Origin of the sequence: Ideonella sp. A 288 (genome assembly GCF_002198735.1) — a bacterium.
Lineage (GTDB): Bacteria > Pseudomonadota > Gammaproteobacteria > Burkholderiales > Burkholderiaceae_C > Pseudaquabacterium.
The window spans coordinates 1-55559 of record NZ_MWLO01000143.1 but is presented as its reverse complement, the minus strand read 5'-3'; the positions used below and the strand labels follow the sequence as shown (position 1 = coordinate 55559).

The window sequence follows — 55559 nt, the reverse complement described above, 5'->3', positions numbered from 1 at the left end:
AGGCTGATCTGGTGTTCGAGGAAACCTGGCACGCCGAGTCCGAGGGCGGCCGCACTGGCACCTTGACGATGGACGCCATTGGCCAGCCCGTGAAGATGAGCGCGGAATTCGAACTCGTGCCCGCGGGCAAGGGCTGCATCTACCGCATCACGCACACCTGCAAGTGCAGCGTGCCGCTGCTCGGCGGCGCGGTCGCCAAGTTCGCGCAGGGCCAGGTGGAGGCGGGCTGCGTGGAGGAGTTCGCGTACCTTGTGGACTACGTCAGGAAGAACAAGTGATCGGCCTGCATCGCAACACCAAGTTTCACCCCGTCAGAACGCCGCCTTGAACTGCACACCCCAGGTGCGCGGCTCGTTGAGGAAGCCGGTCAGGTTGACGAAGTCGATGCCGCCGACGATGCGGATCTGGTTGGTGATGTTGCGCCCGAAGGCCGCCAGGTCGTACCTGCCATTGTTCCAGGTGTAGCCCACGCGCACTCCACCTTCGGTGAGCGACTTGCCGGTGAACTCGGTCGCCTCGTAGAGGAAGAAATTGACCTTGCTGCGGTACACCCAATCGGTGAAGGCATAGACCTCTCCATTGGCCATCGGCTGCGAGTATTTCAACGTGAAGTTCACCGTGCTCTTGGGCGCCTGCGGCAGCGGGTTGCCATTGATCTTGGCTGTGGACGACGTGGGCTGAGGATCGAGCACCTGGCAGTTGGGGCGCGTGATGTACTGGCCATTGCCGCACACCGACACCACCAGGTTCGGGTCCTTGATCTGGGTGTCGTTGTAGCCCAGCCCCAACGTGGCCAACAGGTTGCTGGTGACAAAGGCCTGGAGGTCCATCTCGAAGCCTTGGCCGGTGGCCTTCTTCGCGGCCAACAACACATTGGAGTTCCCGGACGCGCCCCCCACGGCCGTGAGTTGCAAGTCCTTCACCGTGTACCTGAAGACGCCGAAGTTCAGCCGCGCGCGGCGGTCGAACAGATCGGCCTTGATGCCTGCTTCGATGGAGGTGTTGTTCTCCGGGCCGGCAACCGATTGGTCGTTGAAGGCGCTGGCGCCCTGCACGCTCGAACCGCGGAATCCCGTGGCGGCGCGCGCGTAGAGGTTGGTGTTGCGGTCCAGCGCGTAGGTGCCGCTGAGGTCCCAGCTCAGCTTCTTGTCCGAGGTCTTGGCGCTCAAGGGTCCCTGGGCGCCAAGTCCCTTCAGATCACACTTGGCGGACAGCACGCAGGGCACGAAGGCCGAGCTGTTGTAGTCCTCGACGTTGAAGCTCTTCTTGTCCCAGGTGTAGCGCAAGCCACCGCGCAGTTTGAGCTGCGGGCTGACGGCGTAGTTGAGCGCACCGAAGAGCGCGTAGGCGTCGTTCTTCTGGTGGGTGCGCTCGTAGCCGACCTGCTTGTTGCCGGCGGTGGAGTCGTAGTCGAAGCTCTCGACCTTGTAGTCCTCCTTGAACAGGAAGACGCCGGTCTGCCAACTCAGCGGACCATTGCTGTTCGACTCCAGACGCAGCTCCTGTGTCCATTGGCTGTGCTTGGGGATGCCATCGGCGGTCTCGGAGAAGAACGGCGTGGAACCGGCACCGCCGCCAAACACATAAGGTGGTGAGGCGCCGTCGACGTCACCACGGCTGAACGAGGTGACCGATTCATAGCCGGTGATGGCGTGCAGAGACACGTCGCCCAGGTTCCAACGCAGGCGCAGGCTGGCGCCCTGGTTCTTCAGGCGCGATTCATTGAGGCCGTCGAACGACACCTTGGTGATGTCGAAGCCCGGCACCAGATCGTTGGTGCCGGGCTGGATGATGTTGGCGCGAAACTCGCGCGCCGTGCCGGAGAAGTCGCGTGCGTGCACGTTGGCCAGTGCACTGAACTGCTTGCTGGGTTCGTACAGCCATTGCAGGCGCACAGCACTGTCGCGCATGCCTTCCATGTCCTTGGTCGGGCCGGCGGCGAAGGTGTTGTGGATCCAGTCGCTGCGGGTCTGGTTCAGCACCGAGAGGCGCAGCGCCGATTCGGGCGACACCACCAGGTTCTTGGCCCCCTCGAGGTTGACGGCGTTGTGGGTGCCATACGACAGGCTGACGTAGTCCTCGCCCTTTGTCAGCGTCGGCTTGACCGAATCGAACTTCACCACCCCGGCCGGCGTGTTGCGTCCGAACAGCGTGCCCTGCGGCCCGCGCAGCACCTCGATGCGGTCGAGGTCGAAGGCCGGGAAGCCCTTGAGGATGGGGTTCTCCATCACGATGTCGTCATAAACGAGCGAGACCGGCTGCGAGGCGTTCAGGCGGAAGTCGGTGTTGCCGTAGCCGCGCAGATAGAAGCGCGGGAAGGTGCGGCCGAACGAGGACTCGATGTTGAGGCTGGGCACTCGGCCGGCCAACATGCGGATGTCCTGCCCGCCGGTGTTCAGGGCGTCCAGCAACTCCGTGCCCAAGGTGCTGATGGAACTGGGGACGTTTTGCAGGTTCTCGACGCGCCGCTCGGCGGTGACCGTGATGGTCTGCAGCTTGCCTGCCTCGGCTGCGTCGGCAGAAGCTTGCGCCCAGGCCCCGGCATGAAGCACGGCGAACGCGGCCGCAGTGGAAATCCGGTTGAGTCGAAAGGCATGGATCACGGGGCACTCCGGTGGGTCGAAACGGATGCGGGCGCGCAGGCGCGGCCCAACTTTGCAGTGATGGTGCGTGACACGAATACATATCGCAAATATGAAAAGCACCGACAAGATTAATGTTTAAGATATGTCTGCCAGTCTCAACACCCTCATGAGCATCGACATCCGCCTTCTGCGCTATTTCTCGGTGGTGGCCGAGGAGTTGAGCATTTCACGTGCCGCCGTGCGCCTGCACATGAGCCAGCCCCCGCTGAGCCAGCAGATTCAGCAACTCGAGGATCGCCTGGGTGTGGTGCTGCTGCTGCGCAAGAAGCGCGGCATCGAGCTCACCGCAGCCGGCGCCGCGATGGCCGCAGAAGCCAAGCTGGTGATCGCCCGCCTCGAACAAGCCGTGGATGCGGTGAAGCAGATCGGCCGCGGCGAGCTGGGCCACATCCGCATCGGCGTGATCAGTTCGGCGATGTGGGGCGAGTTCCCCAACCTGCTGCGGCGCTTTCACACCAGCCACCCCGGCGTGAACTGGTCGGTGAAAGAGCAGATGCCCAGCGTGCAGGTGCAGTCGCTGCTGGAGCGGCGCATCGACATCGGCTTCTTCCGCTCTGTGGCGCAGGCGCCCGAGGGCTGCCGCAGCGTGCGCGTGGCCCCCGAGGAGTTCGGCGCAGTGGTGCATGCTCGCCATTTGCTGGCCCGGCGGATGTCCATTCCGCTGTCATCCCTCGCCGACGCGGACTTCGTCATGCTGGACACCCCTGCAGCGGCCGACACCCTGTATCTGGCGCAGTGCTGCGTCGATGCGGGGTTCACGCCGCGCGTGATCCGCACCGCGATCGAGCCACAGACCCTGGTGGCCTTGGTCAGCGCAGGCATGGGGGTGACGCTGCTGCCGTGGTCGATGTCGCGCATCGGGTGGCCGGACGTCAAGTTCCTGCGCATCCGCCCGCCGACACCCACCGCCGACCTGTATGCCGTCTATCGCGAGGAGGAGTTGTCGCCCGTGGTGCAGCAGATGGTGTCCATGATCACGGCGCGCTGACGACTCATATCCAAAACATCAAGAAGATTGGCCTGAAAGATATTGGATTCCAGGGTTTCCTGAAGTCAGGATGCTGCCGATTCCTGCCTTTGCCCGTCACACCACGAAAGCGCCATGCGCCACTTCAAGCTACTCGCCGCCTGCATCGGCGTCGCCTCCCTGAGTGCAGTGTCAGCTGCGGTGCTGGCCCAACAGGTGGTGTCGTTCCAGGTCGCCGGTCAGAAAGTCGTCGGCACCTTGGAGTTGCCAGCGAACGTCAGCACGGCACCCGTGGTGCTGATGCTGCATGGCTTCACCGGCAGCCGCAATGAACTGGCCACGCCAGCGGTGAAGGAAGGCATCTTTGCGCACGCCGCCAAGGCCTTTGCAGCGCAGGGCCTGGCAAGTTTGCGCATCGATTTCCGGGGCAGCGGCGAGAGCGAAGGCCAGTTCGAAGACACGACGCTCACCGGGCAGGCCGCCGACGCGCTTGCCGCCATTGATTTCCTGAAGACACTGAAGTCGGTCGACGTGTCGCGGCTGTCGGTTGTCGGCTGGAGCCAGGGTGGGGCGGTGGCCACGATGGTGGCGGCGCGCAGCGCCACACTCGTCCGGTCGGTGGCTCTGTGGGCGCCCGCCTCGGTGCCCGCCGCCACCTACCCAGCCTTTCTGGGCGTCGAGTACGTGAAAAGCGGGCTGGCCAGCGGCGGCAAAGCCGTCAGCACCAAGTTGCCCTGGGGCGCCGAGGTGTCGTTGAAGACCGCATTCTTCGAGGACCTGTACAAGGTCTCTCCCGTGGCCGAGCTGGCGCGCTACAGCGGCCCCGTCTTCGTCGCCGTCGGCACCAACGATCCGGTGGTCACGCCGCAGCCGGCCATGGGTCAAGTGCTGCTGAGCTATCACCCCGGACCGGGCGAACTGTGGGTGCGTCCGATGGACCACAGCTTCAACGCGTTCGTGAACGCCACGACCCTGGACGAGATGGTGGACGCCACGTCGGCCTTCATCCGCAGGCACAGCCAGTAGCCGGCACGTGCCGCAGAAACCGGGCTTCAAGCGGCCCGCGTGGCCAGTTCCTCGTTGTTGAACTGCAGCGCCTTGACCTCGAGGTATTCCTCCAGCCCATAGCGCCCGCGCTCGCGCCCGATGCCGGATTGCTTGAAGCCACCGGCCGGTGCATTCATGTTGAAGCCGCCGCCGTTGATGTCCACCTTGCCGCAGCGCAGGCGGCGGCCAATCGCCACCGCATGGGCCAGGTCCGCCGACCACACCGCGCCGTTGAGGCCGTAGATGGTGCCATTGGCGATCTCCACCGCGTGGTTCTCGTCGCGGCTGGGAATCACAGCCAACACCGGGCCAAAGACCTCCTGCTGGGCCAGCGTCGACTGAGGGTCGACGTTGCCGAAGATCGTGGGTGAGACGAAGTAGCCCTGTGGCAGATCCTTCGGCTGTTCGGCGCCGCCACACACCAGCTGCGAATCACCGGTCAGGGCTTCGCGGATGAATTTGCGCACGCGATCGCGGTGCCCTGCAAAGGCCATCGGGCCCATCGTGGTGGCCTTGTCCATCGGATCGCCCAGCTTGAACCTGGCGGCTTCATCTGCCGCGATGTCCAAGGCCTTGCCATGCAGTTCCTGCGGCACGATCAAGCGCGACAGCGCGATGCAGGTCTGCCCGCCGTTGATGAAGGCACCCTGCACCGCCCCGCGCACCGCCTGCTCCAGCGGCGCGTCGGCCAACAGCACGCTGGCGGATTTTCCGCCCAGCTCCAGCGCCAGCTTCTTCACCGTGGGTGCAGCGTTGGCCATGATGCGGCGGCCGGTGACGGTGGAGCCGGTGTAGGACACCATGTCCACGTCCGGGTGACGCACCAGCGCCTCGCCCACCTCGATGCCGGTGCCGTTGACCAGGTTGAACACGCCCGCCGGGAAGCCGATCTCGGCCATGGCGTCGGCCAGCAGATAGCTCGTCAACGGAGCGATCTCACTGGGCTTGGCCACCACCGTGCAGCCCGCGGCCATGGCGGGCGCCACCTTGCCGAACAGCAGCAGCAGCGGGTAGTTCCAGGCCGTGATCGCGGCCACCACGCCCACCGGTTCGCGCACCACGCGCGAGTTGCCGATGCGCTCCACCTCTTCCGGCCCGGCCACCATCTCGGCGTACGAGCCCATCACCATCACGGGCAACTGAGCCTGCGCCAGCAGCGAGAAGCTGATCGGGCTGCCCATCTCGGCCGACTCCAGCGCGCCGATGGTGTCGATGCGGGCCTTCAAGGCGCCCGCCAGCTTGCCCAGCCACTGCGCGCGCTGCAGCCTCGGCATCGAGGCCCAGGCCGGCCAGGCGGCACGTGCAGCGGCCACGGCGGCGTCCACATCGGTGGCGTCGCCCAATGCGGCCCAGCCGAGCGGGGCTTCGGTGTAGGGGTTGATGATCGCGTGGCGCGAGGCGTTGGCGCTGGCCACCCACTGGCCGTTGATGAACTGGTGCGGGCGCTGCAGCAGCTGGGAAGGAAAGGTGCTCATGGTGATCTCGAGGTTGACGGTGTTGCTCAGTTCGCGGCAGCCAGCGCCGTCATGACAAGGCGGCCAGCGCCCAGTGGGCCACCCGCTCGCCGATCATGATGGAGGGGGCATTGGTGTTGGACGAAGGCATGGTCGGCATCACCGACGCATCGGCGACCCGCAGGCCCTGCAGGCCGTGCACGCGCAACTGCGCGTCGACCACGCTGCTGGCGGCGTCCAGCCCCATGCGGCAGGTGCCCACGGGGTGGTAGACGGTGAGGCCCGTGCCATGGGCATAGGCCAGCAACTCGTCATCGCTGCGCAGGTCCACGCCGGGAAAGGTCTCTTGGATGATGAAGGGTTTGAGCGCCGGCTGCTCTGCCAGCTTGCGCGCCGCCCGCAGGCCGGCCACGGCGATCGCCTGGTCGTAGGGGGCGCTCAGGAAGTTCGTCAGGATGTCGGGCTGTCGCCACGGGTCCAGGCTGGTGGCATGGCTGCGGCCCACCGAGCGCGCGTAGATTGGCCAGTTCAGCAGCGAGATGCCGCTGTAGGTGGGGATGGGGTAGTTGCTCTGGCCACGCTGCGAGAAGTCGTTGGCGATGGCGTTGAGCTGCAGCTTCAAGTCCGCCCGCGGGCTGTCGGGAAATGCGCGCATTGCCACCTGCGCATTCATCGTGGCGGTGGCCAGCCAACCCTTGCCGGTGGCAAAGTACTGTGCGCCGGCGCGCAGCTTGGCCGACAGCTTGTGAATGATGTCGTTGATGGTCAGCGCATTGCGCACCTTGTACGAGACGCAGGTGCGCATGTGGTCGAGCATGTGCTCACCGACCGCCGGCAACTCGTGGCGCAAGGCCACGCCCAAGGCCTGGCACACCGCCGCCTGGCCGATGCCCGAACGCTCCAGCAAGGCAGGGCTGTGGTAGGCCCCGGCGCACAGGATCACCTCGCAGCGCGCCCGTGCCGTCTTCACCGACTGGGGCGCAAAGTGCGCGGCCTTGGAGCCGAGTGTCGGGTCCGACCGCTGGTACTCGACGCCCACCACCCGCGTGCCTTCGAGCACCAGCTTGGTGGCGGCGCCACCGGTGACGATCGTCAGGTTGGCGCGGCTCGCGGCGGGCTTGAGGTAGGCGTCGTAGGTGCTGCAGCGCTTGCCCTGGAAGGTGTTGGACTGCAGGTAGGTCCAGCCTTCGATGCTGCCGTTGTTGTAGTCCTCGGCCTGGCGGTGGCCGGCCTGCTCACAGGCTTGCAGGAAGGCATCGCCCAGCGCGTTCTTCTCCGACCAGCTGATGCGCACCGGCCCGCTCTTGCCGCGGCTTTCGCCGCCTTCGTCGAAGCGTTCGAGCCGCTTGAAGAAGGGCAGCACGTCATCCCAGCCCCAGCCGGCGAGGCCCAAGTCGCGCCAGTGGTCGTATTCGCCGCGGCTGCCGCGCATCCAGATCATGCCGTTCATGGCGCTGCAGCCGCCCAGGCCATAGCCGCGCGGCGAATAGACCTTGTAGCCGCCGAGCGACGTCTCCGGCCCGCTGGTGTAGGGGTAGACCCAGCGGTCGTTGTAGACCAGGTTGGCCACACCCAGCGGCATGCGGTGGTTCCGCGTGTTGGTGACGCCCCCAGGCTCCAGCAGCAACACGCTGTGTTGTCCGCTCTCGCTCAGGCGCGCCGCGGCGGCGGCACCGGCGGAGCCGGCGCCGATCACGATGAAGTCGAAGCTGTCCATCGACGGCCGCGCCTCAAGCCAGGCGCACGCGGTAGGTGGCCAGGCGCTCTTCGTCGAGCACCACGCCCAGCCCCGGCGCATCGCCCAGAACGAGCTTGCCGTCCTCGAAGGCGTGGGTGATGAAGTCGTCGCGCGGTGGGTTGTACTCGATGCCGTATTCCAGCGAGCCATCGGCGGTGTTGGCGGAAGCCAGCAGGTGGCCGCTGGCCAGCAGGCCGGGCGTGCCGCTGAAGATGTGCGGGCAGAAGCGTGCGCCCGATGCCACGATACACCGCGCCAATGGCACTCCGCCGCTGAAGCCGCCCCATTTGCACATGTCGGGCTGCAGCACCGCGAACACGCCGGTGGCGATGTGCTGCTCGAAGGCCTCGCGGCTGAGCATGTTCTCGCCGCCGGCCAGCTTCACCGGCGAGCGTTGGGCCAGGTCCTGCCAAACGGCCGTGGGCGCGTCCACCGGAATGGCCTCTTCGATCCAGGACATGTTCAGCCCGGCAAAACGCTGGCTCATGTCGGCCGCGCGGTCCTGCGGCCAGCTCGAATTGGCATCGGCCATCAGCTCGCAATCGTCGCCGATCTGCTTGCGTGCATTGACGTAGGCGGTCAGGTGCTTGTCCACGTCGTCCCACACGCGCAGCTTGAAGGCCTTGAAGCCGCGCTGCAGGCCCTGCTCGATCAAGGCCTCGCCACCGCCGGCGCGGCCCAGGCTGGCGTAGCAGCTCACCTTGTCGCTGCGCCCGCCGAGCAGTTGCCAAAGCGGCTGATTCAAGCGCTTGCCAACCAGGTCCCACAAGGCGATGTCCACGCCGGCGATGGCGGCCGAGATCGGCCCGTTCTCGCCGCTTTGCAGCGCGAGGATGTGCGACGCCCGGTGCATCGCGTCCCAGGCCTGGCCGGGCCCTGCAAAGCTGCGCGATTGGAGGAATGGCGCCAGGGTCTTGCTGACGATGGTGGCGCGGTGCGCCGCGCCGTAGCGCGGGAAGTTGCACCACACCTCGCCCCAGCCGGTTTCGCCCGACTTCTCGGTGACCTTGACGAACAGCGCGATCGCGCTGTCGACCACGCCCATGGGCGTGACCACGGGTTCGGCGATCGGGATGCGCAGCACCCAGGGGTCGACCGAGGCGATGTTCAGTTCGGAGGCGAGGTCGAAGAATTCAGCCATGGGGGCTCCAGGTTCACGGGGCACAGCGGCCGGAGATCAGTTGAGGTCGAGCTTCAGGCCCTTGGCGGTCTCGCTCATCCATGCGGCATCGAGGTCAATCTGCCTTCTGAAATCCTCGGGCTTCTTGCTGGCCTGGATCAGCATGCCAAAGGGCGTCAGCCGCTCGACCACCGACGGGGCGGTGGCCGCCGCGGCCAGCTCGCGGTGCAGCCGCTGCACGATGGGCGCCGGGGTGCCCGCCAGCACCGCGAATCCACCCCACAGGCGCAACGGCGACACGTTCACGCCGGCCTCGACGATGGTCGGCACCTCGGGAAACTCCTTCAGCCGGGTGGCATCCACCGCTGCCAGCACCTTCACCTGTCCCTTGGGCGCAAACTGAGCGGCAAAGATCGCCGGCGCAATGGCGAAGTCAACCTCGCCGCCGATCACCGCCTTGACCATGTCGGGGCCGCCCTTGTAGGCGACGTTCAGACCCGTGAAGCCTGCGACCTTCTCGATCTCGGCCACCTTCAGGTGCTCGATGCTGCCGGGGCCGGGCGTGGCATAGGTGAGCTTGCCCGGATTGGCGCGGCCGAAGGCGACCAGATCCTTCAGCGCCTTGTGCGGCGAGGCGGGGCCCACCATCAGCACCATTGGCGTCTCGCCCGACACGGTGAGCGGGATCAGCTGGCGGTTGAGGTCGAAGCGCTTCTGCACCACCTGCACCGCCACCATGCCGGAATTCAGGTGCATCAGCGTGTGGCCGTCGGCCGGCGCCTGCAGCAGCGCCTGCAGGCCGATCTGGTACAGGCCGCTCGGCTTGTTCTCGATCACCACCGAGTGCTTGAGCGATTTCTCGAGTTCGATGGCCATCGCGCGCACGCCCACGTCGGCGGCGCCGCCCGCTGGCAGCGGGATGATGATCTTGATCGGGCCACGCGGAAAGTCGGCTTGAGCCCTCGCTGTCGGCAAGACGCATCCAGCGGCCAGCGCGGCGCAGGTTTGGATGGCGTAACGGCGTGTGGGCTGGAAGGTGGTTGGCATGGCGCTAACGCTTATGGGAATAGGTATAGACATCAATCGCGCAGCCGATGCACCCGCGCCTCGATCATGTTCGAGATGCTGCCCGGGGCCTGCGCGCCCGGCGTGATGACCACGCGGTCGATCGCGCCGTCGTACCGGAAGGTGCCGTGCTCCGCGTAGCGCGGCGAAATGCGCTGGCGCCGATCGAGCCCAACGTCGACGCCCTCGACGTGCACGCCCATCACCGTGGGTGACATCACCGTCATCGGCACCACTTCGACGCCGTTGACGAGCAGCCTCCCTTCCCCCTTGCGCTGGCCGAGTGCGTGGTAGTCCAGCAGCACCTCCTGCGAGCCGGGCCGCAGCGGCACCGCCGGCAGCTCGGTGGGCGACATCCAGCGGTGGTAGATGAAGTGCAAGGCATCGTCCATCACGTACAGCACCAGGCCGACAAACACTTCGCCGATGGCGAAGATCACGCCCTGCTGGCCCGGCTGCCAATCGAAGTGGCTGCGGATCGTGAAGTCGCGATCGGCCAGCAGCGGGCCCACCACGGTGCGCGCCACTGTCGGCGTGCCCGCAAAGAAGGTGCGCGGTGTGTTCACCGTCTCGGCCAGGAAGGGCGGGATGGTGACGGCACGCTCCAGCGCCCGGTTGTCCAGCGGATAGACGTCGTTGGCCCAGGCCTCGTCGTCGAAGCGCTGGGCCATCGCGGCCACGCGCTCGGGCTGCTGCGCGGCCAGGTCGGTGGTCTCGCACGGGTCGGCCTGCAGGTCGAACAGCATCCAGTTGTCCAGCGTCTCGATCTTGCCGCCGCGCGGCTGCAGCGAGGCGATCTTCCAGCGGCCGTTGATGAGGGCGCGGTTGGCCTCCAGTTCGTAGTGCTGCTGCGTGCGCTGCGATCGTGCGGCCGCGTCGGTCAGCATCGATGCAAAGCTCACGCCATCGGGCTTGCGCGCGTCGAAGCCGTTCACCGCGTCGGGGTGGGCGATGTCCAGCAGGTCCAGCAGCGTGGGCGTGACGTCGGTGACGTGGATCCACTCGCGGCGGATCGCGCCGCCATCGGCAATGCGTTGCGGCCAGTGCAGCACGAAGGGCACACGGATGCCGCCATTCAGCGGCGTGCGCTTGAAGTAGCGGAACGGTGCGTTCGACACCTGCGCCCACCCCGTGGGGTAAGCGGCCATGGTTTCGTCGTTGCCCAGCTTGCCTTCGCGCGCCAGTTGCAGCGCGCGCGCGTTGTCCACCGGCGTGCCTTCGCGCTGGTCGACGTAGTTGGGCGTGCCGTCCAGCCCGCCCACGGCGCTGGCGCCGTTATCGGAGCTGATCACCAGGATGGTGTTGTCCAACTGCCCCGATTGGCGCAGGAACTCGACGACGCGGCCGACGTTCTGGTCGATGTTGTCGACCAGGCCGGCGTACAGCTCCATGTAGCGTGCGAACAGCTCCTGCTTCTCGGCCGAGAGCTGGTCCCAGGACGCCACGCCCGGCGGCAGTGGTGCCAGACGGTGGCGATCATCGATCAGGCCCAGCTCGCGCTGGCGATCGAAGCGGGCCTGGCGAAACGCGTTCCAGCCTGAGTTGTAACGGTCGCGGTACTTGGCACTGTCGGCCGGCTTGCACTGGATCGGCATGTGCGGCGCATTGAAGGCCATGTACATGAAGAACGGATGCGTTGGTTCGCTGGCGTGGTGCTCCTTCATCCAGCGGATGGCACGGCTGGTCCAGTCGTCGGTGGCAAAGTGGTCGGCCGGGTAGGCGTCGATCTCGACCGGGTTGTTGCCCTCGTAAAGCCGCTCAGGATGGAAGTAACTTGTCTCGGCGTCGAGAAAGCCGTAGAACTTCTGGAAGCCGCGTTGCAGCGGCCACGAGCTGCGATCTCCAGCCTCGTGCACCTGGTGGCCCCAGGTGTTGTGCCACTTGCCCACCATCATGGTGCTGTAGCCCTGGTCACCGAGGATCTCGGCCAGCGTGGGCGCGTCGCGCGCGATTTCGCTCTTGTAGCCGGGGTAGCCGGGGTTGGCATGGGCGATCCAGCCGCATCCGACCGAGTGCGGGTTCTTGCCGGTGAGCAGCGCGGCGCGTGCCGGCGAGCACATGGGCACCGTCGTGTAGTTCATGAAGCGCAGGCCGGCGGCGGCCAGCGCGTCGATGTGCGGCGTGGCGATCTCGCTGCCGTAGCAGCCCAGGTCGGAGAAGCCCAGGTCGTCGAGGTAGATCACCACCACATTAGGCTTGCCATGCACACGCTCGGCGGCCGATGGCGGCCACCAGGGCGTGGAATCCTTGATCAGGCGTTCGATGTGGCCCTGGAAGGCCTCGTGCGGATTGCCGTTGCGCGAGTGGGTCATGGCTTCGCACTCACTGTTGCGTCATGCCCAGGCGCTTGACGACCAACTTGTCGACTTCCAGCTCGCGCACGATCTGTGCCGCGAAGGCGGCGGGCGGTGCGAAGTCGATCACTGAGCCCTGCTTGGCCACCATGTCTTTCACCGGCGCCGAGGCCAGCACGCCCGGCAGCACCTCGTTCAGTCGCGCGATCACCGCATCGGGGGTGCCGGCCGGCACCGCGAAGCCGCCCCAGGGCTCGAAGACAAAGCCCGGCACGCCGGCCTCCGACATCGTCGGCACGTTGGGCCATTGCGGCAGGCGGTTGCGGCTGGTCACGGCCAGGGCGCGCAGCTTGCCTGCCTGCACCAGCGGAACCGAAGCGGCCAGCAAGCCGACCTGGAAGTCCACCTGGCCGCCGACGATGGCGTTGGCCGAGTCGGCTGCCCCCTTGAACGGCACGTGCACACACTTGAAGTTGCCGAGCTTCTCCTCGATGTACTCCACGGCCAGGTGCGCGGGCGAGCCCGGGCCGCCAGAGCCGAACGTGAGCTTGCCCTGGTGGGCCTGCACCTCGGCCACCAGGTCCTGCATGGTCTTGAACCTGGACTCGGCGTTGACCACGGCCATGAACGGCGAGTACGACAGCTTGGCCACGGGACGCAGTTCCTTCAGCAGGTCCAGGCGCGGGTTCATGGCCTGCACGGTCACCAGGCCCGAATGGATGTAGGCGATGGTGTAGCCGTCGGGCGCCGCTTGCGCTGCGGCCTTGGTGCCGATCAACCCGCTGGCGCCGGCCTTGTTGTCGATGAGGACCGTCACCTTCAGCGCGGCAGCCAACTGTTCGCCCACCACCCGCGCGAACGCGTCCACGCCACCGCCAGCCGGTGACGGCACCACGATGCGGATCGTGGTGGTGGGCCAACTGGCTTGCGCGAACGCCGTTGGCGCCCACACGGGTGCGGCCAACAGGCCACCGATGAGGTGGCGGCGCGAAATGCAGGGGTTCATGCGGTGTGTCCTTGGGCTGAGATCGGTAAGACAATGAAATCTCGGAGCGTGGAGAGTAGGCAATGGGCAGGCCCGGTTCTGTCAAATCACGGACAAACCCCATGGGGACTTCCGCCAAGGCAACGGCGCGCGAGTTGCTGGGCCGTGCGCTGGGCTTTCGCGACTGCCGCCCCGAAACGCTTGACGCGCTGATCGCCGCCGGCCACTCGCGGGCGCTGGGCAAGAACGAGTTGTTCCTGACCCGAGGCGATCCGTTCGACATGCTGTGCCTGGTGGTCGAAGGATCGCTGGAGGTGAGCCTGCTGCGCCACGATGGCCGCCGCCACCTGATCAGCTACCTGCAGCCGGGCGATCTGGTCGGCCTGATGTGCCTGATCGATGGCCAAGGCCACGTGAACGACCTGCGCGCGCGCCACTCCACCACGGTCTTGCTGGTGCCCGGCGACGACATCCGGCGCCAGCGCCTGCTCGATCCCATGCTGGGCCCGGCTTTCGAGCGGCAACTGGTGTTTCGCAGCCGCCTGCTTTATGAGCGCCTGTCGGCCGACCCCTCGATGCCACTGGACGCCCGCCTGGCCCGCCTGCTGCACCTGCTGATCGGCCTGTACGGCCGGCCGAGCGAGGGCGGCACTGTGCTGCTGGACATGAAGGTGTCTCAGTCCGACCTGGCCGACTGGCTGGGCGCGAGCCGGCAGCGAATCAACTTCGTGATCCAGCAACTGGAGCGCGACGGGCTGATCAGCTTGCGCTACTCGGCGATCACCATCGTCGACCCCGCCGGTCTGGCCAACAAGGCCAAAGGCTGACCGGCCCTGATGTCGGCCCGATGGCGTGTCCCGAAGGGGTCAGCCCGAAACTGTCAACGGATTGACAGAGCCTGACGCTCGCGCCCGCTAGGCTGCCGGATCCTCAGCGCTTGGGTGCCGTCCGTGTTGGCAGGGCGCGGGGGATTTGGTCCGCAGAAAGCCACGTCATGCCATCAGTCCCCAACGCCGGATTCGCCGGCCGCATCGGCCGCACCCTGGCCGAGTCGATGCCACACTGGCCCACACCCACGTGCGCGCCGGCCTTCAGTCCCAACATCGTCGTCATCCTGCTGGACGACCTGGGCTTCTCGGACTTCGGCTGCTACGGCGGCGAGATCGACACGCCGCACATCGACCGCCTGGCCTCGAATGGCCTGCGCTTCACCGGCTACACCACGGTGCCGATGTGCACGCCGGCCCGCGCCGCGCTGCTGACAGGCAAGAACCCGCACAGCGTGGGCTGCGGATGGCTCACGCACAACGACCCCGGCTATCCCGGCTACCGCGGCGAGATGAGCAAGGACGCGCCCACCATGGCCGAGCTGCTGCGCGCCCAGGGTTGGTCCACCCTGGCCGTTGGCAAGTGGCACAACACCTACGACCGCAACCTGCACGCGGGCGGTGACACCAGCTCCTGGCCGCTGCAGCGAGGCTTCGAGCGCTTCTACGGCTTCATGGGTGCCGAAACCAACTACCACCAGCCCGACCGCATGATGGAGGGCAATCAGATCGCGCAGATCGATCGTTATCCAGAAGGCTATTTCGCGCCCGACGACTACACCGGCCGCGCCATCGGCTGGCTGGCCGAGCACCGCGCCAGCGCGCCGGCCAAACCCTTCTTTCTGTACATGGCCTTCCAGACCCCGCACACGCCGTTGCAGGCCAAGCCGGCCGACCTGGCCAAGTACCGCGGCCGCTTCGACGCCGGTTGGGACGCGCTGCGCGCAGACCGCTTCGAACGACAGCGCGCCATGGCGCTGATCGAAGCCAATGCGCAGCTGCCGCCACGCAACCCCGGCGTGCCCGCGTGGGCCGATCTGCCCGCCGACCAACGCGCCTTGTTTGCCCGCTACATGGAATGCTATGCCGGCCTGGTCGACAACGCCGACCAGAACATCGGCCGACTGCTGACCTTCCTGCAACAAAGCGGCCAGCTCGACAACACGCTGATCCTGATCACCTCGGACAACGGCGCCAACTCGATCGGCGGGCCCACCGGCGTGATGAACCTGCACGACCGGCGCCAGGGCTTTGCCGAAGACCCAGCCGCCGTGAAACGACTGCTGGCCGAAGACCGCGTGGGCGGCGACGACACCTACGCTGCCTACCCCAGCGGCTGGACCCAGGTGTCCAACACGCCTTATCGCTACTACAAGCGCACACCCATGGCCGGTGGCATCCGCGTGCCCTTCGTGGCTCACTGGCCGCGCGGCATCGCAAGCCGCGGCACCACGCGGCCGCAGTGGATCCATGTGACCGACGTGCTGCCCACCGTGCTGGCGCTGACCGGGGGCCACTATCCAACCACCTTCAACGGTTTGCGCACCCGCCAGATGGATGGCAGGAGCTTTGTGGAGATGCTGGGCGACAGCGCCGCGCCGCAGCAGCGCGATCGCCAGTACTACGAGCTGCAAGGCAACCGCGGCTACATCAGCGGCGGATGGAAGATCGTCTCGCTGCAGCCGCCCGCACCCACGATGGACCTGGACAACTGGATGCTGTTCGACCTGGCCAACGACCCGACCGAGATCCACGATCTGGCCGCGACCCAGCCCGAGGTGCTGAAGCGCCTGGTCGCCGAGTTCGAGGCCGAGGCCACGGCCAACTACGTCTACCCGATCGACAACCGGGACGACCGCCGCGCGATCACCTTGCCGCCGCACGAGCTGGCCGATGCATCCACGGCGCGGGAGTTCTTCCGCGACGGGCACGCGATCCCCACCGTCGTGGTCTCGCCGCTGATTGCCGATCGCAGCTTCCTGCTCAGCGCACGCTTCGATTGGCAGGAAGGACAGGAGGGCGTGATCCTTGCGATGGGCGACCGCTTTGCGGGCATGACCGCCTTCGTGATGGATGGCGCGCTGCACTTCGTCTTCCAGCTCTGGAATCGGCCGATCGAGCTGGCACCGATCCCGCTGTGCGTGGGCGCGCAGCAGTTCACGCTCGACTACCGCGCGCTCGGCGACCGCCGGGGGCAAGGCCGCTTCACGCTCAACGGCCAGGTGGTTCAGTCTGAAGCCGATCTCTCGCCCACCCTCGTGCGCCTGCCCTCCGGGGGCTTGAGCGTGGGCATCAGCCGCCGCCAGGCGGTGAGCGAGCGCTACGCGGACCGCGGCACGTTCCGCTATGCCGGTGCGATCGAGAGCGTGCGCATCGAACCGGGGCCGCAGGCACCCGGTACGCCGATGCAGATCGATGAGGCGGCTGTGCAGGCCGCGATGCGTGCGGCCTACGTGGGCCCGGTGTCGAAGCTCGCATGAGGACACCGCCGCGATGGCGGCGTCACTGCTTTAACACCGCTGCGCCGGCTGCGCGCCAGGCTGCACCTGCATGATCCTGTCGGTCAAGGTCGGCGAAAGCCGGCGCAGCCAGTGCAGCAGCTTGGTCTTGCCGATCAGCATCTCGAAGTGCTCAGCTTGAAAGTCATCCCAGAATTCATCCGCCAACTGAGCTGCCAACCCGATGCCGGTGGCGCCCCCGGTGATCGGTGCAGCGTGTCGGGTGCTTCTCAAGCCGGGTCCTGGCGGATGAAGTCCGCCGCCCGCTCGCCGATGACGATGGCGATCGCATTGGTGTTGGTCGATGCGATGGTGGGCATCACCGACGCGTCGGCCACCCGCAGACCGCGGATGCCATGCACGCGCAGCTGCGGGTCGACCACCGACTGCGCCGCATCGGTGCCGATGCGGCAGGTGCCCACCGGGTGATAGGCGGTGGCGCCCGTGGCGCGCAGGTAGGCCGCCAATGCCTCGTCGCTGGCGGCCTTCGGGCCGGGGCGCACCTCTTCGTCGATCAGGCGCGCCATCGGTCCGGCGCCAGCCACGCGACGGGACATCTTCAATGCCAGCAGGCATGCCTCCAGATCGTCGGGGTGCGTGAAGTGGTTGGAGACCATCACCGGGTCGGCCGCGGCGTTGGCATTGACGATGTGGGTGCGGCCGCGAGAGCGGGGACGGATCTGGAACGACGCGATGGTCACGCCGTCGAAATCGTCCAGCGTGATCTTGCCGGCGCCGCGATTGCCCGGTGTGCTGACCTGCTGGATCTGGATCTTCAGCTCGGCGTCCTGGCCCTCGGGCCGGCTGGGCGCGAAGGCCTGCGCCGTGATGGTCACACTGGACATCGGGCCGTCGCGCTTGAGCAGCCAGCGCAGGCCCAGTTTGGCCTGGCCGATCGGGCTGGAAAGATCGCGGTTCCAGCTCACCCCCGGCTTGACCCGGAATTGCATCGGGCTGTAGACATGCTCGCTCAGGTTCTCGCCCACCATCGGCAGCTCGTGCAGCAGTGGAACGCCGGCGGTGGCCAGCACCGCGCGGCGGCCGATGCCCGAGAGCTCCAGCAACTGCGGTGAGTTGAAAGCGCCGCCGCACAGGATGACTTCGCGCTTGGCGCGGAAGTCGACTTCACGCCCGTCGACATGCGCCCGCACACCGACAGCGCGGTGGTTCTCGATCAGCACACGCCCCACGAGTGCGCCCGTCTTGATCGTCAGGTTGTGGCGCCCGCGGGCCGGATCGAGGTAGGCCATGCGCGTGTTGCAGCGGATGCCATTGCGGGTGTTGAACTGCAGGTAGCTGCCACCGAGGCCGCGCACGTTGTAGTCCTTCACGCGGGGCGCCACGCCCGCGGCCTGCACCGAGTCGAGGAAAGCGTCGGGCAGCTCATCCACGGGCTTGAACTCGGTCACGGTGACCGGCCCTCCCTTGCCGCGGTGCGCGGCATCGCCGGCCGCGTAGTCTTCGATGCGCTTGAACCAGGGCAACAGGTCAGCGTGGGCCCACCCGGGGCAGCCATCCTGGGCCCACAGGTCGTATTCGCGCGGCGTGCCATGCACCCAGATCATGCCGTTGACGGTGGAAGATCCGCCCACCACCCAGCCGCGCGGCCAGTAGATGCGGCGGTCGTTCATCTGTGGGTCGGGCTGGGTGAAGAAGCTGCGCGTCACCTTGCCCTGCTGCAGCACCTGGATCACACCGGCCGGAATGCGCGTCCACAGGTTGGTGTCGGGCGGGCCGGCTTCGAGCAGCAGCACGGTGTGCTGCCCGCTTTCGGTGAGGCGCGCGGCCAGGGCTGCTCCGGCCGAGCCGGCGCCGACGACGATGTGGTCGAAGGTGTCGGTCATGCTCAGCCCGCCATGTCCTGAGCCAGCATGGCCTGAAGGGCCAAGGCCTCCTGGCCCATGCGGTCGAACTGGCGGTCGGGCATTTCCTCCTGCTCGAAGCCAGGCTTGGTCTGCTGCGGCACGGGCTCGACCATCAACTCGACGAACACCGGGCCGTCCATGGCCAGCAGTTTCGGGAAGCGCTCGGCCCACACCGCGCCATCGGCGATGCGCTCGGCATGCACATAGCCCGCATCACGGGCCACCTTGGCAAACTGGAAATCGGTGGTCACGATCTTCAGGTTGCCCAGGCCGGTGAACTGGGTGCCGTTGGCCACCACCATATGCAGCAGGTTCCGGGGCGCCACCGCCGCCACGGTGGCCAGGCCGCCCAGTTCCATCAGCAGGCTGGAGTCGCCGTCCATCACCACCACCCTGCGTTGCGGCTGCGCAAGGGCCAGGCCCAGGCCCAGTCCGGCGGCACCGCCCATCAAGGGCACGGAGCTGATGCGACCGGTGGTGGCCACTTCGCCCGCTGGCCCGGAGCTGGCCAGCTTCTGCTTCACCTTGGCCACCGCCAGCCCCAGCACCAGCCCGGCCTTGCCGCCCAGCAAGGGCACGCTGCGGGCCTTGCCATCGGCCCCCTCGATGCGGTCGAAGATGAACATCGACAACATCGTCGACACCAGGATCGCGTCGCCGCGCGACTTCGCCACCACCCCGCAGGCCTGCACGATGTTCATCATGGTCGTCTCCCTTGTTGTCATTGCCAGGCCATCGGCGCGCCGACCAGCAGCACCACGGCAGTCCGCCGCACCTCGGCCTGTTCGAAGGCCAGGTCCATCCGGGGCAGATCGACTTCCCGGTCCAGGCAGTGGAAGGGCACGGCGATCGCTTTGAGCAAGGGCTCCATGATGCTCACCATGGTTCGCCGCGATTGCGTCGCCGGCTGGCCCAGGTTGGCGAACTCGCGGCCGAACTGGCCGACCATGAAGACCATCGGGATGTGCGCGTCCAGGCACACCGCGCGCAGCGTGTTCAGGCAGTTGTACAGGCCCTGGTTCTGCATCATCAGGATCGGCCGTTTGCCGCCGATGGTCAGGCCCGCGGCCACGGTGACGGTCTGGTTCTCGTTGGCACAGTTGATCAGGCGGATGCCTTCGACACCGTCCTGCAGGCGCTGATGCAGCGACAACTGCACCCAGTCGGGCACGGTGACCACATGGTCGACACGGTTGCGTCGCAGGGCGGCAATGCCGGCTGAAGCGGAAATGGAATGCGCGCTGAGGTCCATGGCAGGGGGTGTCTCCGGTGCGCCAACGCGTGCCACGGCCCCGGGGAGTCCCGGGCGACAAACGCCGGCACGGGCCTCAAAATGGCCCGAAGCGCGAAGCCTAGAAGATGCCCCCCACCGGTTCTGTCAAAACTCCGACAAAGCACGGCAGCGAGTCCCGCCGGGCCGTCGCCCGCACCCTGCTGGGACAGGCTCTGGGTTTTCGCGACTGCCGCGCGGACACGCTGGAAGCGCTGATCGATGCCGGACGCTGGCGCACGCTGAGCAAGGGCGAGGTCTTGGCGCAGCGCGGCTCGCCCTTCGACATGCTGTGCCTGATCGTCGAGGGCTCGATCGAAGCCTCGCTGCTGCGGCACGACGGGCACCGGCACCTGGTGAGTTTTCTGCAGCCCGGCGACGTGGCAGGCATGATCAGCATGCTGGACGGCATGGGCCATGTGAACGATCTGTGCGCGCGATCGAAAGGCACCACCGTGCTGCTCATCCCGGGCGAGACCATCCGATCGCTGCGGGAGCTGGACCCGGCGCTGACCCGCGCCTTCGAGCGGCAGCTGGCGTTTCGCAGCCGCATGCTCTACGAACGGCTGGCCTCTGACCCGTCGATGCAGCTGGAGTTGCGGCTGGCCCGCCTGCTGCAGACCTTGAGCGTGATCTACGGGCTCAAGCGCCCCGAAGGCGTGCTGCTCCAGATGAAGATCGCACAGAGCGACCTGGGCGACTGGCTGGGCGTGAGCCGCCAGCGCGCCAACTTCGCGGTGCAGCAGTTGCGCAAGGATGGACTGATCGAACTGCGCTACTCCACCATCACCATCACCGACCCTGGCAAGCTCGCCGAGCGTGCCAGGTTGTGATCGTCCGACCGATCAGAAGGCGTGGACGATGCCTGCCGACCAGCCAGAGACGGACGCCGCTGCCGGGTCGCGCGACAAGGCAGCGATGTTGGTGGCTTCGAGCTTGTAGCCGTCGCTGAACCGGTTGCTGAACATCGCGGCATTGAGGGCGGTGCGCTTCGACAGGAAATACTCGACCGACAGCACCAGCGTCTTCTTGTGCCCGTCGCGGCCGGCCAGGCCATTCAAGCTGGTGCCCTTGTCGTCGATGTAGTTGCCCTTGAACTGAAACTGGCTGTAGCCAGTCCATGCCAGTCCGAGATCGAGGATGTCGTTCTTCTGGGTCAGCCGGCCAGCGGTGGTCGAGTCGAGCTTGCTCTTGTAGTACGCCACGTAGGGGCGGAAATCGCCGAGCTTGACGTTGCCGCCGATGCTCACCAGGTCGTGCTTGGGCATGAATCCAGTAGTGGCCACGAGGGCCGGTGCATTGAAGCTGACGACACTCGCGCCGATGCTGTACGTGGCAGTGGTCTGCGACACCTCGGCCGAATGGCTGCGGCCCAGGCTGCTGCTTCCGGCGACCTCGCCGAAGCCGTAGCTGACGGCGAAGTCGATCACGCCGGGCCTGCCGAAGCGGTACTTGATCGAGTTGTCGACCCGGGTGTCGTTGCCCGCGTAGCGGTTCACGCCGAACAGGGCCAACGGGGTGCTGTGCAGGCTGGTACCCCCCACGTTGTAGACGTCGAACGTGCGGATCGCGCGGTCGGTGGCGGCATGGAATTGCCGGCCCAGCGTGATGGTGCCGGCGCTGCCCATGTCCAGCCCCAGCCAGCTCTGGCGGTTGAAGAACTTGTTGCCACCCGCGCCGTTGCCGCCCGGGTTGCCGGTGTCCATGTTCAGACTGCTTTCGAGCCGGAAGATGGCTTTCATGCCGCCGCCCAGGTCTTCGGAGCCACCGAAGCGGACGTAGGACGCCACCAGCAGGTTGGGCGAGACTTCCTTCACCGTGCTCGAGCCGGTCTGGTGGTTCTTGTAGGTCAGGCCGACCCCGACGTTGCCTTCGATCTGCACGGTCGAGGTCTGCGCCCAGGCTGCGGTGGTCAGGGCGAGCGATGAAATCAGCAAGGGGGTGCGAATCGGGGCCACGGTGGTCTCCTGGGTTGCATGGGTGCACGGCGGCCGATGCGATGCCCGGCCATCTCGATGCGATCGGATGCTAAGAGCGGAGAATCCGCAAATCTGTCTGGCGCTGGACAGTTTGAAGTCAGGGAGGCAGCAAGGCCGCTCCGTCTCTCTATTGCGGCCAGGTGACGCATGAGTCGCACGTCGGCAGCAACCCGATGAGCGTGACGTCCAAACTCTGACCGGTGTGCCGGCTGGCTCGGGCCGAATGAACGGGGCGGGCGCCGGAGTTCGACGAACCAGGCTGCCCGTCAGCCATTTGCCGGCGCCCGGCCGGAGGGGTGGGGCCATCGGTCGCGAGTGCCTGCTTGGGGGCCGCGCTCCGGCAGCGCGTTCAGATCGCGGCCGCCTGAGAAGCGGCAGCACCTTCAGCGCCCGCCGGCCGCTGCATCAGGCGGCTGCGCCCCCATCAATGCGAAGCGCCTGTCGCCGTTTTCTACAATGTCTCCGTTTTCTCTATTTTCCGCACTTGCCCAGGGTCACCGCATGCGCACCCATGACAACACTGCAGTACTCCTGCGCCGGATCGCGCAGCTCGAAGCTGCCCTGGGACGGCTCAGCGAGGACCTGGGCAGCCTTCGATCGGCGGTCGCCCACCAAGGACTGTCGCCCACGAAGGCCCGTGGCGTTCGGTCGTCTGCGGCGCCTGCCAAGTTGCCCAGCGCGAACGCATCGCAGGCCCTTGCCTCGGGGGGTCTGGCGGGGGCCACCGCGCGGGGTGAAGCGGCCCGGGTGAAATGGATCAAGGACGGCCTCGTCGTACCCGGGCAACAACTCGCCCAGGCCTGGGGGCTCACACGCCAAGCGCTGGCACCGGCAGCCGACCGGGGCGAGGTTTTCGCGGTGAAGATCGGCAATCGGCTGTACTACCCGCGCGCATTCCTGGGGCTCGATCGCGCGGCCGTGGCCGCGGTGTGCCGTGCTCTCGGCGACCTCGGTGCCAGCGAGAAGCTGATGTTCTGGCTGCGCGAGCACGGGGCCTTGGGCGGAAAGACCGTCACCTCAGCCTTGGATGCCGGCGTTGCGATGGCCAAGGTGGAGCGGTTGGCAGCGGCCTGGGCGCGCGAGCGAGGAGCCGCGCGTGTTGCTGCGGCTGCCTGAAGCCGGAACGTTCGAGACCCTGCTTCGGCCTGTCCGGATCGAAGGTGGGTCGCTGGTGCGCCTGAGCCGGTATCCGGCCACGGAGCACTTCTGGTCTTCAGGGATCCGCCGATTCGACGACCCCGATCCCGGTCGCGTCGGCGAATTCGGGACCTGCTACACCGCCGGCTCGATCGAGATCGCCTTTGCGGAGAGCGTGATCCACGAGTCGGGCCGGTTCGTCGATGGCGCCCACGAGGTGCCCGCTGCCGAGCTCACCGGGCGGTCGGTGGTGCGCTTTGCGTGCGATCGGCGCAAGACACTGGTTCTGGCCGACCTGACGGGGGCGGCGCTGAAGGCCCTGGGCCTGAACAACGACATCAGTGCGTCGGCCGACTACGCGGTGAGCCAGGCGTGGGCGCAAGCCATTCACGATGCCGACCCCCAATGGCAGGGCATCCGCCATGTGTCACGCCAGATGAACAAGGGCTTCGCCTGCGCGATCTTTGAGCGGAGCGGGCTGCGGAGGCTTCGGGTCGAGAAGCTCGAACGAGGGCAGGTGGGCGCGCCTTGTGACCAGTTCAACGTCACCGCTGTTTGAGCCCGCGTCAGGCGGATGGCGATCTTCGGCGGACGTTGCGAAACCTGTGTCGCGGTGGGGTGCTATGCACGCTTCCCGGGCTTTCGCGGCACGGTGTCTTTCCCGTCGCGCAGTTGATCGAGATAGTCGGCCCACGTTTGCAGCATCTCGCGCCGCTGGTCGACGAACTCCGTCCTGTTGTAGGCCCGGCCCAGGCTGTCGCGCACGGTGTGCGCCAACTGAGCCTCGATCACATCCGGGCTGTAGCCCAGCCGCTCGTGCAGCATCGTGCGCGCCGTCGCGCGGAAGCCGTGGCCGGTGACCTCGTCGGCCGAGAAGCCCATCGCACGCAGCGCCGCGTTGACCGTGTTCTCGCTCATCGCGCGGTCGTGGTGGCGCTCGCCGCGGAAGACCAGCTTGCCCTGGCCGGTGAGGGCCTGCAGCTCGCGGAACACGGCAATGGCCTGTCGCGGCAGCGGCACCAGGTGCGGCGTGCCACTCATCTTCTGCCGCAGCTCGCGCTTCATGCGGGCGGCGGGGGCACCGACCACAGCGCCCCGTCGAGGTCGATCTCCGGCCACTCGGCGTAGCGCAGCTCGCCGGGGCGCAGCAGCAGCATCGGCGCCAGCTTCAGCGCCGCCCGGACCACCGGCGTGGCCGCGTAGTCGTACATCGCCCGCAGCAGCTCGTCCAGGCGCTTGGGCTCGACGATGGCCGGAAGGTGCTTCGGCGTGGGCTGCCGCAGGGCGTCCTTGAGTTCGCGGGCCGGGTTGAACTTGGCGTGGCCCGTGGCCACGGCGTAGCCGAAAACCTGGCCGGAGTCCTGCAGCGCTCGGTGGGCCGTCTCGATGACGCCGCGCGACTCGACGCGCCGCATCACCTCCAGCAGTTGGGGGCCGGTGATGTCGGCGCACGGGACCCGGCCGATGTACGGGAAGACATCCGTTTCCAGCCGCGCAATGACCTTGTCGCCGTAGCTTTTGGACCAGCCGTCGCGCCGCACGGCGAACCACTCGCGGGCCACCGCTTCAAACGTGCCGACTGCGGGAAGGCCCTGCGCCTGGCGCTCCTCGGCCACGCGCTCCACCGCCCACATCTCGCGCTCGGCCTTGCGCTGCTGGTTGGGGCAAAGCCTTCGGCCAGCAGTTGTCGGGCCGCCTCGGCCTTGCGGCGCGCCAGGGCGAGCGAGGTGTCCGGGAAGGTGCCCAGCGTGAGCGTGTTGCGCTTGCCCTGGAATCGGTAGTCCAGGCGTCAGCTGTGCATCCCGCTCTTGGCGAACAGGTGCAAAACCAGGCCGTCGCCGTCGCCGTCGACCAGCCGCTTGCGCGGGTCGTCCTGCTTCACCGCCCGGATGGTGGCCTCGGAGGAGATCAGATTGCGTGGCATGGAGTAAAACGGCGTTCTCGGGCCGCCTACGACACCGTTACACCTGTCTTTACTCCATCACGCCGGAACCGGACGAGATTCCACGAGACCGTCGTGGACATGAAAAAGCCCCAAGTGCTTGATTCTTGGGGCTTTTTGGATGTTCCGGGACCTGCTGGGAAGTCCTGAAACGAAGGTCTTGGTGGCCTGGGGCGGAATCGAACCACCGACACGCGGATTTTCAATCCGCTGCTCTACCAACTGAGCTACCAGGCCGTGTAGAGCCGGCGATTATAGACAGCTTTTCAGAGCGGCCCGCCGCGCTTGTTGCGGCTGAGGTCGACGCCCAGCTGCTTGAGCTTGCGGTACAGGTGCGTGCGCTCCAGGCCGGTCTTCTCGGCCACGCGGGTCATCGAGCCGTTTTCCTTGGCCAGGTGGAACTCGAAGTAGCTCTTCTCGAAGGCGTCGCGGGCCTCGCGCAGCGGGCGGTCGAGGTCGAAGGTCTGCTGCGACAGCGGGCCCTGCGGCACCGCGGGCATCGGCGGGCTGGCCTGGCCGGTGGTCACCAGGCCGTCGAGCGAGCCGTTGCCGCCGACCAGTTCGCCGCGGTAGCCCGCGGGCAGCGGGGCGCCGACGCTGGTGCGCGGCACCGGCTTCACCAGCGCCTGCTCCACGGCGCGCAGCAGTTTTTGCAGCGTGATGGGCTTCTCGAGGAAGGCGGTGGCGCCGTACTTGGTGGCCTCCACCGCGGTGTCGATGGTGCCGTGCCCGCTCATCATGATGATGGGCATGTTGAGCATGCTGGCCGCGCCCCATTCCTTGAGCAGCGTGATGCCGTCGACGTCGGGCATCCAGATGTCCAGCAGCACCAGGTCGGGCCGCAGGCGCTCGCGCACGGCGCGTGCCTCGGCGGCGTTTTCGGCCAGCTCGACGGTGTGCCCTTCGTCGGACAGGATCTCCGACAGCAGGCCTCGAATGCCCAGTTCGTCGTCTACGACAAGTATCGTTGCCATGCGTCTCTCAGGTCCGCTGCGCGGCGGGCTCGCCCTGGGGTCCAGGCGCGGGGCCGGAAGGCGCGGCCGCGGCGAAACGCGAAAATGATAACGAAACCTGCGCACCGGTCACCGGGGACTCGGTCGCTGCGTCGGCTTGCAGGTTCGCGATGCGCACGCGGGCGCCATGTTCTTCGGCGATTTTCTTGACCACTGCGAGCCCCAGTCCCGTGCCTTTGGTCTTGGTGGTGATGTAGGGCTCGAAGGCGCGCTTGAGCACCTTGTCGCTGAACCCCGGGCCATTGTCGCTGACCTTCAGGCGCACGGCGCGCAGCTCGCCGGTCTCGCTGCGCGCCGATTCGGTGGCCACGCGCACCAGGCCGTCGGGCCGGTCGGCCACCGCGTCCAGCCCGTTCTGCACCAGGTTGTGCACCACCTGGCGCAACTGGCTGGCGTCGCCCTCGATGGCCGGCAGGGCGGCCTGCAGCCGCAGTTCGATGCGGCCCTGCTCGTGGGCGGCGGCGTACAGCGCCATCACGTCCTGCACCAGGGTGTTCAGGTCCAGCGGCTCCAGCCGGGCGGCGGGCAGGCGGGCGTAGTCGCGGAACTCGTCCACCAGCTGCTTCATCGCCTGCACCTGGGCCACGATGGTGGCCACCGAGCGCTTGAGCATGGCCTGGTCGGTGCCTTCCAGCTTGGCCTCGAGCTTGTGCTCCATGCGCTCGGCCGACAGCTGGATGGGCGTGAGCGGGTTCTTGATCTCGTGGGCCAGGCGGCGCGCCACCTCGGCCCAGGCCACCGAGCGCTGGGCCGACACCACCTCGGTGATGTCGTCGAACACCAGCAGCCGCGCATCGCCGGGCAGTTGCGCGCCGCGCAGCAGCAGGTTGACGCTGGCCTGGCCGCCCAGCGGCAGCTCGAAGGCATCCTGCCAGTGGTCGCGCTCGCCGGCCTCGGGGCTGGTGCGGTGCAGCTCGCTGCGCTGCCAGATACGCTGGGCGAACTCGGCCATGCCGGGCACCTCATCGAGCTTGCGGCCGCGGTAGGCCGACAGCGGCTGGCGCAGGATGCGGGTGGCGCCGGGGTTCACGGTGTCGATGCTGCCATGGCGGTCGAACACGATGACGCCGGCGGTCAGGCTGTCCAGGATGGTCTGCAGCCGGGTGCGCGCGCCTTCGAGCTGGGCCACGCCGCGCTGCACCTGTTCGCGCGCGTCCGACAACTGCTCGGTCATGTCGGCGAACGACCGGGTGAGGCCGCCCAGTTCGTCGCGCGACGCGAACACCGGCCGCGCGGTGAGGTCGCCGGCGGCCACCTGGCGCACGCCGTCGGCCAGCAGGATCATCGGGCGCACGATCTGGTTGCCCAGCATCACCGCCAGCAGCACCGCGCCGAAGATGGCCAGCACGCCGGCCAGTGTCAGCGTGCCGATGTACATGCGGCGCAGGCCGTCGCGGGCGATGGCCCGCTGCTGGTACTCGCGGTAGGCGCCCTGCACGGCCAGCGCATTGGCCACCACCGGTGCGGGCACCGGCTGCACCACCATCAGGAAGCGGTCTTCGGCCGAGGCCAGGCTGATGTCGTTGTTGGGGATCAGCGCCAGCGCGCGCACCAGCGCGTGCGGCTTGGCGCCGGGCTTGGCCTCGTCGTCGAAGCCTTCGAGCTGGCTGGCGCTGCGCCCGGCGCGGGCCTGGCGCAACAGCGCGGGCGACGGCCGCTCGGGCACCATGGCCGACGCACTGCCGCCGGCCATCGCCAGGATCTGGCCCGAGGGGCCGACCAGCACCACGTCGCGCACGGCCAGTTGCTCGCGCACGCGCTCGAGCGCCAGCGGGCCGACGACGGTGCGTTGCTCGGCCAGCCGGTCGGCCGAGCCGCGGGCCTTGGCCGACAGGTCGGCGGCCATCGCATCGAGCGTGCCGCGGCCCAGGGCCAGGCCGGCGTCCAGCGCGCCGGCCACCTGCTGGTCGAACCAGGTGTCGATGCTGCGGGCCACGAACTGGTAGCTCACGGTGTAGATCAGCACGCCCGGGATCACGCCCACCAACGCGAAGATGCCTGCGAGCTTCGCCAGCAGCCGGCTGCCGAACTTGCCGCGCCGCCAGCGCACCACCAGCCGCAGCGCGGCCAGGCCGATGGTCAGCAGCAGCATCGCGGCCACCGCCACGTTCACCCAGTACAGCCAGACGAAGTGCCGCTCGAGCAGCTGGCCGGCGGTGCTGAGCGACAGCAGGTACACCAGCACCAGCGAGGTGCCCACCACGGCCACCATCGCCACCAGCAGCGCCCAGCGCGTGGACTTGGTCATGGAGCCAGGTCGGACAGTCGCAGCGTGCGTTCGATGCCGAGCTTCCAGTCGGAGCCGATGTCGATCTGCATCGGCTGGGGCAGCTGGTTGCGGTCGATCTGGAAGCTGAACTCGACGTAGTAGCGCTCGCCGGGCTCCAGCCGGTCGGCCTCGACCAGGCGCCAGCCGCTGACACGGGTGAGCTGGGCCATGGCCTCTGGCAGTGCGCCGAAGTTCTGCGACAGCCCACCCAGGCTGACGCGCCAGCTCGAGGTGAGCGGCTGGTACGACAGCCGCCAGTTGCGGGTGACGCGGGCCAGGCGCTCGTCGCGCCAGTACCAGCGGTTGCGGTAGACGGCGGCCTGGGCGACGAAGTACAGCGGCACGCCGCGCTGCAGGGCGTCTTCGATGGCCGGCGTGAGCGTGAGGCGGGCGTGGTACTCGAGCGTCAGCGCGCCGTCCAGCCGCTGCGCGTGCAGGCTGGTGAGCTCGACGCCCTGCGCGCGCGCGCCGAAGGCAGCGCCGAGCAGCACCAGCACCGACAGGCATCGGGCAGCGGCGCGCAGCAACAGCAGCGACAGGTGCGGGAGGGAACGGCGCATCGGGACACGTCGGACTCGGTTTTTACAGGTGCTCGGGCTTGCGGAGCAGGGCGTAGAAGAAGCCGTCCCCGGTGGCCTGGGGCGCTTGGGAGGCGGCTGGTGGATTGTCCGGCAGGCCCGGCAGGTGACCCGGCGACGTGGGGTCGAGCCGGGGCTTGTCGGCGGCATGGCGTTGCAAAAAAGCGTCGATCTGGTCCTGGCCCTCGGCGCGGAAGATCGAGCAGGTGGCGTACACCAGCCGCCCGCCGGGGGCCAGCAGCGGCCACAGCGCATCGAGCAGCGCGGCCTGCTGGCGGGCCAGCGCGGCGATGTCGTCGGGCCGGCGCAGCCAGCGCACGTCGGGGTGGCGGCGCACGATGCCCGAGGCCGAGCAGGGCGCGTCCAGCAGGATGGCGTCGAAGGGCCGGCCGTCCCACCAGCGCGACGGTTGGCTGGCGTCGGCCGCCTGCAAACGGGCCTGCAGGTGCAGGCGGGTCAGCGTGTCCTGCACCCGCACCAGGCGCTGGCCGTCGCTGTCCAGCGCCAGCAGGTCGAGCTCGGCCAGTTCCAGCAGGTGGGCGGTCTTGCCGCCGGGCGCGGCGCAGGCGTCCAGCACATGGGCGCCGGGCGGCAGGCCGTCGCCCAGCAGCAGCGGTGCGGCGCGCTGGGCGGCCAGGTCCTGCACCGAGACGTCGCCCTCGGCGAAGCCCGGCAGTTCGGTCACCGGGCAGGGCCGCTCCAGCCACACCGCGTGTGCGCCGACCACCCGCGCCGGGCGACCGGCCGCGGCCAGGCGCTGCACGTAGGCATCGGCCGTGCCGCGGCGGGCGTTGACGCGCAAGACCATCGGCGGGTGCTGGTTGGCCGCCTGCAGCAGGGCCGTCCACTGCGTGGGCCAGTCGCGGCGCACGCGCTCGATCCACCAGGCCGGGTGCTGGTAGGCGGCCTCGGGCTGGCGGCTGGCGGCGGCCACCAGCGCGTCGCGCTCGCGCAGGAAGCGCCGCAGCACCGCGTTGATGAAGTTGGCCGCCGCCGGCGTGCGGTGGCGCGCCGCCGCCACGGCCTGGTCGACAAGGGTGTGCTCGGCATACGGCGGGTCGCTGCCGGGCCAGGCCAGCGCCAGGGCGCTGACCAGCAGCGCGTCCACCCGCGGCGGCGGCGGCTTGGGCGCCACCAGCGCGCGCACCGCCTGTGCGCCGCCCCACCAGCGCAGCACGTGGAAGGCCAGCGCCTGCGTGCCGGCACGCAGATCGGGCGGGCAGCGGGCCAGCAACTCGGTCAGCGATCGGCCGGCGTGCACCGCGGCCACCGCGTCGGCGGTCTGGTCGAGCAGGCGCGCCAGCGGTGGCGATGGCAGGGTCATCGGGGCAGTCTATCCGGTGGGTTGGCGCTGCTGCGGCCACCTGCCGGCCCCATGCCGACCCCATGCCGCGCCAGTGCATGGGCACGAGGCAGGCACGGGCCGGGGCCCCGCTGCACAATGGGCCGGTTGCCGCTCAACCACCCCGGCGGGCTCCAGTCGGCCGGGCACGAACCCCATGTCCATCTTCCGCAGCGAAGACGAACTGGCTGCCCTGCCAGCGTCCGAACGCATCCGCTACCGCCTGGTCGGCGCCGATTGCCGCTACCACGCCAACGACAACATCGCCGAGCACATCCGCGAGGGCGAACTCGAGGAGCTGCGTGCCGAGGTGGCCGCCAAGATGCAGGGCGTGCTCGAGTCGCTGGTCATCGACACGGTGAGCGACCACAACACCCACGAGACGGCCAAGCGCGTGGCCAAGATGTTCATCGAAGAGGTGTTCCGCGGCCGCTACGTGCCGATGCCCTCGGTCACCGAGTTCCCCAACTTCTCGCGCCTGAACGAGCTGATGATCGTCGGCCCGATCACCGTGCGCAGCGCCTGCTCGCACCACCTGTGCCCCATCCTGGGCCGGGTGTGGATCGGCATCCTGCCCAACGAGCATTCCAACCTGATCGGTTTGAGCAAGTACGCCCGCGTGTGCGACTGGGTGATGACGCGCCCGCAGATCCAGGAAGAGGCGGTGGTGATGCTGGCCGACGCGCTGCAGGAGCGCGTCAAGCCCGACGGCCTGGCCATCGTGATGGAAGCCGACCACTTCTGCATGCACTGGCGCGGCGTGAAGGACGACGACACCGCGATGACCAACAGCGTGATGCGCGGGGCCTTCCTGAAAGACCCCAACCTGCGGCGCGAGTTCCTGTCGCTGCTGTCCAAGAAGACCCACCCCTGACCGCTGGAGCCATGAACATGATGTTGGTCCGATTGATGTACGCCAGCCGTGCCGCCGCCGACGTCGGCCAGGACGAACTGGTCGCGATCCTGCGGCAGAGCAAGCAGAACAACCCGGCCGTCGGCATCACCGGCCTGCTGTGCTTTTCGGGCGGCGTGTTCATCCAGGCGCTCGAGGGCGGCCGTGCGGCGGTGAGCCACCTGTACAACCGCATCGCCGCCGACAAGCGGCACACCGACGTGGTGCTGCTCAGCTACGAGGAGATCGGCGAGCGCCGCTTCGCCGGCTGGTCGATGGGCCAGGTGAACATGGGGCGATTGAACCCGGCCTTGCTGCTGAAGTACTCGGCCACCGCGGTGCTCGATCCGCACTCGGTGTCGGGCAAGATCTCGATGTCGCTGTTCGACGAGCTGGTGGCCACCGCGTCGATCATGGGCGAGCGCGGATAACGCTCGACTACAGCGTGCCGCCGCGCTGGAAGCCGAACACGCGCACCAGCAGCCGCGTCGGAAACTGGTCGAGCGCCAGGTTGTAGGCCGACGCCGCCTCGTTGAAGGTCTGCCGCGCGAAACGGTCGCGCGGTGCCAGGTCGGCCAGCGTGCGCAACTGCGTGGCCACCGTCTCGTTGGCCTTCAGGTGCGCATGCTGGTCCACCAGCGCCAGCAGCCGCGACTGCGCCGCGCCGATGGCCGCCTCGGCCTTGGCCAGCACGGCGGGCGGCTCTTCGGCGGCGGGGCGGCGGCGCAGCACCTCGGCGGCGGTGGCCACCTGCACCTGCGCGGCCACCATCGCATCCAGCGCCGGGCGCTCGGTGGCCAGCGTGGGCTCCACGGCGTCGAGCAGCGCGCCCAGCGCCTGCTGGCGCGCCTGGATCAGCGCATCGAGTTGTTGCCAGGCCGTGCCGATGGCGCCGCGCAACGCGGTGATGCGGTTGTACGCGCCGAGCATCCAGAAGCCGAGCACCGCCGCGGCGGCCAGCCAACCCCAGGGTAGATGGGTCATGAAAGGCGCCCCGCCACCCAGGCGGCGTGGCCCTCGGCGCGCAGTCGGCAGGCCGGGCACTCGCCGCAGCCGTGGCCCCAGGCGTGGCGTTGGCCGCGATCGCCCAGGTAACAGGTGTGGGTGTGCTCGGCGATCAGCGCGGACAGCGGCTCGCCGCCCAGCGCATGCGTCAGGGCCCAGGTCTGCGCCTTGGTCAGCCACATCAGGGGGGTTTCGATGGTCATGGGCGCGTCCAGGCCCAGCGACAGCGCCACCTGCATCGCCTTGAGCGTGTTGTCGCGGCAGTCGGGGTAGCCGGAGTAGTCGGTTTCGCACATGCCGCCCACCAGCACGCTGGCGCCGCGCCGCGTGGCCAGCACTGCGGCCACGTTGAGGAACAGCAGGTTGCGCCCGGGCACGAAGGTGTTGGGCAGGCCGCCCGCCTGCATCTCGATGGCCCGCTCGCGCGTCAGCGCGGTGTCGCTGAGCTGGCCCAGCAGCGCCAGGTCGAGCAGGTGGTCATCGCCCAGCCGCGAGGCCCAATTCGGAAAGGCAGTGGCCAGTGCGGCCCGCACCACCGGCCGGCAGTCGAGCTCGATGCGGTGGCGCTGGCCGTAGTCGAAGCCGACCGTCTCGACCCGCGCGAAGCGTTGCAGGGCCCAGGCCAGGCAGGCGGTGGAATCCTGGCCGCCGCTGAACAGGACGAGGGCGGTGCGCGGGTCGGTGGCGGCCGTCGCGAGTGGCGTCACCCGCGCACCTCGCCCTGGCCCAGCACCACCCACTTCATCGACGTCAGGCCCTCCAGCCCCACCGGCCCGCGGGCGTGGAACTTGTCGGTGGAGATGCCGATCTCGGCGCCCAGGCCGTACTCGAAGCCGTCGGCGAAGCGGGTGCTGGCGTTGACCATCACGCTGGCCGAATCGACCTCGCGCAGGAAGCGCATCGCGTTCGGGTGATTGGTGGTGAGGATCGCGTCGGTGTGGTGCGAGCCATGGCGGTTGATGTGCGCGATGGCTTCGTCCACGCCGGCCACCACCTTGATGCTGATGATCGGCGCCAGGTACTCCTCGGCCCAGTCGGCCTCGGTGGCGTCGGCCAGGCGGGCGTTGGGCACGGCGGCCAGGGCGGCGCGGGCGGCGGCGTCACAGCGCATTTCCACACCCTTGGCCGCGAACACCGCACCGATGCGTGGCAGGAAGGCGGCTGCCTGCGCCGCATGCACCAGCAGCGATTCGGCGGCGTTGCAGGGGCTGTACTTCTGCGTCTTGGCGTTGTCGGTGACGCGCACGGCCAGATCGAGGTCGACCTCGGCGTCGACGTAGACGTGGCAGTTGCCGTCGAGGTGCTTGATCACCGGCACCCGGGCCTCGGCGCTGATGCGCTCGATCAGGCCCTTGCCGCCGCGCGGGATGATCACGTCCACGTACTCGGGCATGGTGATCAGGCGGCCGACGGCGGCGCGGTCGGTGGTCTCGACCAGCTGCACCGCGTCGGCTGGCAGGCCGGCGTCGACCAGCGCGGCCTGCACCAGGCGCCACAGCGCCAGGTTGCTGTGCAGGGCCTCCGAGCCGCCGCGCAGCACGGCGGCGTTGCCGCTCTTGATGGCCAGCGAGGCGGCCTCGATCGTCACGTTGGGGCGGCTCTCGTAGATCATGCCGAACACGCCCAGCGGCACCCGCATCTGGCCCACGCTGATGCCCGACGGGCGGCGCTTGACGCCGGTGATCTCGCCGATGGGGTCGGGCATCGCGGCGATCTGCTCGCAGCCTTCGGCCACGGTGTCGATGACGGCCGGCCCGAGCTTCAGGCGGTCGACCATCGGCTCGGCCAGGCCGGCGGCGCGCGCGGCGTCCAGGTCGCGGGCGTTGGCGCCCTGCAGGTCGGCCGAGGCGGCGCGCAGGCGCTGCGCCAGGCCGCGCAGTGCGGCGTTCTTGGCCGCGGTGCCGGCGGCGGCCATGGCGGTGGACGCGGCGCGGGCGGCCACGCCCACATGGGCCATGTACGCAGGGATGTCGGTCGGGTTCATGGCCCGATTTTCCCAGATCGGCCGCGCGGCGGTGCGCAGGCCGGGCGTCGCGCACCGATTGCATGCGGCTTGGCGGCCGCTTTGTATGCAATCCGCCCCAGTGCAGTGCATGGCGGGGCCTGGGCGGCTGGCACATCGATTGCAAATGCCGTCGCCCATGCAGGGCAACGCATGAACGACTCCCGGCTCGAGCTGGTGCACCTGGTCAAGCGCTATGGCCAGACCACCGCCGTCGACGGCATCGACCTGACCATCGCGGCGGGCAGCTACTGCTGCCTGCTGGGCCCGTCGGGCTGCGGCAAGACGTCCACGCTGCGCATGATTGCTGGCCACGAGATCGCCACCGAGGGCGACATCCTGCTCGGCGCGCGCAACATCACCGAGCTGCCGGCGGCCGGCCGCGGCACGGCGATGATGTTCCAGAGCTACGCGCTGTTCCCCCACCTGTCGGCGCTGGACAACGTGGCCTTCAGCCTGAAGATGCGCGGCGTGGCCAAGGCCCCGCGGCAGGCCAAGGCGGCCGAACTGCTGGAGCGCGTGTCGCTGGGCGCGCTGGCCGCGCGCAAGCCGGGCGAGCTGTCGGGCGGCCAGCAGCAGCGCGTGGCGCTGGCGCGCGCGCTGGTCACCGAGCCCAAGGTGCTGCTGCTCGACGAGCCGCTGTCGGCGCTCGATCCCTTCCTGCGCATCAAGATGCGAGCCGAGCTGAAGGCCTGGCAGACCAGCCTGGGCATGACCTTCGTGCACGTCACCCACTCGCAGGAAGAGGCCATGGCGCTGGCCGACCAGGTGGTGGTGATGAACCACGGCCGCATCGAGCAGAACGCCTCGCCGCATGCGCTGTTCAACGCGCCGCGCAGCGAGTTCGTGGCGCGCTTCATCGGCGGCCACAACGTCATCCCCGCCGGGCGCGGCCTGGTGGCCGTGCGCGCCGACCGCACGCGCCTGTCGCGCACGCCGCTGCCCGAGGGCGACACCGCGCTGGCGGCCACCGTGCGCGGCGTCGAGTACCAGGGCACCTACGTGCTGCTCACGCTGGCCAGCGCGCGCGTGCCCGAGTTCAACGTCGTGCTGTCCGAGGCCGAGTTCGACGCCGCGCCATGGCAGCCCGGCGACAGCGCCTGCGCCCATTGGGACGCAGCCGAAGGCCACCTGCTGGCCGCCTGAACGAACCACCCGCGCCCGCCGCTTCGCCCTGGCGCTGCCCCCGTCCTGTCCCCGCCCATCACACCAAGGAGAGAGCACCCATGACCGACCCCAAGGACCCCAAGGCACTTCTTGCCGCCGACGGCCAGCGCCGCACCCTGCTCAAGGGCACGGCCGGCATCCTGGCCACCGGCCTGTTCCCGGCCGTGCATGCGCAGGAGAAGATCACCCTGCGCTACCTGGGCACCGCGGTGAACCAGGACAAGGCCATCGCCGAGAAGTTCAAGGCCGACACCGGCATCACGATCCAGTACGTGGCGGTCAACACCGACGAGGTGACCAAGCGCGCCGTCACCTCGCCCAACAGCTTCGACCTGATCGACACCGAGTACTTCTCGCTGAAGAAGATCGTGCCCACCGGCAACCTGAAGGGCATCGACGTCAAGAAGATCAAGAACGCCGACAAGATCACCCCGCTGTTCACCACCGGCCTGGTCGGCGGCAAGGCGGTGGGCGACCAGGGCACCGCGCCGAAGAAGGTGATCTTCCTCGAGGGCGAGAAGAGCAAGGTCTTCGCCAAGTCGCCGACGCAGTTCATGAGCCTGATCCCCACGGTCTACAACGCCGACACGCTGGGCATCCGCCCCGACCTGATCAAGCGCCCGATCGAGAGCTGGAAGGAACTGCTCAACCCCGAGTTCAAGGGCAAGACGGCGATCCTCAACATCCCGTCCATCGGCATCATGGACGCGGCGATGGTGGTCGAGGCCATGGGCCTGTACAAGTACCCCGACAAGGGGAACATGACCAAGAAGGAGATCGACCTCACCATCAAGACGCTGATCGAGGCCAAGAAGGCCGGTCAGTTCCGCAGCCTGTGGAAGGACTTCAACGAGAGCGTCAACCTGATGGCCTCGGGCGAGGTGGTGATCCAGTCGATGTGGTCGCCGGCCGTCACCGCGGTGCGCTCCAAGGGCATCGCCTGCACCTTCCAGCCGCTGAAGGAGGGCTACCGCGCCTGGGCCGCCGGCTTCGGCCTGCCGGCCACGTTGAGCGGCCGCAAGCTCGATGGCGCCTACGAATTCATCAACTGGTTCCTCGACGGCTGGGCCGGCGCCTACCTCAACCGCCAGGGCTACTACAGCGCCGTGCTCGAGACCGCCAAGGCCAAGATGGAGCCCTACGAGTGGGCCTACTGGATGGAAGGCAAGGCCGCCGAGAAGGACATCAAGAGCCCCAACGGCGACCTGCTGCACAAGGCCGGCGGCGTGCGTGACGGGGGTTCGTACGAACAGCGCATGGGCGGCATCGCCTGCTGGAACGCGCTGATGGACGAGAACACCTACATGGTCCAGAAGTGGAATGAGTTTGTCGCGGCATGACGATCTGCCTGCTGCGCGACCCGATATCGCAACTGCGATGCTCGCCGTACGGGTGTACGGCTGCGCTTCTCGTCGCAATCTCGGGCCGCTCGCGACGGCATCTCGCCACGCCGCGTCGCTTCGGTTAGGCCATGAAGACTGAGCATGCGCTGAACAATGGTCCGCCGGCCTGGCTGCAAGCCGGGCCGTTCGCGGCCGTGTTCGCGCTGTTCTTCGTGCTGCCGCTGCTGCTGGTGGGCGCGGTGAGCTTCTGGCCGACCAGCGACTACGAGCTGGTGCCGGGCTTCACGCTGCAAAACTACGTGTCGATCTTCGACGGCTGCGGCAACCTGGCCGAGCCCTGCGTCACGCTGAAGACCTACGCGTCCACGCTCACCTTCAGCCTGCTCACCTGGGCGGTGACGCTGGTGCTGGGGTTCGCGGTGGCCTACTTCCTGGCCTTCCATGTGCGCACGCCGGGCATGCAGACGCTGCTGTTCATCGTCTGCACCATCCCGTTCTGGACGTCCAACGTCATCCGCATGATCTCGTGGGTGCCGCTGCTGGGCCGCCATGGCCTGGTCAACCAGGCGCTGGTCGGCATGGGCTGGGTGCAGGAGCCGGTGGAGTGGCTGCTGTTCTCGCAGTTCTCGGTGGTGCTGGCCTTCGTGCACCTGTACACCATGTTCATGCTGGTGCCGATCTTCAACTCGATGATGCGCATCGACCGCTCGCTGCTCGAGGCCGCCGACGACTGCGGCGCCAGCGGCTGGCAGACGCTGTGGAACGTGGTGGTGCCGCTGTCGCGCACCGGCATCCTGATCGGCTCGATCTTCGTGCTGACGATCGTGATGGGCGACTTCGTCACCGTCGGCGTGATGGGCGGGCAGCAGATCGCCTCGGTGGGCAAGGTGATCCAGGTGCAGACCTCGTACCTGCAGTTCCCGCTCGCCGCCGCCAATGCGGTGGTGCTGCTGGCGGTGGTGCTGATGATCATCGTCGCGCTCAACCGGCTGGTCGACCTGCGCAAGGAACTGTGAGCATGTCGGGCGATCGCCGCTCCAAGGGTTTCTGGCCGCTGGCCGCGGTGTTCGGCCTGTTCGTGGTGTTCCTGTACGGGCCGGTGGTGACGATCTTCGTGCTCAGCTTCCAGGGGCCCGAGGGCGGTCTCACCTTCCCGATGCGCGGCTGGTCCACGCACTGGTACCAGTCGCTGTGGCAGGGCCTGGGCGTGGTCGACATCGGTGCGGCGCTGCGCCGCTCGCTGGCGCTGGGCACGGTGGTGATGGCGCTGACCGTGCTGCTGTCGCTGGGCGCGGGGCTGGCCTTCCGCAAGCCGCTGGCTGGTGCGCAGGGGCTGTTCTACGTCACCGTGGCCAGCCTGATCATGCCGTCGATCATCGTCTCGCTGGGCATCGGCCTGCAGTTCCGCCTGCTCGACGGCGCGCTGAAGTGGCTGCTCGACGCCGTCGGCGCCACCGGCGTGCTGGAGACCTACACCACCTCTCTGGGCCTGTACACCTCGGGCCTGGGCGCGCACCTGACCTGGACGCTGCCCTTCGGCCTGCTGATCATGTTTGCGGTGTTCAACCGTTTCAACCCGGCCTACGAAGAGGCCGCACGCGACCTCGGCGCCACGCCCTGGCAGGCCTTCCGGCATGTCGTGCTGCCGCTGATCGGGCCGTCGGTGGTGGGCATCGGCATGTTCGGCTTCACGCTCAGCTGGGACGAGATCGCGCGCTCGTCGCAAGCCATCGGCGACCTCAACACCCTGCCGCTCGAACTGCAGGGCCTGACCACCACCGTCACCACGCCGGCCATCTACGCGCTGGGCACGGTGACCACCGCCGTGTCGCTGGCCGTGGTGGGCGTGGCCTTCGGCGTGGCGGCGGCCCTGCGGCGGCGGCGGGCGGTGCGATGAAGGCGTCCCTCGCAACAGTGCCGACGCCGGCCGCCTGCACCGACGCCGACATCCACGACCAGCTCGTCGCCGCGGTGATGGACCACCGGCTGCCGCCCGGCACCAAGCTGGTCGAGGACAAGCTGGGCCAGGTCTACGGCGTGTCGCGCACGCGCATCCGCCAGGTGCTGATCCGGCTGGCGCAGTCGCAGGTGGTCACGCTGTCGCCGCACCGCGGGGCCAGCATCGCCGAGCCCAGCGTCGACGAGGCGCACGAGGTGTTCGAGGTGCGCCGCTTGATCGAGCCCACTCTGCTGCGCCGCGCCATCGCCCGCGCCAGCGCCACCGACCTGGACGCGCTGGCCGCGCTGATCGCCGACGAGGAACAGGCCCGCCGCCAGGGCCGCCACCCGGCGGCGCTGCGGCTGTCGGGCGAGTTCCACCTGCGGCTGGCGCAACTGGCCGGCCATGCCACGCTGCAGCGGCTGCTGGGCGAACTGGTGTCGCGCACCTCGCTCGTGCTGATGACCTATGGCGACGGCGCCCTGACGCGGCCGGTGCGGGCCGCCCGCGCTGCTCCCACGCCCCGCCGTGCCACGCGCTGGGTCGACGCCTGCAACTGCCACGACCACCGCGGCCTGCTCGCGGCCATGCGCCGCGGCGCCGCCGACGAGGCCGAGGCGCTGATGCTGCGCCACCTGTCGGAACTGGAGGCGGGCCTGTGCTTCGCACCGGCCGAACCCGTGCCGACCGACCTGGCCGCGCTGCTCGGCCCCGGCGCCCCCGTGGCCTGAGCCGGTCCGAACGCATCCATGCGCCTGGCCATCCTCAATCCCAACACCTCGGCCGCGGTCAGCGCCAGGCTGCTGGCCCATGCGCAGGCGCTGCTGGCCGGGCGAGGCGATGTCGAGCTCACCGCGTTGACGGCCACGCTGGGCGCCAGCTACATCGCCAGCGAGGCCGGCTATGCCATCGCCGGCCATGCCGCGCTGGACGCCTGGGCGCGCCACGTGGCCGCCGGGGGCGGGGCCGACGCGGTGCTGCTGGGCTGCTTCGGCGACCCCGGCGTCTGGGCGCTGCGTGAGACCACCGGGTTGCCGGTGGTCGGCCTGGCCGAGGCGGCGATGCGGCAGGCCGCGTTGCATGGGCGCTATGCCATCGTCACCGGCGGCGCCGCCTGGGTGCCGATGCTGCAGCGCCTGGCCGCATCGCTGGGCCTGGCCGACGGCCTGGCGGCGGTGCATGCCGTGGCGCCCAGCGGCGCACAGCTGGCGGCCGACCCGGCCGGCGCCATCGCGCTGCTGCGCGACGTGTGCGTGCGGGCCGCGCACGGCGTCGATGCGGTGATCCTGGGCGGCGCCGGTCTGGCGGGCTATGCGCAGGCCCTGGCCGCCGACCTGCCGGTGCCGCTGATCGACAGCGCCAGCGCCGGCATCGAGTGGCTCACCGGCCCGCCCCGCCCCGGCCTGCTGGCCGCACCGGCGGGCGGTGCGGCGCCGGCCTGGCAGGGGCTGGCGCCGGCGCTGCAACAATGGCTCGACCGGCCAGGCTAGTGGACCCTGCCCCGCGCATTCATGGGGGAACAACGCAGGTCCGGTGTCGGCGGATGCGGGCAAAATGGGGCGTCCTGGTTGTATCTGGAAGCAGTCATGCGCCTCATTGCCCTTGTCCTGGCCACTGCCGCCGCGCTGGCCGCCTGTGATCAGCACCGCATCGAAAAGCTCGAAGAGGGGCTGTCCACCGAGACCGATGTGCGCAGGCAGTTCGGCGAGCCCTCGCATGTCTCCGAGCGGGCCGACGGCAGCAAGGTGCTCGAGTACCCGCGCCAGCCCGAGGGCTCGACCAACTACCTCATCGTCATCGGCACCGACGGCAAGATGAGCTCGCTGCGCCAGTTGCTGACGCCGGCCAACTTCACCCGGGTGCAGACCGGCATGGCGCAGGTCGACGTGCGCCGTGCGCTGGGCAAGCCGGCCAAGACGCAGAGCTTCGCCGGCAAGCCCGACGAAGAGGTCTGGGACTGGCGCTTCCTCGACGGCCAGCAGAAAAAGGTGTTCACCGTCACCTTCGACCGCGAACGCCGCGTTCTGTCCTCGGCCACGATGGACGATCCGCGCGAGACGCTGGCCGGCGGCAGGTAGCGCCGGGCGGCCACCCAGCGACGGCGGCGCTCAGCCCAGCCGCGCCAGCACCGCCAGCCACAGCGGCGCGGTGAGCACGAAGCCCAGCGTCGACAGCACGATGGCGGTGGTGGTCTCGGCCTCCTGCGAGCGGTAGCGCTGCGCGAAGATCAATGCATTGCTGCCGGTGGGCAGCGCGGCCATCATCACCGCCACCTGCAGCGGCAGGCCGGCCAGGCCGAAGCCCCAGTGCGCCACCGCCAGCACCAGCGCCGGCAGCAGCAGCAGCTTCAGGCCGGAGATCGCCAGCGCGCCGCCCAGGGCACCGCCGACGTGGCTGTAGGCCAGCGACATGCCGATCAGCACCAGGCACAGCGGCGCCACGGCCGTGCCCAGCAACTGCAGCGTCTCGTCCAGCGCGCCGGGCAACGCCCAGCCGGTGGCGTTCCAGGCCAGGCCGGCCAGCACCGGCAGCACCACCGGGTGGATGATGGTGTTGCGCGCCGTCGTGCCCAGCGTGCGCCACAGGCTGGCGGTGGGCTCGTGCAGCGCGCGGGCGCGGGCCACGTCCAGTTCCACCAGCGCCGTGAGCACCGACAGCAGCACCAGCGCGTGCAGGCTGACCAGCGCGATGTGGATGCCCAGCCCGGCCTCGCCGAACAGCGCCGCCGCCACCGGGATGCCCACCTGGACCGAATTGCCGAACACCGCCGCGATGGCCCGCGACGACGGCGCCGCCGCGGCACGCTCGCCGGCCTCGAGGTTGGCGCCGGGCAGTGCCGGCCGGCGCCAGCGCTGCACCGCGTACACCGCCAGCATCGTGCACATCACCGGCACGAAGAACGCCACCACGGTGGCCCAGGGCATGGCGCCCAGGTCCAGCCGCGCGGTGGTGCGGAACAGCAGCGCCGGCACGAAGATGAAGAAGGCCGCGTGGCCCATCGTGCGCGCCGGGTCGGTGCCTTCGCCGGCCTGGCCCAGCCAGCGCATGCGCCCGGCGAACCAGCCGATGGCCACCGTCGCGAAGATGGCCAGCAGCTTGTGGAAGACGATCAAACTCATGCCGACCGATCATGCCCTGCGGCGGCCCGCGGGCTCATTCGCGATCCGGCAAGACCACCTTCGCGAGCCACGCCGCCACGGTGGCCGCGTCCAGGTCGATCTCCAGCTGCTTGCGCCGCGAGGCCGGGCCGCGCAGCAGACGCACCGCGCGCTTGGGGCAGCCCAGCTCGCCGGCCACCCAGTCGCACACCATCTCGTTGGCCTTGCCGTCCACCGGCGGCGCCGACAGGCGCACGCGCAGCGCGCCGTCGTGCAGTCCGTCGACGCCGGTGTGGCGGGCGTTGGGCACCACGCTCAGGTCGAGCAGGCAGGCCGTGCCCCCGCGTGCCACCAGGCAGGGCCAGTCCAGCGCCGCGGCGATCGAGGCGGCCTCGCCGGGCGGCTTCGCGCCCGGTGGCTTCGGCGCCTTGGCCATGCTCAACCAAGGATCACTTGGCAGCGGCCTTCTTCGCCGCGGTCTTTTTCGCCGCTGGCGCCTTCTCGCCACGCGGCGCGAACTCGAAGCCGACCTTGCCTTCCTTCTCGTCCCACACCAGCATGGCCTTGAACTTGCGCTTGGTGCGGTTGGAGACGAAGCCTTCGAGCTGGTCGGTGCGGCCGGTGGTCAGCAGCTTGACGGCCTGCTCGCGCGACACCGGCTGCTGCAGGATGATGCGGCCGGTCTTGAAGTCGCAGGTGACAGGCGCGCTCACCGCATGCTCGCAGGCGTAGTTGGTGCCGTGCTCGAAGACGCGGCCCTTGCACTTGGGGCACACGCCCAGGCTTTCCTGCCCGCTGAAGTCGATGGCCTCGGCCTCTCCGTCGGCGTTCTTGGCGTCGTCGCCGAAATCGAACTCGAGCTTCCAGTTGTTGATCTCGTCGTCGCGCACCAGCTTCAGCTCGGCGGTGAAGGGCCAGCCGGCCTTCGAGCGGAAGCCTTCGAGCGGGCCGATCTTCTTGTCGCGCAGGAAGGCCTCGACCTCGTGCAGCTCGAAGCTGCGCGCGCCGGGGATTTTGGTCATCGAGAAGCCGCAGCCTTCGCTGGCGCCATCGGCGCCGGTGCAGGTGAAGCGGCGGTAGTTCTCCTTCACGATGCCGCCGCAGTTGGGGCAGGGCGAGGTGAGCGTGGCGTAGTCGCCCGGGATGGTGTCGCGGTCGTATTCCTTGGCCTTGCGCACGATGCGCTCGGCCATCTTGGCGATCTCCTTCATGAAGGCGTCGCGCGACAGGCGGCCGTGCTCCATCTCGGCCAGCTGGTATTCCCAGTTGCCGGTGAGCTCGGGCTTGGTCAGGTCTTCGATCGCCAGGCCGCGCAGCAGCGTCATCAGCTGGAAGGCCTTGGCCGTGGGCACCAGCTCGCGGCCGTCGCGCAGCATGTACTTCTCGGCGATCAGGCCTTCGATCACCTGCGCGCGCGTGGCCGGCGTGCCCAGGCCCTTCTCGGCCATGGCCTCGCGCAGTTCGTCGTCGTCGATCAGCTTGCCGGCGCCTTCCATCGCGCTCAGCAGCGTGGCCTCGTTGTAGCGCGCCGGCGGGCGGGTCTTCAGCGGGTTGACGCTGACGTGCTCGTTGGCCACCACCTCGCTCGGCTGCACCGGCACCAGGTTGGCGTCTTCGTCCTGAGCCTCCTTGCCGTACACCGCCAGCCAGCCGGGGTTCACCAGCACCTTGCCGTTGGTCTGGAAGCACTGCTCGTCGCCCAGGCCCTTCACCGCGGCGGCCACCTTGGTGATGCGGGTGGTGACCATGTACTCGGCCGGCGGGTAGAACACCGCGATGAAGCGCTTGACCACCATGTCGTACAGTTTGGCCTCGGCCTCGGTCAGGCTCTTGGGCGCCTGCAGCGTGGGGATGATGGCGAAGTGGTCCGACACCTTGGCGTTGTCGAACACGCGCTTGGTGGGCTTGACGTAGCCCTCCTTCAGGCCCTTGGCGGCGTGCGGGGCCAGCGCCTTCAGCGGCCCAGGCAGGTCTTCGCCGGCGATCATCTGGAAGGTCTGCTTGACGGTGGCCAGGTAGTCCTCGGGCAGCGCGCGCGAGTCGGTCCGCGGGTAGGTCAGCACCTTGTGCTTTTCGTACAGCGCCTGCGCCAGGCTCAGCGTGGTCTTGGCCGAGAAGCCGAAGCGGCCGTTGGCCTCGCGCTGCAGCGTGGTCAGGTCATAGAGCAGCGGGCTGCTCTGGTTGCTCGGCTTGGCCTCCTCGGTGACGACACCGGGCTTGCCCAGCACCGCGTCGCCGATGGCCTGGGCATCGCGCTCGTTCCAGATCCGGTCGGCACGGCGATCGGGGTCGTCGTCCTTCTTGAACTTCGGGTCGAACCACTTGCCCTCGTAGCCGCCGGCGGCGGCCTCGAAGCCGGCCTTGATCTCCCAGTAGTCGCGCGAGACGTGCTTTCGGATCTTCTCTTCGCGCTCGACGACGATCGACAGCGTGGGCGTCTGCACCCGGCCCACGGTGGTCAGGAAGAAGCCGCCGTCGCGCGAGTTGAAGGCCGTCATCGCGCGCGTGCCGTTGATGCCGACCAGCCAGTCGGCCTCGCTGCGGCTGCGCGCGGCATCGGCCAGGCCCAGCATCTGCTGGTCGCTGCGCAGGTGGTCGAAGCCGTCGCGGATGGCCTGCGGCGTCATGCTCTGCAGCCACAGCCGCTGCACTGGCTTGGTCGACGCGCCCTTGCCGGTGGGGTCGGCGTACTGCACGATCAGGCGGAAGATCAGCTCGCCCTCGCGGCCCGCGTCGCAGGCGTTCACCAGCGCGCCCACGTCCTTGCGCTTGACCAGCTTGACCACCGCGTTCAGCCGCGTCTTGGCCTTGTCGATGGGGGCCAGGTCGAAGTGCGGCGGCACCACCGGCAGGTGCGCGAAGCTCCACTTGCCGCGCTTCACGTCGTATTCCTCCGGGGCCTTGATCTCCACCAGGTGGCCCACCGCGGAGGTGACGATGTGGGTGTCGTTCTCGAAATGTTCGGCGTGCTTCTCGAACTTGCCGGCCACGGGGGTGAGCGCGCGGACGATGTCCTGCGCCACGCTGGGCTTCTCGGCAATGATCAGTGTCTTGCTCATGGATGCGATGTGTTCCTGGTGATCGGCCCGCCCGCGCGGGTCCTTCGGGGCCCGCCCCGGCGGGGTCTGGGGCCGTGCCTACAATCCGTCCTCTTCGCGCGCGCCTGCACAGGTGTACACGCGCGCGCCCATGAATTCACTTTAACCAATGACGCCAACCCTGCAAGCCGACCGCCCGAAGTCTTCTGCCGCCACCGCCCCGGCGGGAGGCCGGCGCATCCAGGTGCGCAAGAGCGGCGTGCACGGCAAGGGCGTCTTCGCGCTGCAGCCCATCGCGGCCGGCGACACGGTCATCGAGTACACCGGCGAGCTGATCAGCTGGGACGAGGCGCTGCGCCGCCACCCGCACGACCCCACCGACCCCAACCACACCTTCTACTTCCACATCGACGAGGCGCATGTCATCGACGCCAAGGTGGGCGGCAACGCGGCGCGCTGGATCAACCACGCCTGCACGCCCAACTGCGAGGCCGACGAAGACGGCGCCCGCGTCTTCATCAAGGCGTTGCGCGACATCGCGCCGGGCGAGGAGTTGTTCTACGACTACGGCCTGGTCATCGACGAGCGCTACACCCCGGCGCTCAAAAAGCAGTTCGCCTGCCGTTGCGGCACGGCCGGCTGCCGTGGCACCATGCTGGCACCCAAGCGCCAGAAGCTGCGCGCCTGACGTCCCTCCCGACCGTCCAGCCCGCCCACCCCCAGANGCCCACCCCCAGATGCCCGACACCGATCGCCAGAACTGGGACGCCGAGACGCTGTGGCAGCGGCTCGAACCGCTGCACCCCGGGCTGACGGTCGAGGTGCTGGCCGAGGCCGGCTCCACCAACACCGTGCTGCTCGAGCGGGCCCGCCTGGGCGACACCGCCGCCAGCCTGCTGGTGGCCGAGCGCCAGACGCAGGGCCGTGGCCGCCAGGGCCGCCCCTGGCAATCGGCGCCGGGCGCGTCGCTCACCTTCTCGCTGGCGCTGCCGCTGGCTGCGGCCGACTGGTCGGGCCTGTCGCTGGCGGTGGGCCTGGCGCTGGCCGAGGCGCTCGACCCGCCGGTGCCCGGCCAGACTGCGGGGCAGGTGCCGCGCATCGGCCTGAAGTGGCCCAACGACCTGATGCTGGTGCAGCCCGACGGCCTGCCGCACAAACTGGGCGGCATCCTCATCGAGTCGGTGGCCGCGGCCGGCCAGCGCATGGCGGTTGTCGGCGTGGGCCTGAACATCGTGCCGCAGGCCCGCTCCGGCCTGCCGGTGCAGGCCCTGTCGCAGGGGTATGGCGGCGTGCAGGCGCTCCACCCTGCGCTGGACGCACCGGCCACGCTGGCCCGCGTGGCCGAGCCGCTGCTGCGCGCGCTGCTGGCCTTCCAGCAGGCCGGGTTTGCGCCGCTGCGCGAGCGCTATGCGGCGCGTGACCTGCTGGCCGGCCAGCCGGTGAGCACCTCGCTGGCCGACCTGCCCGAGGGCGTGGCCGATGGCGTCGACAGCGACGGTGCCCTGTGGGTGCGCGCGCAAGGCCGGCGCCACCGGGTAAGCAGCGGCGAGGTCAGCGTGCGGGCCACCGCGGCCGCGCCGGCCGCGGCCACCGCGGGTGGTCCCGCCGGCGGCCCCACGGCCCGGGGAGCAACGGCATGCTGAGGGCCCTGGTGCTGTTGCTGCTGCTGGTCAATGGCCTGCTGCTGGCCTGGCAGCAGGGGTGGCTGGGCGCCGCGGCGCCGGCCCCGTCGATGGCCCAGCGCGAGCCCGAGCGGGTGCGCCAGCAGGTCAATCCCGAGGCAGTGCGGGTGCTGCCGCCGGTGGCGGCCAGTGCAGCCCTGGCCGATGCGGCGCGCCGGGCGGCGGAGGCTGCGGCGATGGCGGCGTCTGCGGCTGCGTCTGGCGCCGCCGCCGCTGCGTCGGCACCGGCCTCGGCGGCGTCTGGTGTGTCAGCGGCAGCCTGCCTCGAAGCCGGTCCCTTTGCCACGGCCGAACTGCCCGCAGTCGAGCGCGCCCTGCGCGAGGCCCAGCTGCCGCCGCGCAGCTGGACCACCGTGTCGTCGCAGCGCAAAGGCAGCTTCATGGTCTACATGGGCCGCTACGCCGATGCCGACGCAGTGACGCGCAAGCTGGAAGAGCTCCAGCGCCTGAAGGTCGAGGCCGAGGCGCTGGGCCACTCACCCGAGCTGCAGCCGGGCGTGAGCCTGGGCCGCTTCGACGACAAGGGCGCGGCCGACAACGCGCTGGCCAGGCTGGTGCAGCGCGGCGTGCGCACCGCCCGCGTCGTGACGATCACCCCGACCGTGACGCTGGCCACGCTGCGCGTGCCGGCAGCCGATGCCGCGTTGCGCGACAAGCTCTTCAACCTGAAGCTGCTGCCCGCCGGCGTGGGCTTTGCCCCCTGCGCCGCCACGCCACCGAAGGCCTGAGGGCCGGCTGCCCTTCGGCCGGCGCCGCGCAGGTCAGTAGCCTGCGGCGGCGGCCTGGGCCAGCAAATCGGCCAGCCGCCCCAGCAGGTTGATGCGGTCGTTGAGGGCCGGCACCAGGTAGTACACATTGCCGCCGGCCGTGCCCACGTAGGAGCGGGTGGACGGGTAGTATCGGTGGTAGTACCCGTAGTTCACCACCGAGCGCTGGGCTGCGGGGGCGATGTACTGCGGGTACAGCGCCTCGAGGTGATTGAACACGCGGTCCGAGGCGGCCGCGTCGGCCATGGCCGCGGGGGTGGACATGGCCACCGCCGCCGCCGCGTCCAGCAGCCCGGCGCCGCAGGTGCCGATGGTGCAGTAGCACTCGATCTGCTCGGTCGCGTCGGGGGCCCGGCAGGTCACCACGTCGGGCTCGGCGCCGGTGCTCGGGAAGGGCCGTGCCGTGGCCTGCAGGGCGGTGCGCACCTGCGCCGGCGTCAGCGACGGGTTCGCCGACAGCATCAGCGCCACCGTGCCGGCCACGATGGGCGAGGCGAAGCTGGTGCCCAGCGTGGCGTCGTTGCTGTCGCTGTAGGTGTCGGCGCCCGGCGCGGTGCTGCCCGAGTTGGTGGTGGTCAGCAGCGGGTAAAGGCAGGCGCCGGTGAGGTTGACGCAGTTGCCGGCCGGCGCCGCGATGGCCGATTCGGGCCCCAGGCTGGAATAGCCCACCTTGGTGCCGCTGTGGCGCACGCCGGCCACCGCAATGGCCCCCGGGCAGTTGGCGGGCACGCCGACGGCCGTGCCGGTGTCGTTGCCCACCGCGGCCACCACGGTCACGCCGGCCGCGGCCAGCTCGGCCACCGCATCCGCATAGCTGGCCAGGCAGGCGCCGGGCGATCCCAGGCTCAGGTTGACGACGCGGGCCGGATGGAGGTTGAACACCGGGTCGCTGGACAGGCCGGCCGCCCAGCGCATGCCGGCGATGATGTCGGAGTCATAGCCGCCGCAGCGGCCCAGCACGCGCACCGGCAGCACCATCACGTTGCGGCCGGCGCCGGCCATGCCCACGGCGTTGTCGGTGGCCGCGCCGACCAGGCCCGCCACCTGTGTGCCATGCCAGCTGCTCGGCTGCGCGGCCTCGCCGCCGCTGCACTCGCCGAAGTCGGTCCAGTCACCGGGGTCGGACGGGTCGGGGTCGCGGCCGCCGCCGTCGTTGGCCGTGACGCGGTCGACGATGAAATCGCGGCCCGGGTGCAGCTTCCCGACCAGGTCGGGGTGGTTCGGGCGCACGCCGGTGTCGAGCACGGCGACGGTGATCGATGGCGAGCCCGGGGTGACATCCCAGGCGCCGACGGCGTTGACGGCCGAGACGAAGGTGCTGTCGGGCGCCCGCAGGTACCACTGGCCCGCCGAGGGCGTGATGGAGGCCTGGCCTGCGCCGAAGTACGGGTCGTTGGGCACGGCGGTCAGGCGGCGGCGCAGGTCGGGCACGGCCCATTCCACGTCGGGCTGCGCGGCCAGGCGGGCGGCGAGCTGGCTCGACGACAGGCCGACACTGCGCAGCGCCTGCGTGCGGCCACCCAGCACCGGGCCGTCGACCAGCGGCAGCGACAGCCGTGCCGCCAGCGAGGCCGCATGCTGCGGCCGCGCGGTGGCGGTTGCACTTGGGGCCGCACTTGCGGCCGCGCTTGGGGCCCCGCGAGGAGCCACGGCCAGCGCGCGCATCAGGCGGCTGTCGGCGCGGTACTTGACGATCACCCGTGCGGCCTGGGCGTCTTCCGCGGCCGGGGCCGCGGGGTGGCGCTGCGGGCCACGCTCGTTCGCGGCAGGGGCGGCCGAGGCGATCATCACCGCCGCCGCGGCGGCCAGCAGGCGGAAGATCATCGAAAGTGGAAGGGTCATCCTGGGTTCGGCGGGCAAAGCAGATCGCCCATCCTAGCCAGCCAATGTCAAGGCCCTGTGAAGAACGAGAAAGCGCCCGGCAGGCCGGGCGCTTCGGGGTGATGCCGTGAGGCGCCCGGGGACGATCAGCGCGCGACCACGCGCACCATCTCGAGCACCTTGTTCGAGTAGCCCCACTCGTTGTCGTACCAGGCGATGACCTTGATGAAGGTCTTGTCCAGCGCGATGCCGGCGTCGGCGTCGAACACGCTGGTCATGGCCTCGCCGCGGAAGTCGGTGGAGACCACCTTGTCCTCGGTGTAGCCCAGCACGCCCTTCATGGCGCCTTCGGAGGCGGCCTTCATGGCCTTGCAGATGTCGTCGTAGCTGGCTTCCTTGATCAGCTCGACGGTGAGGTCGACCACCGACACGTCCGACGTGGGCACGCGGAACGACATGCCCGTGAGCTTCTTGTTCAGCTCGGGGATCACCACGCCCACGGCCTTGGCGGCACCGGTGGAGCTGGGGATGATGTTCTCGAGGATGCCGCGGCCGCCGCGCCAGTCCTTGTTGCTCGGGCCGTCGACGGTCTTCTGCGTGGCGGTGGCGGCGTGCACCGTGGTCATCAGGCCGCGCTTGATGCCGAAGGTGTCGTTCAGCACCTTGGCCACCGGGGCCAGGCAGTTGGTGGTGCAGCTGGCGTTGCTGATGATGGCCTGGCCGGCGTAGGTCTTGTCGTTGACGCCGTAGACGAACATCGGCGTGTCGTCCTTGCTGGGCGCGCTGAAGATCACCTTCTTCGCGCCTGCGGCCAGGTGCTTCTCGCCGGCCTCCTTGGTCAGGAACAGGCCGGTGGCCTCGACCACCACGTCGGCGCCGATCTCGGCCCACTTCAGCTCGGCCGGGTCCTTCAGCGCGGTCAGGCGGATCTTCTTGCCGTTGACGATCAGCGTGTTGCCGTCCACCGACACCTCGCCCTTGAAGCGGCCGTGCACGCTGTCGTACTTGAGCATGTAGGCCAGGTAGTCGGGCTCGAGCAGGTCGTTGATGCCGACGATCTCGATATCCTGGAAGTTCTGCACCGCGGCGCGGAACACCATGCGCCCGATGCGGCCGAAGCCGTTGATGCCGATCTTGATGGTCATGAGGACTCTCCGGTGGGTGGATGTGGGAAATGCGCGGTCACGGGCACCATCACGGGCGACACCCGAGCTGGCCCTTCTTCGTGTTCTCGTGGTACTTCAGCTTGCCGGGGCAGGCCGGCTTCTCGGACGGCGCGGCGGTGCCCGGCCTGGCGCTGCAGGCGAAGGCGCCGGACTTCTTGTTCACGCTCTTGGCCACCAGCGTCCAGCCGCTCGGGCAGCTGGGGCCCTGCGNGGGGACGACGACATCGGCGGCGGGGGCGGCGCCACGACAGTGACCACGGCCTTCTGGTTCGGGCCGCTGCACTTCAGCGTGGGCAGCGCCGTCTTCGGCTCGACCATCACGGTGTAGTGGCCGGCGGCCTTGTAGGTGTAGGGCACCACCAGGTTGGCGTCCTTCTCCTGGTTGATCTTCGCGTCGGTGGTCTGGCCATCGCCGAAGTGGATGCGCACGTTGCAGTTCTGGGCCTTGCTCAGGTCGAACTGCGCCGACACCGTCACCGGTTCGCCCACCTTGGCCTGCGCCGGCTCGACCTTCACACCGAGCAGCGTCTGCGCCTGGGCCGGCAGCGCGGCGAACAACAGGCTGGCGATCAGGGCGGGCAGCGGGTACTTCATGGCGGGCCTGGGCGAAGGGGGAGGCGTCGAGCGAGCCGATTCAGCGCCGGGACAGCACCGCGCGCACGGTGGCGACCAGGTTGTCGGCGGTGAGGTGGAAGTGCTTGAACAGCTGCGGCGCCGGGGCGCTCTCGCCGTACGTGTCCACGCCGATCACCGCAGCGCAGCCGTACTTCCACCAGCCGTCGGTGACGCCGGCCTCGATGGCCACCCGCGGCAGCCCGGCCGGCAGCACGCTGGTCTTGTAGGCCACGCTCTGGCGGTCGAACACGCTGGTCGAGGGCATCGATACCACGCGCACCGCCACGCCGTCCTGCGCCAGCTGCGCCTGGGCGTGCAGCGCCAGCTGCACCTCGGAGCCGGTGGCGATGATCACTGCCTGGGCCTTCTTGCGCAGGCCCACCTCGGCCGGCTCGGCCAGCACGTAGGCGCCCTTGGCGATGTCGTCCAGCGCCGACCGGGGGGCGTAGGGCAGGTTCTGCCGCGACAGTAGCAGCGCGCTCGGCCGCGCGCGCGATTGCAGCGCCACGGCCCAGGCCACCACGGTCTCGGCGGTGTCGGCCGGGCGCCAGACGTCCAGCCCCGGGATCAGCCGCAGCGACGCGGCATGCTCCACACTTTGGTGGGTAGGGCCGTCCTCGCCCAGGCCGATGGAATCGTGCGTGAAGACATGGATCACCCGCGCCTTCATCAGCGCGGCCATGCGGATGGCATTGCGGCTGTAGTCGCTGAAGGTGAGGAAGGTGCCGCCGTAGGGGATGTAGCCGCCGTGCAGCGCCACGCCGTTCATGATGGCGGCCATGCCGAACTCGCGCACGCCGTAGTTGACGTGGCGGCCGATGTGGCCGTCGGCCATGACCACCGCGCCGTCGTCGGCGAAGCGCAGCGGTGGCGTCGACGAGGTGTTGGTGAGGTTCGAGCCGGTCAGGTCGGCCGAGCCGCCCAACAGCTCGGGCAGGGCCTTGGTGAAGGCCTCCAGCGCGATCTGGCTGGCCTTGCGGCTGGCCACCGTCTCGCCCTTGACGTGGGCGGCCACGGCGGCGTCCACCGCCGCCTGCGCGAAGCCGGCGGGCAGGTCGCCGGCCATGCGCCGCACGAACTCGGCGGCCAGCGCAGGGTGCTCGGCCTGGTAGGCGGCGAAGGTGTCCTGCCACCGATGCTCGGCGGCCTCGCCGTTGGCGCGGGCGTCCCACTGCACGTAGGCGGCCTCGGGGATCACGAAAGGCTCATGGGTCCAGCCCAGGGCCTCGCGGGTGAGCTTGATCTCGTCGGCGCCCAGCGGCTCGCCGTGGGCCTTGGCGGTGCCGGCACGGTTGGGCGAGCCGCGGCCGATGGTGGTCTTGCAGATGACCATGGTGGGCTTGGTGGCCGACGCGTGTGCGCGGGCGATGGCCAGGTCGACCGCGTCGACGTCGTGGCCGTCGACCGGGCCGACGACGTGCCAGCCGTAGGCCTCGAAGCGCTTGGCCACGTCGTCCACGTACCAGGGCTGCACCTTGCCGTCGATCGAGATGCTGTTGTCGTCGTACAGGGCCACCAGCTTATTGAGCTTCCAGGCCCCGGCCAGCGCGCAGGCCTCGTGGCTGATGCCTTCCATCAGGCAGCCGTCGCCCAGGAAGGCGTAGGTGCGGTGGTCGACGATGGTGTGGCCGGGCCGGTTGAACTCGGCCGCCAGCAGCTTCTCGGCCAGCGCCATGCCCACCGCGTTGGTGATGCCCTGGCCCAGCGGCCCGGTGGTGGTCTCGACGCCCGGGGTGACGCCCACCTCGGGGTGGCCCGGCGTCTTGCTGTGCAGCTGGCGGAAGTTGCGCAGCTCGCTCAGGGCCAGGTCGTAGCCGGTGAGGTGCAGCAGCGCATAGATCAGCATCGAGCCGTGGCCGTTGGACAGCACGAAGCGGTCGCGGTCGGCCCAGTGCGGGTTGGCCGGGTTGTGCTTGAGATGCCGGCCCCACAGTGCGACGGCGATCTCGGCCATGCCCATCGGCGCGCCGGGGTGGCCGGAGTTGGCCTGCTGCACGGCGTCCATCGCCAGCGCGCGGATGGCGTTGGCCATCAGGGAGGTGTCTTGGGAGAGGTTCGAGGCCATGCGCAGCGCCGTGAGGCGGGTTGGGGAGGGGGGGGCCGATCGGGGGAGCGAACCAGCGATTTTAGCGGCCCGATAATCCGCGCCCATGCAGGGTCTGCACCTCACCGCCGATGCCAGCGGCTGCCCGACCGGCGCGGCGGCCCTGCGCGAGCCCCTCGCGCTTCGCGCGTTGTGCCTGGCCGCGGTGGCCGAGGCGGGCCTGACGCCCGTGGGCGAGCTGTTCCACCGCTTCGATGGCCAGGTGGGTGGCGGTGGGGTCACCGGCGTCGTGTTGCTGGCCGAATCGCATCTGGCGGTGCACACATGGCCCGAGCTCGCCGCGGTGACGCTGGACGTCTACGTGTGCAACTTCGGCGCCGACAACTCCGACCGGGCCGAGCGGCTGCTGGCCGCCCTGTTGGCGGCGTTTCAACCGGCCTCGGTCGACCGCCAGCAACTGCGGCGCGGCCGCCTGCCGGGCGCCGGCCCCGCTGGCGCGCCTTGACTTGTCTCAAGCCGCGCGGCGCTGATCGGCGCCATGCTCGGGGTCCGAACGATGCCCGGGCTCCGACCATGCGCCACGCCTCCCTTTCCGTCATCCACGATGAGCACCAGGCCCTCGCGGCGATGCTGCGCTCGCTGTCGATGCTGGTCGACCAGTCGCGGCGCGAGCACAAGCTGCCGCCCTTCGACGTGCTGCGCGCGATGCTGTTCTACGTCGACGAGTTCCCCGAGCGCCTGCACCACACCAAGGAAAGCGACCTGCTCTTCCCGAAGGTGCGCGAGCGCTGCCCCGAACTCGGCGAGGTGCTCGACCGGCTGGACGCCGACCACGGCCGCGGCGAGGCGGCGATCCGCGAGCTCGAGCACCTGCTGCTGGCCTTCGAGGTGATGGGCGAATCGCGCCGCCAGGCCTTCGAGGACGCGGTGCAACGCTACATCGATGCCTATCTGCGCCACATGGCCATCGAGGAGACCGAGATCCTGCCGGCCGCCCGCAACCACCTGACCGAGGCCGACTGGGTCGACCTCGACGTGGCCTTCGCCGCCAACAAGGACCCGCTCACCGGCCACGAGGCCAGTGCCGAGTACCAGCCGCTGTTCCGCAAGATCGTCATGACGGCCCCGGCGCCCATAGGGCTCGGCTGAGCCCCTGCGGCGCCCGCTGGCGGGCCCCTACACTGCGGGCCCGATGAGTGCCCCCCGCAACCTTCCCGCCGTGATCCTGGCCGCCGGCCGCGGCGAGCGCATGCGGCCGCTGACCGACCACACGCCCAAGCCACTGCTGCCGGTGTGCGGCAAGCCGCTGATCGAGTGGCACCTCGAGGCCCTGGCCCGCGCCGGCGTGCGCGAGGTCGTCGTCAACACCGCCTGGCTGGAAGAGCAGTTCCCGCGCGTGCTGGGCGACGGCAGCCGCTGGGGGCTGCGCCTGCGTTACTCGATGGAAGGCCGCGACCACGGCGGCGCGCTCGAAACCGCCGGCGGCATCGCCAAGGCGCTGCCCTGGCTGGGCGAGTGCTTCTGGGTCGTCTCGGGCGACGTGTTCCTGCCCGGTTTCGCGTTCGACGCGGCCGACGCCCGGCGCTTCGAGCACGGCACGCGCCTCGGACAGCTGTGGCTGGCGCCGAACGCGCCGCACCACCCCGAGGGCGACTTCGGCCTCGGCGACGACGGGCTGGCCGTGCTCGACGGCCGACCCGCGCGCCCCTGGCGCACCTGGGCCAGCGTGGGCCTGTTCCGCGCCGAGATGTTCCGGGGCATCGCGCCCGGCACCCGCCTGCGCCTGACGCCGCTGCTGCACCAGGCCATCGCCCAGCGCCGCCTGGGCGCCCAGCCCTGGGACGGCGAGTGGACCGACGTCGGCACGCCGGAGCGCCTGGCGGCGCTGGAGGCGGCCGCGCCGCGCGCTTGACCGTCAGCGTCTGGCCGGCGCCGTCACGACGGCGCCGGGCAACCCGGCGCGGCCTCAGCCCTTGCCCGCCAGCCCCAGCCGCTCGATCAGCGCCTTCTCGGCCGTGAAGCTGTCGCGCGCGAACTTGGTGTAGGCCTCGGTGTTCTTGTAGATCACCGTCTGGTCGTACTTGTCGAAGGTGGCCATCACCGCGGGGTCGTCGAGCGTCTTCTTGAAGGCGTCGTGCAGCGTGCGCACCACCGCCGGGTCCATGCCCTTGGGGCCGCAGACGCCGAAGGGCGAATCCGACACCGTCTGGTAGCCCAGTTCGTCCAGCGTGGGGATGGTCGGCCAGCGCTTGGTGCGCTTGCTGCCGTAGGTGGCCAGCAGGCGCAGCTTGCCGGCCTCGACGTGCGGGCCCCAGCCGGTGGCGTCGCTGGCACCCATCACGTGGCCGCCCAGCAGCGCCTGCATGTTGTCGGCGTTGCCCTTGAAGGGCACGTGCGTGAGCTTGATGCCGGCGCGCTGCGCGAACTCTTCCACCGCCAGGTGCGGGCTGGTGCCGATGCCGGTGGAGCCGTAGGTGAACTTCTCGGGGTTGGCCTTGGCGTAGGCCACCAGGTCGGCGACGCTCTTGATCGGCGAATCGGCCGGCACCACGAAGCCGAAGGTGTAGCCGGTGAGGCAGGCGATCCAGGTGAAATCCTTCAGCGTGTCGAACTGCACCTTCTGCATGTGCGGGATGCGGAACACGCCGTGCGGCAGCTGCGACACGACATAGCCGTCGGGCTTGGCATTGACCAGTTCGTTGGCGCCGAGCATGCCGCCGGCGCCGGGCTTGTTGTCGACGATGATCGTCTGGCCCAGGATCTTGGCCGCGCTCTCGGCCAGCGCGCGGATCACCGCGTCGGTGGAGCCGCCTGCCGGCCACGGGCAGATGTAGCGGATCGGCCGCGTCGGGAACGCCGGGGCCTGGGCCAGCGTGGGCAGCGCCAGGCCGCCGGCCGCGGCGGTGGCGCCGGCCAGGAAGGCGCGGCGGGAAGAGGGGGTGGGG

At 69.3% G+C, this 55559-nt stretch carries 53 protein-coding genes and 1 tRNA gene (1 of these 54 running past the window's edge); 23 read left to right on the top strand and 31 right to left on the bottom strand.

Features of this window, described 5'->3' with window-relative positions; all coding sequences use genetic code 11:
- A protein-coding gene (locus tag EOINJALH_RS23460; protein ID WP_088284697.1) for a DUF2505 domain-containing protein crosses the window boundary here: on the top strand, window positions 1-278 show its 3' portion. The gene continues 202 nt to the left of window position 1, outside the view; only the last 278 of its 480 coding nucleotides appear in the window; its start codon lies off the left edge, out of view; the stop codon is at window positions 276-278.
- Window positions 279-311: 33 nt separating this feature from the next.
- Here the strand turns inward: EOINJALH_RS23460 and EOINJALH_RS23455 are convergent, their stop codons facing one another.
- Complete coding sequence (locus EOINJALH_RS23455; RefSeq protein WP_088284695.1) at window positions 312-2603, bottom strand: TonB-dependent receptor; 2292 nt, start codon at window positions 2601-2603, stop codon at window positions 312-314.
- 148 nt (window positions 2604-2751) lie between these two features.
- Here EOINJALH_RS23455 and EOINJALH_RS23450 point away from each other — a divergent pair, with 148 nt between their 5' ends.
- Entirely contained in the window at window positions 2752-3633 is an 882-nt protein-coding gene (locus EOINJALH_RS23450) for a LysR family transcriptional regulator (RefSeq protein ID WP_158219867.1), read from the top strand.
- 114 nt (window positions 3634-3747) lie between these two features.
- Window positions 3748-4638 (top strand): S9 family peptidase, encoded by an 891-nt coding sequence (locus tag EOINJALH_RS23445; protein WP_088284692.1) that lies wholly within the window; start codon window positions 3748-3750, stop codon window positions 4636-4638.
- Window positions 4639-4664: 26 nt separating this feature from the next.
- Here the strand turns inward: EOINJALH_RS23445 and EOINJALH_RS23440 are convergent, their stop codons facing one another.
- The 6 genes from EOINJALH_RS23440 to EOINJALH_RS23415 form a co-directional block, all read right to left on the bottom strand.
- On the bottom strand, window positions 4665-6113 hold the full coding sequence (locus EOINJALH_RS23440) for an aldehyde dehydrogenase family protein (RefSeq protein WP_404872793.1): 1449 nt from the start codon (window positions 6111-6113) through the stop codon (window positions 4665-4667).
- A gap of 70 nt (window positions 6114-6183) precedes the next feature.
- Window positions 6184-7830 (bottom strand): GMC family oxidoreductase, encoded by a 1647-nt coding sequence (locus EOINJALH_RS23435; RefSeq protein ID WP_158219866.1) that lies wholly within the window; start codon window positions 7828-7830, stop codon window positions 6184-6186.
- Window positions 7831-7843: 13 nt separating this feature from the next.
- Window positions 7844-8992: a mandelate racemase/muconate lactonizing enzyme family protein gene (locus tag EOINJALH_RS23430; protein ID WP_088284686.1), complete on the bottom strand. Its 1149-nt coding sequence runs from the start codon at window positions 8990-8992 to the stop codon at window positions 7844-7846.
- Window positions 8993-9028: 36 nt separating this feature from the next.
- Entirely contained in the window at window positions 9029-10018 is a 990-nt protein-coding gene (locus EOINJALH_RS23425) for a tripartite tricarboxylate transporter substrate binding protein (protein ID WP_158219865.1), read from the bottom strand.
- 32 nt (window positions 10019-10050) lie between these two features.
- Window positions 10051-12348, bottom strand: coding sequence for an arylsulfatase (locus EOINJALH_RS23420; RefSeq protein ID WP_088284682.1), 2298 nt, complete (start codon window positions 12346-12348; stop codon window positions 10051-10053).
- A gap of 10 nt (window positions 12349-12358) precedes the next feature.
- Window positions 12359-13336 (bottom strand): tripartite tricarboxylate transporter substrate binding protein, encoded by a 978-nt coding sequence (locus EOINJALH_RS23415; RefSeq protein ID WP_088284680.1) that lies wholly within the window; start codon window positions 13334-13336, stop codon window positions 12359-12361.
- A gap of 101 nt (window positions 13337-13437) precedes the next feature.
- On the opposite strand from EOINJALH_RS23415, the gene EOINJALH_RS23410 reads away from it, so the two are divergent.
- The gene (locus EOINJALH_RS23410; RefSeq protein ID WP_158219864.1) at window positions 13438-14142 is read left to right on the top strand and encodes a Crp/Fnr family transcriptional regulator; all 705 of its coding nucleotides are present in this window, start codon (window positions 13438-13440) and stop codon (window positions 14140-14142) included.
- 167 nt (window positions 14143-14309) lie between these two features.
- Window positions 14310-16622, top strand: a complete 2313-nt coding sequence (locus EOINJALH_RS23405; protein WP_088284676.1) for an arylsulfatase — start codon at window positions 14310-14312, stop codon at window positions 16620-16622.
- 30 nt (window positions 16623-16652) lie between these two features.
- Here the strand turns inward: EOINJALH_RS23405 and EOINJALH_RS31380 are convergent, their stop codons facing one another.
- Genes EOINJALH_RS31380 through EOINJALH_RS23390 form a run of 4 tightly spaced genes read right to left on the bottom strand, consistent with a single transcriptional unit; the run spans window position 16653 to window position 19757 of the window.
- Window positions 16653-16874 carry a hypothetical protein gene (locus tag EOINJALH_RS31380; RefSeq protein WP_144290138.1) on the bottom strand — a complete coding sequence of 74 codons (222 nt, stop codon included), beginning with the start codon at window positions 16872-16874 and terminating at the stop codon, window positions 16653-16655.
- Window positions 16871-18484: a GMC family oxidoreductase gene (locus EOINJALH_RS23400; protein ID WP_234414002.1), complete on the bottom strand. Its 1614-nt coding sequence runs from the start codon at window positions 18482-18484 to the stop codon at window positions 16871-16873. Before EOINJALH_RS23400 ends, EOINJALH_RS31380 begins: the two co-directional genes overlap by 4 nt.
- Window positions 18485-18486: 2 nt before the next feature.
- Window positions 18487-19209 carry a thiamine pyrophosphate-dependent enzyme gene (locus EOINJALH_RS23395; RefSeq protein ID WP_158219863.1) on the bottom strand — a complete coding sequence of 241 codons (723 nt, stop codon included), beginning with the start codon at window positions 19207-19209 and terminating at the stop codon, window positions 18487-18489.
- Window positions 19210-19226: 17 nt separating this feature from the next.
- The gene (locus EOINJALH_RS23390) at window positions 19227-19757 is read right to left on the bottom strand and encodes a thiamine pyrophosphate-binding protein (protein ID WP_088284674.1); all 531 of its coding nucleotides are present in this window, start codon (window positions 19755-19757) and stop codon (window positions 19227-19229) included.
- 107 nt (window positions 19758-19864) lie between these two features.
- Here EOINJALH_RS23390 and EOINJALH_RS23385 point away from each other — a divergent pair, with 107 nt between their 5' ends.
- On the top strand, window positions 19865-20608 hold the full coding sequence (locus EOINJALH_RS23385) for a Crp/Fnr family transcriptional regulator (protein WP_088284672.1): 744 nt from the start codon (window positions 19865-19867) through the stop codon (window positions 20606-20608).
- Between the two features lie 12 nt (window positions 20609-20620).
- Here EOINJALH_RS23385 and EOINJALH_RS23380 read toward each other — a convergent pair whose 3' ends face one another.
- Window positions 20621-21733 (bottom strand): porin, encoded by a 1113-nt coding sequence (locus EOINJALH_RS23380; RefSeq protein WP_158219862.1) that lies wholly within the window; start codon window positions 21731-21733, stop codon window positions 20621-20623.
- Between the two features lie 522 nt (window positions 21734-22255).
- On the opposite strand from EOINJALH_RS23380, the gene EOINJALH_RS23375 reads away from it, so the two are divergent.
- Window positions 22256-22870 (top strand): hypothetical protein, encoded by a 615-nt coding sequence (locus tag EOINJALH_RS23375; protein WP_088284668.1) that lies wholly within the window; start codon window positions 22256-22258, stop codon window positions 22868-22870.
- Window positions 22851-23450, top strand: a complete 600-nt coding sequence (locus tag EOINJALH_RS23370; protein ID WP_158219861.1) for an RES family NAD+ phosphorylase — start codon at window positions 22851-22853, stop codon at window positions 23448-23450. Before EOINJALH_RS23375 ends, EOINJALH_RS23370 begins: the two co-directional genes overlap by 20 nt.
- Window positions 23451-23512: 62 nt before the next feature.
- Here EOINJALH_RS23370 and EOINJALH_RS32905 read toward each other — a convergent pair whose 3' ends face one another.
- From EOINJALH_RS32905 to rsmB, 8 genes are all read right to left on the bottom strand, one after another.
- Window positions 23513-23956, bottom strand: a complete 444-nt coding sequence (locus EOINJALH_RS32905) for a site-specific integrase (RefSeq protein WP_234414001.1) — start codon at window positions 23954-23956, stop codon at window positions 23513-23515.
- A complete protein-coding gene (locus EOINJALH_RS32900) occupies window positions 23953-24525 on the bottom strand; it encodes a phage integrase central domain-containing protein (RefSeq protein WP_234414000.1) in 573 nt (190 codons plus the stop codon). The genes EOINJALH_RS32905 and EOINJALH_RS32900 overlap by 4 nt, the downstream gene beginning before the upstream one ends.
- Window positions 24526-24680: 155 nt before the next feature.
- Window positions 24681-24815: a hypothetical protein gene (locus tag EOINJALH_RS33200; protein WP_255407137.1), complete on the bottom strand. Its 135-nt coding sequence runs from the start codon at window positions 24813-24815 to the stop codon at window positions 24681-24683.
- A gap of 179 nt (window positions 24816-24994) precedes the next feature.
- Window positions 24995-25070 (bottom strand) — tRNA-Phe (locus EOINJALH_RS23360).
- Between the two features lie 29 nt (window positions 25071-25099).
- Window positions 25100-25807, bottom strand: coding sequence for a response regulator (locus EOINJALH_RS23355; RefSeq protein WP_088284664.1), 708 nt, complete (start codon window positions 25805-25807; stop codon window positions 25100-25102).
- 7 nt (window positions 25808-25814) lie between these two features.
- Window positions 25815-28094: an ATP-binding protein gene (locus EOINJALH_RS23350; RefSeq protein WP_088284662.1), complete on the bottom strand. Its 2280-nt coding sequence runs from the start codon at window positions 28092-28094 to the stop codon at window positions 25815-25817.
- Complete coding sequence (locus EOINJALH_RS23345; protein WP_088284660.1) at window positions 28091-28675, bottom strand: DUF4390 domain-containing protein; 585 nt, start codon at window positions 28673-28675, stop codon at window positions 28091-28093. The genes EOINJALH_RS23350 and EOINJALH_RS23345 overlap by 4 nt, the downstream gene beginning before the upstream one ends.
- Window positions 28676-28697: 22 nt before the next feature.
- Entirely contained in the window at window positions 28698-30017 is a 1320-nt protein-coding gene (rsmB, locus tag EOINJALH_RS23340) for a 16S rRNA (cytosine(967)-C(5))-methyltransferase RsmB (RefSeq protein WP_088284658.1), read from the bottom strand.
- A 175-nt stretch (window positions 30018-30192) separates the two neighbouring features.
- Between rsmB and folE the strand changes: the two genes are divergently transcribed.
- Both folE and EOINJALH_RS23330 read left to right on the top strand, forming a co-directional pair.
- Window positions 30193-30909 (top strand): GTP cyclohydrolase I, encoded by a 717-nt coding sequence (gene folE / locus EOINJALH_RS23335; protein ID WP_088284656.1) that lies wholly within the window; start codon window positions 30193-30195, stop codon window positions 30907-30909.
- Between the two features lie 20 nt (window positions 30910-30929).
- Window positions 30930-31358 (top strand): BLUF domain-containing protein, encoded by a 429-nt coding sequence (locus tag EOINJALH_RS23330; protein WP_088284766.1) that lies wholly within the window; start codon window positions 30930-30932, stop codon window positions 31356-31358.
- A gap of 7 nt (window positions 31359-31365) precedes the next feature.
- Here EOINJALH_RS23330 and EOINJALH_RS23325 read toward each other — a convergent pair whose 3' ends face one another.
- Genes EOINJALH_RS23325 through EOINJALH_RS23315 form a run of 3 tightly spaced genes read right to left on the bottom strand, consistent with a single transcriptional unit; the run spans window position 31366 to window position 33916 of the window.
- Entirely contained in the window at window positions 31366-31911 is a 546-nt protein-coding gene (locus EOINJALH_RS23325; RefSeq protein ID WP_088284654.1) for a LemA family protein, read from the bottom strand.
- Entirely contained in the window at window positions 31908-32639 is a 732-nt protein-coding gene (queC, locus tag EOINJALH_RS23320) for a 7-cyano-7-deazaguanine synthase QueC (RefSeq protein WP_088284652.1), read from the bottom strand. Before queC ends, EOINJALH_RS23325 begins: the two co-directional genes overlap by 4 nt.
- The gene (locus EOINJALH_RS23315) at window positions 32636-33916 is read right to left on the bottom strand and encodes a glutamate-5-semialdehyde dehydrogenase (RefSeq protein WP_088284650.1); all 1281 of its coding nucleotides are present in this window, start codon (window positions 33914-33916) and stop codon (window positions 32636-32638) included. The genes queC and EOINJALH_RS23315 overlap by 4 nt, the downstream gene beginning before the upstream one ends.
- A 171-nt stretch (window positions 33917-34087) precedes the next feature.
- Here EOINJALH_RS23315 and EOINJALH_RS23310 point away from each other — a divergent pair, with 171 nt between their 5' ends.
- From EOINJALH_RS23310 to EOINJALH_RS23280, 7 genes are all read left to right on the top strand, one after another.
- The gene (locus EOINJALH_RS23310; RefSeq protein WP_088284648.1) at window positions 34088-35080 is read left to right on the top strand and encodes an ABC transporter ATP-binding protein; all 993 of its coding nucleotides are present in this window, start codon (window positions 34088-34090) and stop codon (window positions 35078-35080) included.
- Between the two features lie 80 nt (window positions 35081-35160).
- Complete coding sequence (locus EOINJALH_RS23305) at window positions 35161-36441, top strand: PotD/PotF family extracellular solute-binding protein (RefSeq protein ID WP_088284646.1); 1281 nt, start codon at window positions 35161-35163, stop codon at window positions 36439-36441.
- A gap of 131 nt (window positions 36442-36572) precedes the next feature.
- Window positions 36573-37460: an ABC transporter permease gene (locus EOINJALH_RS23300; RefSeq protein ID WP_088284644.1), complete on the top strand. Its 888-nt coding sequence runs from the start codon at window positions 36573-36575 to the stop codon at window positions 37458-37460.
- Window positions 37461-37462: 2 nt separating this feature from the next.
- Complete coding sequence (locus tag EOINJALH_RS23295; protein WP_088284642.1) at window positions 37463-38341, top strand: ABC transporter permease; 879 nt, start codon at window positions 37463-37465, stop codon at window positions 38339-38341.
- Window positions 38338-39114: a GntR family transcriptional regulator gene (locus EOINJALH_RS23290; protein ID WP_088284640.1), complete on the top strand. Its 777-nt coding sequence runs from the start codon at window positions 38338-38340 to the stop codon at window positions 39112-39114. The genes EOINJALH_RS23295 and EOINJALH_RS23290 overlap by 4 nt, the downstream gene beginning before the upstream one ends.
- Before the next feature lie 18 nt (window positions 39115-39132).
- Window positions 39133-39873: an aspartate/glutamate racemase family protein gene (locus EOINJALH_RS23285; protein ID WP_088284638.1), complete on the top strand. Its 741-nt coding sequence runs from the start codon at window positions 39133-39135 to the stop codon at window positions 39871-39873.
- A gap of 96 nt (window positions 39874-39969) precedes the next feature.
- Entirely contained in the window at window positions 39970-40461 is a 492-nt protein-coding gene (locus EOINJALH_RS23280; RefSeq protein WP_088284636.1) for an outer membrane protein assembly factor BamE, read from the top strand.
- A 30-nt stretch (window positions 40462-40491) separates the two neighbouring features.
- On the opposite strand, the gene EOINJALH_RS23275 is transcribed toward EOINJALH_RS23280, so the two are convergent.
- From EOINJALH_RS23275 to EOINJALH_RS23265, 3 genes are read right to left on the bottom strand one after another with little or no spacing between them, the layout of a single operon-like run.
- Window positions 40492-41502: an AEC family transporter gene (locus tag EOINJALH_RS23275; protein WP_088284634.1), complete on the bottom strand. Its 1011-nt coding sequence runs from the start codon at window positions 41500-41502 to the stop codon at window positions 40492-40494.
- Window positions 41503-41536: 34 nt separating this feature from the next.
- Window positions 41537-41917 carry a DUF167 domain-containing protein gene (locus tag EOINJALH_RS23270; protein WP_088284632.1) on the bottom strand — a complete coding sequence of 127 codons (381 nt, stop codon included), beginning with the start codon at window positions 41915-41917 and terminating at the stop codon, window positions 41537-41539.
- A gap of 13 nt (window positions 41918-41930) precedes the next feature.
- Complete coding sequence (locus tag EOINJALH_RS23265; RefSeq protein WP_088284630.1) at window positions 41931-44540, bottom strand: DNA topoisomerase III; 2610 nt, start codon at window positions 44538-44540, stop codon at window positions 41931-41933.
- A gap of 148 nt (window positions 44541-44688) precedes the next feature.
- Here EOINJALH_RS23265 and EOINJALH_RS23260 point away from each other — a divergent pair, with 148 nt between their 5' ends.
- The 3 genes from EOINJALH_RS23260 to EOINJALH_RS23250 all read left to right on the top strand — a co-directional run bounded on the left by EOINJALH_RS23260 (window position 44689) and on the right by EOINJALH_RS23250 (window position 46929).
- Window positions 44689-45207, top strand: a complete 519-nt coding sequence (locus tag EOINJALH_RS23260; RefSeq protein ID WP_088284628.1) for an SET domain-containing protein — start codon at window positions 44689-44691, stop codon at window positions 45205-45207.
- A gap of 37 nt (window positions 45208-45244) precedes the next feature.
- Window positions 45245-46162, top strand: a 918-nt coding sequence (locus EOINJALH_RS23255) for a biotin--[acetyl-CoA-carboxylase] ligase (RefSeq protein WP_404872792.1), incomplete at its 5' end; no start/stop codon positions are given.
- Window positions 46156-46929 (top strand): sporulation protein, encoded by a 774-nt coding sequence (locus tag EOINJALH_RS23250; RefSeq protein ID WP_088284624.1) that lies wholly within the window; start codon window positions 46156-46158, stop codon window positions 46927-46929. The genes EOINJALH_RS23255 and EOINJALH_RS23250, both read left to right, overlap by 7 nt.
- Window positions 46930-46962: 33 nt before the next feature.
- On the opposite strand, the gene EOINJALH_RS23245 is transcribed toward EOINJALH_RS23250, so the two are convergent.
- The 4 genes from EOINJALH_RS23245 to tkt all read right to left on the bottom strand — a co-directional run bounded on the left by EOINJALH_RS23245 (window position 46963) and on the right by tkt (window position 52635).
- On the bottom strand, window positions 46963-48810 hold the full coding sequence (locus EOINJALH_RS23245) for a S8 family peptidase (RefSeq protein ID WP_088284622.1): 1848 nt from the start codon (window positions 48808-48810) through the stop codon (window positions 46963-46965).
- Window positions 48811-48935: 125 nt separating this feature from the next.
- Window positions 48936-49934 (bottom strand): type I glyceraldehyde-3-phosphate dehydrogenase, encoded by a 999-nt coding sequence (gene gap / locus EOINJALH_RS23240; protein WP_088284620.1) that lies wholly within the window; start codon window positions 49932-49934, stop codon window positions 48936-48938.
- A gap of 232 nt (window positions 49935-50166) precedes the next feature.
- Window positions 50167-50549: PKD domain-containing protein (locus EOINJALH_RS33550; RefSeq protein ID WP_404872791.1), on the bottom strand; the 383-nt coding region annotated here is incomplete at its 3' end.
- A gap of 40 nt (window positions 50550-50589) precedes the next feature.
- The gene (gene tkt, locus EOINJALH_RS23230) at window positions 50590-52635 is read right to left on the bottom strand and encodes a transketolase (RefSeq protein WP_199873466.1); all 2046 of its coding nucleotides are present in this window, start codon (window positions 52633-52635) and stop codon (window positions 50590-50592) included.
- Between the two features lie 85 nt (window positions 52636-52720).
- Here tkt and speD point away from each other — a divergent pair, with 85 nt between their 5' ends.
- From speD to murU, 3 genes are all read left to right on the top strand, one after another.
- Window positions 52721-53119, top strand: a complete 399-nt coding sequence (speD, locus tag EOINJALH_RS23225) for an adenosylmethionine decarboxylase (protein WP_088284616.1) — start codon at window positions 52721-52723, stop codon at window positions 53117-53119.
- A gap of 68 nt (window positions 53120-53187) precedes the next feature.
- A complete protein-coding gene (locus EOINJALH_RS23220; RefSeq protein WP_088284614.1) occupies window positions 53188-53763 on the top strand; it encodes a hemerythrin domain-containing protein in 576 nt (191 codons plus the stop codon).
- Between the two features lie 43 nt (window positions 53764-53806).
- Entirely contained in the window at window positions 53807-54526 is a 720-nt protein-coding gene (gene murU, locus EOINJALH_RS23215; RefSeq protein ID WP_088284612.1) for an N-acetylmuramate alpha-1-phosphate uridylyltransferase MurU, read from the top strand.
- A 54-nt stretch (window positions 54527-54580) separates the two neighbouring features.
- On the opposite strand, the gene EOINJALH_RS23210 is transcribed toward murU, so the two are convergent.
- A partial coding sequence (locus EOINJALH_RS23210; RefSeq protein ID WP_310732332.1) for a tripartite tricarboxylate transporter substrate binding protein occupies window positions 54581-55559 on the bottom strand: 979 nt, incomplete at its 5' end.

Coding starts and splice junctions, on each gene's coding strand:
- EOINJALH_RS23280 (WP_088284636.1), top strand. CDS start 39,970: ATGCGCCTCATTGCCCTTGTCCTGGCCACTGCCGCCGCGCTGGCCGCC.
- EOINJALH_RS23270 (WP_088284632.1), bottom strand. CDS start 41,917: ATGGCCAAGGCGCCGAAGCCACCGGGCGCGAAGCCGCCCGGCGAGGCC.
- gap (WP_088284620.1), bottom strand. CDS start 49,934: ATGACCATCAAGATCGGCATCAACGGCTTCGGCCGCATCGGGCGCATG.
- EOINJALH_RS23430 (WP_088284686.1), bottom strand. CDS start 8,992: ATGGCTGAATTCTTCGACCTCGCCTCCGAACTGAACATCGCCTCGGTC.
- EOINJALH_RS33200 (WP_255407137.1), bottom strand. CDS start 24,815: ATGCCACGCAATCTGATCTCCTCCGAGGCCACCATCCGGGCGGTGAAG.
- EOINJALH_RS23295 (WP_088284642.1), top strand. CDS start 37,463: ATGTCGGGCGATCGCCGCTCCAAGGGTTTCTGGCCGCTGGCCGCGGTG.
- EOINJALH_RS23415 (WP_088284680.1), bottom strand. CDS start 13,336: ATGAACCCCTGCATTTCGCGCCGCCACCTCATCGGTGGCCTGTTGGCC.
- EOINJALH_RS23385 (WP_088284672.1), top strand. CDS start 19,865: ATGCCCCCCACCGGTTCTGTCAAAACTCCGACAAAGCACGGCAGCGAG.
- EOINJALH_RS32900 (WP_234414000.1), bottom strand. CDS start 24,525: ATGTGGGCGGTGGAGCGCGTGGCCGAGGAGCGCCAGGCGCAGGGCCTT.
- EOINJALH_RS23260 (WP_088284628.1), top strand. CDS start 44,689: ATGACGCCAACCCTGCAAGCCGACCGCCCGAAGTCTTCTGCCGCCACC.
- EOINJALH_RS23305 (WP_088284646.1), top strand. CDS start 35,161: ATGACCGACCCCAAGGACCCCAAGGCACTTCTTGCCGCCGACGGCCAG.
- EOINJALH_RS23250 (WP_088284624.1), top strand. CDS start 46,156: ATGCTGAGGGCCCTGGTGCTGTTGCTGCTGCTGGTCAATGGCCTGCTG.
- EOINJALH_RS23285 (WP_088284638.1), top strand. CDS start 39,133: ATGCGCCTGGCCATCCTCAATCCCAACACCTCGGCCGCGGTCAGCGCC.
- rsmB (WP_088284658.1), bottom strand. CDS start 30,017: ATGACCCTGCCATCGCCACCGCTGGCGCGCCTGCTCGACCAGACCGCC.
- murU (WP_088284612.1), top strand. CDS start 53,807: ATGAGTGCCCCCCGCAACCTTCCCGCCGTGATCCTGGCCGCCGGCCGC.
- folE (WP_088284656.1), top strand. CDS start 30,193: ATGTCCATCTTCCGCAGCGAAGACGAACTGGCTGCCCTGCCAGCGTCC.
- EOINJALH_RS23265 (WP_088284630.1), bottom strand. CDS start 44,540: ATGAGCAAGACACTGATCATTGCCGAGAAGCCCAGCGTGGCGCAGGAC.
- EOINJALH_RS23245 (WP_088284622.1), bottom strand. CDS start 48,810: ATGACCCTTCCACTTTCGATGATCTTCCGCCTGCTGGCCGCCGCGGCG.
- EOINJALH_RS23400 (WP_234414002.1), bottom strand. CDS start 18,484: ATGACCGACACCTTCGACCACATCGTCGTCGGCGCCGGCTCGGCCGGA.
- EOINJALH_RS23310 (WP_088284648.1), top strand. CDS start 34,088: ATGAACGACTCCCGGCTCGAGCTGGTGCACCTGGTCAAGCGCTATGGC.
- EOINJALH_RS23275 (WP_088284634.1), bottom strand. CDS start 41,502: ATGAGTTTGATCGTCTTCCACAAGCTGCTGGCCATCTTCGCGACGGTG.
- tkt (WP_199873466.1), bottom strand. CDS start 52,635: ATGGCCTCGAACCTCTCCCAAGACACCTCCCTGATGGCCAACGCCATC.
- EOINJALH_RS23395 (WP_158219863.1), bottom strand. CDS start 19,209: ATGATGAACATCGTGCAGGCCTGCGGGGTGGTGGCGAAGTCGCGCGGC.
- EOINJALH_RS23315 (WP_088284650.1), bottom strand. CDS start 33,916: ATGAACCCGACCGACATCCCTGCGTACATGGCCCATGTGGGCGTGGCC.
- EOINJALH_RS23325 (WP_088284654.1), bottom strand. CDS start 31,911: ATGACCCATCTACCCTGGGGTTGGCTGGCCGCCGCGGCGGTGCTCGGC.
- EOINJALH_RS23290 (WP_088284640.1), top strand. CDS start 38,338: ATGAAGGCGTCCCTCGCAACAGTGCCGACGCCGGCCGCCTGCACCGAC.
- EOINJALH_RS23355 (WP_088284664.1), bottom strand. CDS start 25,807: ATGGCAACGATACTTGTCGTAGACGACGAACTGGGCATTCGAGGCCTG.
- EOINJALH_RS23345 (WP_088284660.1), bottom strand. CDS start 28,675: ATGCGCCGTTCCCTCCCGCACCTGTCGCTGCTGTTGCTGCGCGCCGCT.
- EOINJALH_RS23410 (WP_158219864.1), top strand. CDS start 13,438: ATGGGGACTTCCGCCAAGGCAACGGCGCGCGAGTTGCTGGGCCGTGCG.
- speD (WP_088284616.1), top strand. CDS start 52,721: ATGCAGGGTCTGCACCTCACCGCCGATGCCAGCGGCTGCCCGACCGGC.
- EOINJALH_RS23300 (WP_088284644.1), top strand. CDS start 36,573: ATGAAGACTGAGCATGCGCTGAACAATGGTCCGCCGGCCTGGCTGCAA.
- EOINJALH_RS23220 (WP_088284614.1), top strand. CDS start 53,188: ATGCGCCACGCCTCCCTTTCCGTCATCCACGATGAGCACCAGGCCCTC.
- EOINJALH_RS23375 (WP_088284668.1), top strand. CDS start 22,256: ATGCGCACCCATGACAACACTGCAGTACTCCTGCGCCGGATCGCGCAG.
- EOINJALH_RS32905 (WP_234414001.1), bottom strand. CDS start 23,956: ATGAAGCGCGAGCTGCGGCAGAAGATGAGTGGCACGCCGCACCTGGTG.
- EOINJALH_RS23435 (WP_158219866.1), bottom strand. CDS start 7,830: ATGGACAGCTTCGACTTCATCGTGATCGGCGCCGGCTCCGCCGGTGCC.
- EOINJALH_RS23450 (WP_158219867.1), top strand. CDS start 2,752: ATGAGCATCGACATCCGCCTTCTGCGCTATTTCTCGGTGGTGGCCGAG.
- EOINJALH_RS23425 (WP_158219865.1), bottom strand. CDS start 10,018: ATGCCAACCACCTTCCAGCCCACACGCCGTTACGCCATCCAAACCTGC.
- EOINJALH_RS23445 (WP_088284692.1), top strand. CDS start 3,748: ATGCGCCACTTCAAGCTACTCGCCGCCTGCATCGGCGTCGCCTCCCTG.
- EOINJALH_RS23330 (WP_088284766.1), top strand. CDS start 30,930: ATGTTGGTCCGATTGATGTACGCCAGCCGTGCCGCCGCCGACGTCGGC.
- EOINJALH_RS23420 (WP_088284682.1), bottom strand. CDS start 12,348: ATGACCCACTCGCGCAACGGCAATCCGCACGAGGCCTTCCAGGGCCAC.
- EOINJALH_RS23390 (WP_088284674.1), bottom strand. CDS start 19,757: ATGGACCTCAGCGCGCATTCCATTTCCGCTTCAGCCGGCATTGCCGCC.
- EOINJALH_RS23405 (WP_088284676.1), top strand. CDS start 14,310: ATGCCATCAGTCCCCAACGCCGGATTCGCCGGCCGCATCGGCCGCACC.
- EOINJALH_RS23350 (WP_088284662.1), bottom strand. CDS start 28,094: ATGACCAAGTCCACGCGCTGGGCGCTGCTGGTGGCGATGGTGGCCGTG.